Source organism: Nonomuraea sp. LP-02, from assembly GCF_036289125.1.
GTDB classification, from domain to species: Bacteria; Actinomycetota; Actinomycetes; order Streptosporangiales; family Streptosporangiaceae; genus Nonomuraea; species Nonomuraea bangladeshensis.
Genome location: NZ_JAXCLK010000001.1, coordinates 6,201,207 through 6,258,101, shown reverse-complemented (window position 1 = coordinate 6,258,101; position 56,895 = coordinate 6,201,207). Strand labels below are relative to the sequence as shown.

General features: G+C 71.4%; 51 protein-coding genes and 2 tRNA genes (2 of these 53 running past the window's edge). 26 read left to right on the top strand and 27 right to left on the bottom strand.

Annotated elements, in window-relative coordinates; genetic code table 11:
* The 5 genes from SMD20_RS29405 to SMD20_RS29385 all read left to right on the top strand — a co-directional run.
* Positions 1–784 carry the 3' portion of an arabinofuranosidase catalytic domain-containing protein gene (locus SMD20_RS29405; RefSeq protein ID WP_329587427.1) on the top strand. Its footprint begins 713 nt before the window's first position, so 784 of the gene's 1,497 nt are visible here — the last part of the coding sequence; its start codon lies beyond the left edge, outside the window; it ends in the stop codon at positions 782–784.
* A 256-nt stretch (positions 785–1,040) separates the two neighbouring features.
* On the top strand, positions 1,041–1,841 hold the full coding sequence (locus tag SMD20_RS29400) for a TNT domain-containing protein (protein WP_329587424.1): 801 nt from the start codon (positions 1,041–1,043) through the stop codon (positions 1,839–1,841).
* A gap of 82 nt (positions 1,842–1,923) precedes the next feature.
* Positions 1,924–2,289 (top strand): hypothetical protein, encoded by a 366-nt coding sequence (locus tag SMD20_RS29395; RefSeq protein WP_329587422.1) that lies wholly within the window; start codon positions 1,924–1,926, stop codon positions 2,287–2,289.
* A gap of 61 nt (positions 2,290–2,350) precedes the next feature.
* On the top strand, positions 2,351–2,857 hold the full coding sequence (locus SMD20_RS29390) for a SigE family RNA polymerase sigma factor (protein ID WP_329587419.1): 507 nt from the start codon (positions 2,351–2,353) through the stop codon (positions 2,855–2,857).
* On the top strand, positions 2,854–4,005 hold the full coding sequence (locus SMD20_RS29385; RefSeq protein WP_329587417.1) for a hypothetical protein: 1,152 nt from the start codon (positions 2,854–2,856) through the stop codon (positions 4,003–4,005). The genes SMD20_RS29390 and SMD20_RS29385 overlap by 4 nt, the downstream gene beginning before the upstream one ends.
* Positions 4,006–4,021: 16 nt before the next feature.
* On the opposite strand, the gene SMD20_RS29380 is transcribed toward SMD20_RS29385, so the two are convergent.
* From SMD20_RS29380 to SMD20_RS29370, 3 genes are all read right to left on the bottom strand, one after another.
* On the bottom strand, positions 4,022–5,437 hold the full coding sequence (locus SMD20_RS29380; RefSeq protein WP_329587415.1) for a xylulokinase: 1,416 nt from the start codon (positions 5,435–5,437) through the stop codon (positions 4,022–4,024).
* 105 nt (positions 5,438–5,542) lie between these two features.
* Positions 5,543–5,731 carry a hypothetical protein gene (locus SMD20_RS29375; RefSeq protein ID WP_329587413.1) on the bottom strand — a complete coding sequence of 63 codons (189 nt, stop codon included), beginning with the start codon at positions 5,729–5,731 and terminating at the stop codon, positions 5,543–5,545.
* A gap of 32 nt (positions 5,732–5,763) precedes the next feature.
* A complete protein-coding gene (locus SMD20_RS29370) occupies positions 5,764–6,258 on the bottom strand; it encodes a MarR family winged helix-turn-helix transcriptional regulator (protein ID WP_329592710.1) in 495 nt (164 codons plus the stop codon).
* Between the two features lie 67 nt (positions 6,259–6,325).
* Between SMD20_RS29370 and SMD20_RS29365 the strand changes: the two genes are divergently transcribed.
* Positions 6,326–6,835 carry a VOC family protein gene (locus SMD20_RS29365; protein ID WP_329587410.1) on the top strand — a complete coding sequence of 170 codons (510 nt, stop codon included), beginning with the start codon at positions 6,326–6,328 and terminating at the stop codon, positions 6,833–6,835.
* Between the two features lie 65 nt (positions 6,836–6,900).
* Complete coding sequence (locus SMD20_RS29360; RefSeq protein ID WP_329587407.1) at positions 6,901–7,155, top strand: hypothetical protein; 255 nt, start codon at positions 6,901–6,903, stop codon at positions 7,153–7,155.
* Between the two features lie 14 nt (positions 7,156–7,169).
* Here SMD20_RS29360 and SMD20_RS29355 read toward each other — a convergent pair whose 3' ends face one another.
* Positions 7,170–8,447 carry a TIGR04013 family B12-binding domain/radical SAM domain-containing protein gene (locus SMD20_RS29355; protein ID WP_329587404.1) on the bottom strand — a complete coding sequence of 426 codons (1,278 nt, stop codon included), beginning with the start codon at positions 8,445–8,447 and terminating at the stop codon, positions 7,170–7,172.
* A gap of 145 nt (positions 8,448–8,592) precedes the next feature.
* Here SMD20_RS29355 and SMD20_RS29350 point away from each other — a divergent pair, with 145 nt between their 5' ends.
* The gene (locus tag SMD20_RS29350; RefSeq protein WP_329587402.1) at positions 8,593–9,744 is read left to right on the top strand and encodes an MFS transporter; all 1,152 of its coding nucleotides are present in this window, start codon (positions 8,593–8,595) and stop codon (positions 9,742–9,744) included.
* On the opposite strand, the gene SMD20_RS29345 is transcribed toward SMD20_RS29350, so the two are convergent.
* Positions 9,738–10,205, bottom strand: a complete 468-nt coding sequence (locus SMD20_RS29345) for a hypothetical protein (RefSeq protein WP_329587400.1) — start codon at positions 10,203–10,205, stop codon at positions 9,738–9,740. The two genes, SMD20_RS29350 and SMD20_RS29345, sit on opposite strands and share 7 nt — an antisense overlap.
* 182 nt (positions 10,206–10,387) lie before the next feature.
* On the opposite strand from SMD20_RS29345, the gene SMD20_RS29340 reads away from it, so the two are divergent.
* The 4 genes from SMD20_RS29340 (at position 10,388) to SMD20_RS29325 (ending at position 15,559) form a co-directional block, all read left to right on the top strand.
* Positions 10,388–11,524 carry a S1 family peptidase gene (locus SMD20_RS29340; RefSeq protein ID WP_329587396.1) on the top strand — a complete coding sequence of 379 codons (1,137 nt, stop codon included), beginning with the start codon at positions 10,388–10,390 and terminating at the stop codon, positions 11,522–11,524.
* Positions 11,525–11,689: 165 nt separating this feature from the next.
* Positions 11,690–12,364, top strand: coding sequence for a DUF998 domain-containing protein (locus SMD20_RS29335; protein WP_329587393.1), 675 nt, complete (start codon positions 11,690–11,692; stop codon positions 12,362–12,364).
* Between the two features lie 166 nt (positions 12,365–12,530).
* Positions 12,531–15,188, top strand: a complete 2,658-nt coding sequence (locus SMD20_RS29330) for a sensor histidine kinase (RefSeq protein WP_329587391.1) — start codon at positions 12,531–12,533, stop codon at positions 15,186–15,188.
* Positions 15,185–15,559, top strand: a complete 375-nt coding sequence (locus tag SMD20_RS29325) for a DUF742 domain-containing protein (protein WP_329587389.1) — start codon at positions 15,185–15,187, stop codon at positions 15,557–15,559. Before SMD20_RS29330 ends, SMD20_RS29325 begins: the two co-directional genes overlap by 4 nt.
* 33 nt (positions 15,560–15,592) lie before the next feature.
* On the opposite strand, the gene SMD20_RS29320 is transcribed toward SMD20_RS29325, so the two are convergent.
* The 5 genes from SMD20_RS29320 to SMD20_RS29300 form a co-directional block, all read right to left on the bottom strand.
* Entirely contained in the window at positions 15,593–16,165 is a 573-nt protein-coding gene (locus SMD20_RS29320) for a GTP-binding protein (RefSeq protein WP_329587388.1), read from the bottom strand.
* Positions 16,146–16,511 (bottom strand): DUF742 domain-containing protein, encoded by a 366-nt coding sequence (locus SMD20_RS29315; RefSeq protein ID WP_329587385.1) that lies wholly within the window; start codon positions 16,509–16,511, stop codon positions 16,146–16,148. Before SMD20_RS29315 ends, SMD20_RS29320 begins: the two co-directional genes overlap by 20 nt.
* On the bottom strand, positions 16,508–16,915 hold the full coding sequence (locus tag SMD20_RS29310) for a roadblock/LC7 domain-containing protein (RefSeq protein ID WP_329587382.1): 408 nt from the start codon (positions 16,913–16,915) through the stop codon (positions 16,508–16,510). Before SMD20_RS29310 ends, SMD20_RS29315 begins: the two co-directional genes overlap by 4 nt.
* A 13-nt stretch (positions 16,916–16,928) precedes the next feature.
* Positions 16,929–19,043 carry a sensor histidine kinase gene (locus SMD20_RS29305; RefSeq protein WP_329587379.1) on the bottom strand — a complete coding sequence of 705 codons (2,115 nt, stop codon included), beginning with the start codon at positions 19,041–19,043 and terminating at the stop codon, positions 16,929–16,931.
* Between the two features lie 245 nt (positions 19,044–19,288).
* Positions 19,289–20,953: an FAD-dependent oxidoreductase gene (locus SMD20_RS29300; protein ID WP_329587376.1), complete on the bottom strand. Its 1,665-nt coding sequence runs from the start codon at positions 20,951–20,953 to the stop codon at positions 19,289–19,291.
* A gap of 256 nt (positions 20,954–21,209) precedes the next feature.
* On the opposite strand from SMD20_RS29300, the gene SMD20_RS29295 reads away from it, so the two are divergent.
* Positions 21,210–21,902: a hypothetical protein gene (locus SMD20_RS29295; RefSeq protein ID WP_329587373.1), complete on the top strand. Its 693-nt coding sequence runs from the start codon at positions 21,210–21,212 to the stop codon at positions 21,900–21,902.
* Here SMD20_RS29295 and SMD20_RS29290 read toward each other — a convergent pair whose 3' ends face one another.
* Both SMD20_RS29290 and wecB read right to left on the bottom strand, forming a co-directional pair.
* Entirely contained in the window at positions 21,903–23,939 is a 2,037-nt protein-coding gene (locus tag SMD20_RS29290; RefSeq protein ID WP_329587371.1) for a glycosyltransferase family protein, read from the bottom strand.
* A gap of 55 nt (positions 23,940–23,994) precedes the next feature.
* Entirely contained in the window at positions 23,995–25,125 is a 1,131-nt protein-coding gene (gene wecB, locus SMD20_RS29285; RefSeq protein WP_329587368.1) for a non-hydrolyzing UDP-N-acetylglucosamine 2-epimerase, read from the bottom strand.
* A gap of 55 nt (positions 25,126–25,180) precedes the next feature.
* Here wecB and SMD20_RS29280 point away from each other — a divergent pair, with 55 nt between their 5' ends.
* The 6 genes from SMD20_RS29280 (at position 25,181) to hisC (ending at position 32,984) form a co-directional block, all read left to right on the top strand.
* Positions 25,181–26,866, top strand: coding sequence for a glycosyltransferase family 4 protein (locus tag SMD20_RS29280; RefSeq protein WP_329587365.1), 1,686 nt, complete (start codon positions 25,181–25,183; stop codon positions 26,864–26,866).
* A 130-nt stretch (positions 26,867–26,996) separates the two neighbouring features.
* A complete protein-coding gene (locus SMD20_RS29275) occupies positions 26,997–28,244 on the top strand; it encodes a nucleotide sugar dehydrogenase (protein ID WP_329587362.1) in 1,248 nt (415 codons plus the stop codon).
* A 19-nt stretch (positions 28,245–28,263) separates the two neighbouring features.
* Complete coding sequence (locus tag SMD20_RS29270; protein WP_329587359.1) at positions 28,264–29,352, top strand: glycosyltransferase; 1,089 nt, start codon at positions 28,264–28,266, stop codon at positions 29,350–29,352.
* Positions 29,353–29,372: 20 nt separating this feature from the next.
* Positions 29,373–31,175, top strand: coding sequence for a DUF4434 domain-containing protein (locus tag SMD20_RS29265; protein WP_329587356.1), 1,803 nt, complete (start codon positions 29,373–29,375; stop codon positions 31,173–31,175).
* Positions 31,176–31,220: 45 nt separating this feature from the next.
* On the top strand, positions 31,221–31,901 hold the full coding sequence (locus SMD20_RS29260) for an NUDIX hydrolase (RefSeq protein ID WP_329587354.1): 681 nt from the start codon (positions 31,221–31,223) through the stop codon (positions 31,899–31,901).
* 9 nt (positions 31,902–31,910) lie between these two features.
* Entirely contained in the window at positions 31,911–32,984 is a 1,074-nt protein-coding gene (gene hisC / locus SMD20_RS29255) for a histidinol-phosphate transaminase (protein WP_329587351.1), read from the top strand.
* 4 nt (positions 32,985–32,988) lie between these two features.
* Here the strand turns inward: hisC and SMD20_RS29250 are convergent.
* From SMD20_RS29250 to SMD20_RS29235, 4 genes are all read right to left on the bottom strand, one after another.
* Positions 32,989–33,061: transfer RNA gene (locus SMD20_RS29250), tRNA-Gln, on the bottom strand.
* A 6-nt stretch (positions 33,062–33,067) separates the two neighbouring features.
* Positions 33,068–33,138: transfer RNA gene (locus SMD20_RS29245), tRNA-Lys, on the bottom strand.
* Between the two features lie 44 nt (positions 33,139–33,182).
* Positions 33,183–34,595 (bottom strand): hypothetical protein, encoded by a 1,413-nt coding sequence (locus SMD20_RS29240; RefSeq protein ID WP_329587349.1) that lies wholly within the window; start codon positions 34,593–34,595, stop codon positions 33,183–33,185.
* 78 nt (positions 34,596–34,673) lie between these two features.
* Positions 34,674–35,630 carry an EamA family transporter gene (locus tag SMD20_RS29235; RefSeq protein WP_329587346.1) on the bottom strand — a complete coding sequence of 319 codons (957 nt, stop codon included), beginning with the start codon at positions 35,628–35,630 and terminating at the stop codon, positions 34,674–34,676.
* 283 nt (positions 35,631–35,913) lie between these two features.
* Between SMD20_RS29235 and SMD20_RS29230 the strand changes: the two genes are divergently transcribed.
* Positions 35,914–36,351, top strand: coding sequence for a rhodanese-like domain-containing protein (locus SMD20_RS29230; protein ID WP_329587343.1), 438 nt, complete (start codon positions 35,914–35,916; stop codon positions 36,349–36,351).
* 265 nt (positions 36,352–36,616) lie between these two features.
* Here SMD20_RS29230 and SMD20_RS29225 read toward each other — a convergent pair whose 3' ends face one another.
* The 4 genes from SMD20_RS29225 to purD all read right to left on the bottom strand — a co-directional run bounded on the left by SMD20_RS29225 (position 36,617) and on the right by purD (position 41,502).
* A complete protein-coding gene (locus SMD20_RS29225; RefSeq protein WP_329592708.1) occupies positions 36,617–37,906 on the bottom strand; it encodes a GTP cyclohydrolase IIa in 1,290 nt (429 codons plus the stop codon).
* Positions 37,907–38,107: 201 nt separating this feature from the next.
* Positions 38,108–39,373: a UDP-N-acetylglucosamine 1-carboxyvinyltransferase gene (gene murA / locus SMD20_RS29220; RefSeq protein WP_329587341.1), complete on the bottom strand. Its 1,266-nt coding sequence runs from the start codon at positions 39,371–39,373 to the stop codon at positions 38,108–38,110.
* Between the two features lie 81 nt (positions 39,374–39,454).
* Positions 39,455–40,291, bottom strand: a complete 837-nt coding sequence (locus SMD20_RS29215; RefSeq protein ID WP_329587335.1) for a phosphoribosylaminoimidazolesuccinocarboxamide synthase — start codon at positions 40,289–40,291, stop codon at positions 39,455–39,457.
* A complete protein-coding gene (purD, locus tag SMD20_RS29210; RefSeq protein WP_329587333.1) occupies positions 40,288–41,502 on the bottom strand; it encodes a phosphoribosylamine--glycine ligase in 1,215 nt (404 codons plus the stop codon). The genes SMD20_RS29215 and purD overlap by 4 nt, the downstream gene beginning before the upstream one ends.
* 395 nt (positions 41,503–41,897) lie before the next feature.
* On the opposite strand from purD, the gene corA reads away from it, so the two are divergent.
* Positions 41,898–42,962 (top strand): magnesium/cobalt transporter CorA, encoded by a 1,065-nt coding sequence (gene corA, locus SMD20_RS29205; protein ID WP_329587330.1) that lies wholly within the window; start codon positions 41,898–41,900, stop codon positions 42,960–42,962.
* Positions 42,963–42,979: 17 nt separating this feature from the next.
* Here corA and SMD20_RS29200 read toward each other — a convergent pair whose 3' ends face one another.
* Positions 42,980–43,885 carry a glycerophosphodiester phosphodiesterase family protein gene (locus tag SMD20_RS29200; RefSeq protein ID WP_329587327.1) on the bottom strand — a complete coding sequence of 302 codons (906 nt, stop codon included), beginning with the start codon at positions 43,883–43,885 and terminating at the stop codon, positions 42,980–42,982.
* A 220-nt stretch (positions 43,886–44,105) separates the two neighbouring features.
* Between SMD20_RS29200 and SMD20_RS29195 the strand changes: the two genes are divergently transcribed.
* Positions 44,106–44,654, top strand: coding sequence for a GNAT family N-acetyltransferase (locus tag SMD20_RS29195; protein WP_329587324.1), 549 nt, complete (start codon positions 44,106–44,108; stop codon positions 44,652–44,654).
* Positions 44,655–44,658: 4 nt separating this feature from the next.
* Here the strand turns inward: SMD20_RS29195 and SMD20_RS29190 are convergent, their stop codons facing one another.
* From SMD20_RS29190 to fbaA, 3 genes are all read right to left on the bottom strand, one after another.
* Positions 44,659–45,942, bottom strand: a complete 1,284-nt coding sequence (locus SMD20_RS29190; protein WP_329587321.1) for an adenylosuccinate synthase — start codon at positions 45,940–45,942, stop codon at positions 44,659–44,661.
* Positions 45,943–46,052: 110 nt separating this feature from the next.
* The gene (locus tag SMD20_RS29185) at positions 46,053–46,463 is read right to left on the bottom strand and encodes a DUF3151 domain-containing protein (protein WP_329587318.1); all 411 of its coding nucleotides are present in this window, start codon (positions 46,461–46,463) and stop codon (positions 46,053–46,055) included.
* A 34-nt stretch (positions 46,464–46,497) separates the two neighbouring features.
* Positions 46,498–47,520 (bottom strand): class II fructose-bisphosphate aldolase, encoded by a 1,023-nt coding sequence (gene fbaA / locus SMD20_RS29180; protein WP_329587314.1) that lies wholly within the window; start codon positions 47,518–47,520, stop codon positions 46,498–46,500.
* Positions 47,521–47,648: 128 nt separating this feature from the next.
* Between fbaA and SMD20_RS29175 the strand changes: the two genes are divergently transcribed.
* Together SMD20_RS29175 and SMD20_RS29170 are read left to right on the top strand one after the other, a co-directional pair.
* A complete protein-coding gene (locus SMD20_RS29175; protein WP_329587311.1) occupies positions 47,649–48,350 on the top strand; it encodes a DedA family protein in 702 nt (233 codons plus the stop codon).
* A gap of 56 nt (positions 48,351–48,406) precedes the next feature.
* The gene (locus tag SMD20_RS29170) at positions 48,407–48,838 is read left to right on the top strand and encodes a hypothetical protein (RefSeq protein ID WP_329587308.1); all 432 of its coding nucleotides are present in this window, start codon (positions 48,407–48,409) and stop codon (positions 48,836–48,838) included.
* A 7-nt stretch (positions 48,839–48,845) separates the two neighbouring features.
* Here the strand turns inward: SMD20_RS29170 and pyrE are convergent, their stop codons facing one another.
* Positions 48,846–49,379: an orotate phosphoribosyltransferase gene (gene pyrE / locus SMD20_RS29165; RefSeq protein ID WP_329587305.1), complete on the bottom strand. Its 534-nt coding sequence runs from the start codon at positions 49,377–49,379 to the stop codon at positions 48,846–48,848.
* A 136-nt stretch (positions 49,380–49,515) separates the two neighbouring features.
* Between pyrE and SMD20_RS29160 the strand changes: the two genes are divergently transcribed.
* Together SMD20_RS29160 and SMD20_RS29155 are read left to right on the top strand one after the other, a co-directional pair.
* Positions 49,516–51,900, top strand: coding sequence for a sigma factor (locus SMD20_RS29160; protein ID WP_329587302.1), 2,385 nt, complete (start codon positions 49,516–49,518; stop codon positions 51,898–51,900).
* Positions 51,901–52,086: 186 nt separating this feature from the next.
* Complete coding sequence (locus SMD20_RS29155; RefSeq protein WP_329592706.1) at positions 52,087–53,355, top strand: NYN domain-containing protein; 1,269 nt, start codon at positions 52,087–52,089, stop codon at positions 53,353–53,355.
* Here the strand turns inward: SMD20_RS29155 and SMD20_RS29150 are convergent.
* Together SMD20_RS29150 and SMD20_RS29145 are read right to left on the bottom strand one after the other, a co-directional pair.
* On the bottom strand, positions 53,352–53,987 hold the full coding sequence (locus SMD20_RS29150) for a response regulator (protein ID WP_329587298.1): 636 nt from the start codon (positions 53,985–53,987) through the stop codon (positions 53,352–53,354). The genes SMD20_RS29155 and SMD20_RS29150 overlap by 4 nt on opposite strands.
* A 2-nt stretch (positions 53,988–53,989) precedes the next feature.
* Positions 53,990–56,895, bottom strand: the 3' portion of a protein-coding gene (locus SMD20_RS29145; RefSeq protein WP_329587295.1) for a HAMP domain-containing protein. 1,288 nt of this gene lie beyond the right edge of the window; the window shows 2,906 of its 4,194 coding nt (coding positions 1,289–4,194); its start codon lies off the right edge, out of view — the gene reads right to left on this strand; the stop codon is at positions 53,990–53,992.

Genomic DNA, 56,895 nt, shown 5'->3' with positions numbered 1-56,895 from the left:
GAACGGACTGTTCGCCGGGGGCAACGGCTCCTGGACCGCGAACACCGGCCGCAACTCCGCGTTCGTGACGGCGATGCTGAAGAACAACGGCACCTCGACGTACGCCATCAAGGACGGCAACGCGCAGTCCGGCGGCCTGGCCACACGGTACGACGGACCGCTGCCCACCCAGGCGGGCTACCGCCCGATGACCAAGCAGGGCGCGATCATCCTCGGCATCGGCGGCGACAACAGCAACGGCTCCGTCGGCTCGTTCTTCGAAGGCGTCATGACCAGCGGCTATCCGAGCGAAGCCACCGAGAATGCCGTGCAGGCCAACATCGTCTCCGTCGGCTACAGCAAGAGCGTGACCTTCCCCGTGAACGGAGCCACCTACCGGATCACCAACCTTGCCAGTGGCAAGCTGCTCGACGCGGTCAACTGCGGCACGGCCAACGGCACGCAGATCGACCAGTGGCAGGCGCTCGGCAACACCTGCCAGCAGTGGCGCTTCACCAGCGTCGGCGCGAACAAGTGGACGATCACCAACGTCAACGCCGGCAAGGTGCTCGACGCGGTCAACTGCGGGCTGGCCCTCGGCACCGCCGTCAACCTGTGGCAGCCGCTCGGCAACACCTGCCAGCAGTGGGCGGTCGTCCCCGCGGGCAACGGCCGGTACGAGCTCGTGGTGGAGAACAGCGGCATGGTGCTCGACAACCAGAACTGCGGCACGGCGAACGGCACGCCGGTCCGGTTGTGGATGTGGCTCAACAACACCTGCCAGCTCTGGTCGATCGCACCGTAGAGCCGGCCTGCTCGATCCGGCTTCTCCTCGACGGCCGCGCGGCCGTCGAGGAGGCGCGCGCCATACCCGACATCGAATACAAATCACCACATATGACTATTTAGCCTTCGAGTTTTGCTGTTCTCTTAGAATGCCCGAGATTGCGATTCCGGCGATGGCGGGAATGTAGGAATCGATCACTATATGCGGCGCTTGGCCGTCCATTCGCTGGTGATCAGTTCTCATTCGTTCGCCATTCAGGATCGACGGGAAAGTCATGCCGTACAACCGACGGGGCGCCATGCTGGCCGCCGCGATATGCACGACATTGAGCGCCATGGGCGGCATGGCCGCGTACGCCGAGAGCGCCGTCCAGCCCGAGACCCGGCTCGTCCAGCAGTCGGAGCTCAGCACGCCGTCTTCGAGCAAGGACGAGCCCAGCCGGACGACCGCTGTCCCTGTGACCGGCAAGCGGGTCTGCGGCCCTCCTTACATCACCGGCGATCCCGACCTCGGGCCGACCATCCTGCCGAGAACCGGATATCTGGGCGCGCTCCTGCACGGCTACGTGCCGCTGGGCAGCCTCTCCCCGCAGCACTTTCTCTCGCGCTACTGGGACTACGCCCTGAACAACTACCGCTTCCCGCCTGACTCCGGCTTCGGCCGTTCCGGCAACTACCCGAACGGCCGGCTCCTGCTCAAGACGACCACCCTGCTGCCCGGCATGAGGCTCGACCGGTTCGGCAGCAACGCGGGCTCGTTCCTGGCGCCGATGGGCGACCTGTTCATCAGGCGGGCGCTGCCGCCGCGGAACCTGAACACCAACTCCACGGCCCCCATGAACCTGTGCAACTATCACGCGTTCGAGGTGCTCATGCCGTTCGGTGCCGAGGTGGGCCCGGCCGCTCCCGCGTTCCAGATGCCGGGCGGCGGCACGCAATACCACGTGATCAGCAGACTCGTCCCGACGTTCCCGCCGACGAACGACGAGGTGCCGGTGAGCGTGCTGGTGGACAGGAAGTTCTTGAAAGAGATCAATCCGTTCACGTCCGCCGATCTCGTGACCGCCGTCAAGTGAACCGGCCGGGGCCCCGCCGACCTCCAGCCGGTGGGGCCCCCTGACGTCGACTCGGCCGCGGCTGATGCCCCAGAATCACGCTGTGCGCCTCCTCTTGAGATCCGCCCTGGCCGGGGCCGCGGTGGCGGTCGCGCTGCTGCTGCTCCTCCACTGGCCGACCCGTGACTCGGACTCCGAGCTCAGGCTGCTGTCGGCGTTCGCCCTCGCGCCCTTCCCGCTCAGCATGGCGGCCGCGTGGCTGGCCCGCCTGCCTGTCTGGCCGCTCGTAGGGCTGCTGGCGCCCTTCGCCATGCTGGCGGTCGCCTTCATCCAGTCGGATCACGTCTCCTGGATGCCCGAAGGGAACCTCTCGCTCCACCTTGTCATCGCCGTTCCCGCGACGGCCGGCTTCATGGGCACCGCCCTGCTCTGTGCCTGGCTCTTCAGGGAGCCCAGGGCGACCGGGTGAGGTTCAACAGTTCGGGGGCTCGGGCCGTCTACAGGGGGACGGAACGAGGAAAGGTTGGATCTTGGAGGATGACTCCAGGTTCGAGAGCTTCGTGGCGGATCGGGCCGACGCGTTGCTGCGGTACGGCTACGTGCTCAGCGGCAACGCCCACGACGCGGCCGATCTGACACAGGAGGCGCTGATCAGGCTGCATCGGGCCTGGCCCCGCGTACGGCGCAAGCAGGACCCCGAGGCGTACACGCGCACGATCATGGCCAGGCTGCACATCAGCGTCTGGCGGCGGCGCAGGCGGGAGCACCTGTTCGGCGAGTTGCCCGACGGGCCCGGCGACGTACGCCACGACCTGCCGCCGGCGGAGCAGGGGTTGTGGGAGGCGCTGAAGGGGCTGCCGCGCAAGCAGCGGGCCGTGCTCGTCCTGCGCTACTACGAGGACCTGGCGGACGAGGAGATCGCCCGGGTGCTCGGGATCTCGCGCGGGACGGTGCGCAGCCACGCCTCCCTGGGGCTCGGCAAGCTGCGTTCCGCCCTGTCGAACGACCGTCGCGAGACCGAGGAGGGCGTTTCATGAGGACCGAGGACGAGCGGGTGGAGGGCCTGTTGCGGAGCACGCTCCGGCACGCGGCCGAGGACGCGCCGCAGTCGCCGGCCGGGCTGCCCGGGCGGGTCGTGGCGCGGTCGCGGGGCAGACGGCGGGACCGGATGCGGATGCTGGCGGCGGTGGGGGGCGCGGCGGCGGCCGTGACGGTCGTGACGATGGGGCTGGGCGGCGGTGGCGGGGACGTGGCCACCGGCGTTCTCCAGCCCGTGCCGTCCACCGGCGCTCACGTGCCCGAGGTCGGGCTGGAGGACAAGCCGCCGCTCGGCGACCGGCTGGTCGTGGACGATCCGGCACTCGGCGGGGCGGTGGAGCTCTGGTACGCGCGGCGCTCCGATGGCGCACTGGCCTTCTGCCGGCTGCACCGGAGCAGGACGGGCTCGTCGTCGTCATCCTGCAAAGCCGTGCCGGCCGGCGGGACCGCGTCATTCGAAGGAACCACCGAGTCGTGGCCGCCGCCCGAGGAGACGCTGTACTTCGGCGCGGCCGGCGACCAGGTCGTCGGCGTGAACGCCGTCTCGGCCACGGGAGAACGGACGCCCGGGCAGATCACGCGACCGGCCGGCGCGCCCCGGGCCATCTGGACGGTCACCGTGCCCGCCTCGACCCGGGTGACGGGCTTCGCGTTCACCGACGCGCGGGGCATGACGGTGGCCACGGCGGCGCACACGCCGCTGACGGTGCCGGAGGCGACGGCCGAGCCCGTCGGCACGGTGCTGCGGCTGGGCGGCGGGCTGAGCGCCAACGTGTTCGACGTCCCCGACCGGACCCTGGTCTGGCGGCTGGACGGCGATCCGGTGGCCGCCGACCTCGTACGGACCAAGGACCTCATGCGGGACCTGGGCGGGCGGAGGATGCCGGTGCTGCTGCACGAGCGCGAGCGCCGCTGGTTCGGCGTCGTGGCGGACGCGCGTACGACCGAGGTCGAGCTGGTCTTCCCCGACGGGCGGAAGGCGGCCGCGCCGACCAGGAAGGATCCGTGGGGGATCGGCGTACGGCTGTTCGCGGGCCGGCACGGGTACGACGGCGACATCTACCGGAAGGGGTTCGAGGTCGTCGGGTACGACGCCGCCGGCCGGGAGCTCTGGCGTGAGCCCTACCTCCCGACCGAGGGCCGATGAACGGGCACGATCCCCGTCAGTCGAGGATGTGCTCGGTGGCGCGGGCGTAGCGGGCGCGGATCTCGGGGACGGCCTCGCCGTCGTACGTGGCCGTGTCCTCCGCCCGCCACTCCGGCGTGGTCAGCAGCGTCGCGGCCTGGTAGGCGGCCCCGTCGGCGACGTACTCGGCAGGGGGCGGCACGGTGACGGGCACGCCGAAGACGGTCGGCGCGATCCGCCGGACGGCCTCCGAGCGGGCGGCGCCGCCGATCATGAGCACCTGTTCCGGCCGTGTGCGCAGCGCGTCGAGGGCGTCGGCGAGGCCGCACAGCATGCCCTCGACGGCCGCGCGGGCCAGGTGGGCGGGGGTGGCGGTGGCCAGCGTCAGCCCGTGGATCGAGCCGGTGGCGGTGGGGCGGTTGGGGGTGCGTTCGCCCTCAAGGTAGGGCACCAGGGTCAGCCCGCCGGCCCCGGCGGGGGCCTGGAGCGCGAGCTCGCTCAGCTCGCCGAGGCCGACGCCGGCGATGCGGGCGGCGGCGTCGAGGACGCGGGCGGCGTTGAGCGTGCACACCAGCGGCAGGAAGCGGCCTGTCGCGTCGGCGAACCCCGCCACCGCGCCCGTCGGGTCGGCGCTCGGCTGTTCGGCGACCGCGAACGCGGTGCCCGAGGTGCCGAGCGAGACCACGACGTCGCCGGGGCGGGCGCCCACGCCGAGCGCGGCGGCCATGTTGTCGCCGGTGCCGGGCGCGAGCAGGACGTCGCCGTCGTAGGCGCGGCCGGTGGGGCCGAGCACCCGGGGCAGCAGCGGCGTCCCGCCGAAGGCGGCCTTGAGCAGGTCGGTGCGGTAGGAGCCGGTGAACGGCGACCAGTAGCCGGTGCCGGAGGCGTCGCCCCGGTCGGTGGTGAGCGCGTCGAGGGGCGCGAGCGGCGCGTCCGCCCAGCCCTCGCGGGAGAACGGGACGCCGGAGGCGAGCGCCCCGGCCAGCCGCCAGATCAGCCAGTCGTGGGGGAGGCACACGGCGGCGGTGCGGCGGGCGTTGTCCGGCTCGTGCTCGGCCAGCCACCGCAGCTTGGTGATCGTGAACGACGCCACCGGCACCGAGCCGACCGCGTCGGCCCACGCCTGGGGGCCGCCCAGCTCGGTGGTGAGGTCGGCGGCGGCCCGGGCGGAGCGGGTGTCGTTCCAGAGCAAGGCATCGCGTACGACATTTCCGGACTCGTCCAGGCAGACCATGCCGTGCTGCTGCCCGCCCACGCTCACGGCCGCGACCCCGTCGAGCCCGCCGGCGCCCTCCAGGGCCTCCAGCAGCGCCGCCCACCAGTGCGACGGGTGGACCTCCGTGCCCTCGGGATGCCGGGCGCGGCCCTCGCGGACCAGCGCGCCCGTCTCCGCGTCACGAATGACGACTTTGCAACTCTGCGTCGAAGAATCGACCCCAGCGACCAGCGTCACTCACGGACTCCTCACACGTGTTCGGGCGCAAGCTGGATCAGACGCGACAAATGGTAACCCCGCCGTGCCGTTTTCGCCCGTCGCTTCCCCTCCGCGATCAGGCGGTCACAAGCCCGAGGGGTCACGCCCGACGCTGATCTCCTCGGCGATCTTGCGGATCTCCGTCACCTCGAGGCCGGGGGCCTTGGGCAGGCCGCGCAGCAGCGCCTCCATGACCACGGGCACGGGCTGGCCGGCGAACCGCCCCGCTATGCCGTGGACCGCCAGGAACAGCGCCTTTTCTGAGTGGTGCATCGGCCTCTCCTCGCTCGGGTACCGGGAGAACGCTACGGCCTCCGCCCGACACTTTTCGCGCTACCTCCGCCGTGTGTCCCGCCGGAAGGTGACACGATCGCGGCGCAGATCTCCTCAAGAACCGCGACCTGGCCGGGCTCCAGCACGTCGAACAGGGTCCGCCGGACCTCCTCGACGTGGCCGGGAGCGGCGGCGGCGAGCGCGGCGTACCCGTCGTCGGTCAGGACGGCGAGCAGGCCCCGGCCGTCGGCCGGGCAGCGCTCGCGGCGCACCCAGCCGCGCTCCTCCAGCCGCGCCACGGCGTGCGACAGCCGGCTCTGCGAGCTGCCGGCCCGGCTGGCCAGCTCACTCATGCGCAGCGTGCGCTCGGGGGCCTCGGACAGGCGCACGAGGATCTCGTAGTAGGCGTGCGGCATGCCCGCGTCGCGCTGGAGCTGCCGGTCCAGCGTCTCCTGGACGTGCCGGGTGGCCGCCAGGAACGCGCGCCAGGTCCGCTGCTCGTCCTCGTCCAGCCATCGGGTCGTCATCGTCACACTCCCATTTTAGTTGAACTCTCATATACTTAAGGTGAGACACCCGGGAAAGGGGATCATCATGCCGGTCCAGCGCCTCAACCACGCCGTCCTGTACGTCCGCGACGTCGATCGCAGCGTCGCCTTCTACCGCGAGGCCCTCGGCTTCGAGGTCGTCATGGGCATGCGCGGCGCCGCCTTCCTCCAGGCGCCGGGCTCCACCAACGACCACGACCTCGGCCTGTTCCAGATCGGCGCGGACGCCGCGCCGTCCGGCGCCGGGCGCACCTCCGTCGGCCTCTACCACCTGGCCTGGGAGGTGGACACGCTCGACGAGCTGGAGCGGATCGCCGCCCGGCTGAGCGAGCTGGACGCGCTGGTCGGCGCCTCCGACCACGGCTCCACCAAGGCCCTGTACGCAAAGGACCCCGACGGGCTGGAGTTCGAGGTCTCCTGGCTGGTGCCGGCCGCACTGCTGACCGACGAGATCCTCGCCGCCCGCTCCCGCATCAGGCCGCTCGACCTCGCCGCCGACAAGGAGCGTTTCGGCGCCCAAACGCGCGGCGGCGTGGGGGTCTCCGTCCCGGCCTGAGCGGTCGCCGCGCCCCCGGCTGGGTTACCGTGGTGTTGACCCCTTTCTCGCCGCGGGGAGCCGTCATGCCAAGCGATCCTGATCATGTGCTCGACGCCATCGACGGTGTCGTCGAGGAATGGGAGACGCTGAGCGCCGACGCCATGCGCTGGGCGCCTCCCGAGAGCAAGAGCCCCGACCTCATGACCGAGGTGTCCGAGATCATCGGCCCGCTCGTCAACGCGTTCGCGCAGGCGCTGCGGCCGGTCAGCGACGCGTTCGAGCGGGCGCTGAACGCCGCCTTCGACGACGAGGACGACGACCCGGGCCGCCCCGCCTGACCCGCCCCGGCCGGTCAGGCGCGCCGGCGCCGGGCCCGGCGCGGGTAGTTCTTGGCGGTCTCGGCCAGCCGGGCGGAGTGCTCGGCCTGCTTGCGCCAATGTCCGTACGCGTCGCCGCGCTGCGCCAGCCGGTCGAGCTCGCTCATGGTCGCCAGCGGGATGAAGGCCGGCTCGGCGTCCCGCCACGGCGTGCCGGGCAGCGGCATGAACGTGTGCGTGTGGATGCGCGCGCCCAGCTCGGCCAGGTCGGCGGCGAGCCGGAGCGAGGCGGCCTGGTCGGACTCGTCCTCGCCGGGCATGCCGAAGATGAAGTCGACGTTGGGCCGGAAGCCGTGCTCGACCGCGATGCGCACCGCGTCGCGCACCGGCGAGGTGTCGTGGCCGCGCCCGGAGGCGGCGAGCACCTTGTCCGAGCCCGACTGGGCGCCGATGATCAGGTTGTCGTTGGCGACGTACCGCTTGAGCAGGCGCATCGCCTCCGGCGTGACGTGTTCGGGCCGCACCTCCGACGGGAAGCTGCCGAAGAAGACCCGGCCGTGCGGCGGCAGCTCCTCCTTTACCCCCGCCAGCAGCTCCTCCACCGCGCCGAGGTCGGGGTCGGGGCCGGGGGAGCCGTACGACAGCGACGTGGGCGTGATGAACCGGATGTCCTTCAGCCCGCGCTCCACCATGCCCCGTACGTGCTCGCGCACGCTCGCCACCGACCTGTGCCGGAACTGGCCGCCGAACATGAACGGCGTCTGACAGAACCGGCAGGTGTAACGGCACCCACGCGTGATCTCGATGGGCCCGTTCCTGCCCACGAAGGACGGGAACGCGTCCAGCGGGAGCTGCGGCGCGGGCCGGGTGCGCAGCGCGACCCCGTCGGTATCCCTGACGGCCAGGCCGGGGACGGTAGTGAGCGGCGTGTCCTCCCGCAGCGCCCGGACCAGCGCGATGATCGTGGACTCGCCCTCGCCGATGCCCGCGAGGTCCCAGCCGGCGTCGATGACCTGCTGCGGCTCGGCCGTGGCGTGCACGCCGCCCGCGATGTGCAGGCCGCGCCCGCCGCTCAGCTCCTTTACCACGGCGAGCTCGGCGGCCATGGCCTCGGCGTCCGGCGAGTAGAACGACCAGAGCGTGAGCACGTGGTCGGCCCCGGAGTCCCTGATGTGCCCGGCGGTCTCCTCGGGGGTGGTGCCGAGCCGCAGCTCGTGCTCGACCTGCGCGGTTTCCAGCGCGGCGAGCAGCGCGTGCACGCCGTACGTCACCGCCTTGCGATAGCGCACCACCACGCTCACTGCCCTGGCCACGCACCGCAGGGTAGCAGCGGGGCCGCTAGACTCGCGGGCATGATCCGACGACATTGATGACTGACGGCCGCAGGCCCGCGCGGGGCGCGCGGACCTCCGGGGCGACGAGCTCCCGGAGATCCTGTTCGTCCTGCTGGAGGGCCTCATGCTCGTCTTCAAGCTGTACGCCTATGCGTTTTTAGGCGAATTCATCCTGCTCTACCCGGTCTACACGCTGCTGTTCGCCGACGCCGGGGTGTCCGTCGCCGAGGCATCCGTGCTGTTCGTCATCTGGTCGGTGACGGGCATGGTGCTGGAGGTCCCGTCCGGGGCCTGGGCCGACACCGTGTCGAGGCGGCTGCTGCTGTTCCTCGGCCCGTTGCTGGCCGGGGCCGGCTACGCCCTGTGGGTCTCGGTCCCGTCCTTCTGGGCCTTCGCCGCCGGGTTCGTGCTGTGGGGGGCGCAGGGCGCCCTCGTGTCCGGCTCCTACGAAGCCCTGGCGTACGAGGAGTTGCAACGCCGGGGCCAGGAAGACCGCTACGCCGCCGTCATGGGCCGGGCGGATGCCGCCGGGCTCGTCGCCAACGCCCTCGCCATCGGCCTGGCGGTGCCCGTCTTCGCCGTCGGCGGCTACGCCGTGGTCGGCGCGGCCAGCGTGGCGGCCTGCGTCCTCTGCGCGGTCACGGCGCTGACGCTGCCCGAGCACCGCGCCCCGCGCGCGGCGGGGGAGGAGGGCTACCTCGCGGTCCTGCGCTCGGGGCTCGCCGTGGCGCGCGCCGATCGCGCCGTGCTGCGGGCGCTTCTGCTGGTCGCCTTCGTCACGGCGATCTGGGGCGCGCTGGAGGAGTACATCCCGTTCCTGGGCGTCGAGACCGGTGTCGCGGAGAGCGCGGTGCCCCTGCTGGTGCTCGTCGTCTGGATCGGGGCCACGGCCGGCGGGCTGCTGGCCGGGGTCGCGGCGCGGCTGCCCGACCGGGCCTACGGCCTCACCGTCGCGGCGGCGGCCGTCGCCCTCGCGGCCGGGGCGCTGAGCGGGCATCCGGCCGGGTTCGTCCTGATCGCCGGGGCGTTCGGCGCGTTCCAGCTCGCCGGGGTGGTGGCCGACGCCCGGCTGCAGAAGCGGATCGGCGGGGCGGCCAGGGCCACCGTCACGTCGGTGGCCGGGCTCGGCGTGAACGTGATCACGCTCGCCGTCTACGCCGGCTACGGCGCGGTCTCCGGGCGGTTGTCGAACGGGGCCGCGTTCGCGTTGTTCGCGGTGCCGTACCTGGTGGTGGCCGTACTGGCCGGCCGCAGGGAGCGGGTCGTCGCTCAGTAGCGCGACGGGATCCGCTTCGGCAGCGGCGGTGGCGCGGGCGTCTCCTCCTCCGGCTGCGGGGGAGGAGGCGCCTCCGGCGCGGCCGGCCGGGCCTGCCACCGGGACGGGAAGACGGAGGCGGCCAGCAGCACGCACCCGGCGGCGGGCGCGCCGAAGCTCACCAGCCGCTCGTAGCCGGCCAGATACGCGCCGGGCATCCGGAGCCAGGTCAGGTCGAGGCGGGCCAGCTCCGCGACCGCGAGCCCGGTCAGGGCGAGGCCCGGCAGCAGCGAGGCGAGCGGGGAAAGCCGTGATCCGGCAAGGACGCCGACCAGAAGCGCCGCGCCCGCGAACGCGGCGAGCGGCAGCCAGTCGGGAGCGGAGCGAAGCTGAACGTGACCGTACGCGAAACCCGCCGCCACGAGCGGCGTGGCCAGCAGTCCCGCGCCGGCGCCGAGAAGATGACGAACACCATTGCGCACGACAACACCTCCAGCCCCGGGACATTACCTGCCTACCTCGACGTTCGCCTTTAAGGCGGGAGATGTCGCCTTTTGGACCAGGGCCAAAAAGCCGCCATAACACCGAAATAGGGACTCATTAACATCTGAACAGCGGCCCTACCAGCCGTTAGCTTGACAGCACCCCCACCCGAGGAGTGCACATGTCGAGTAAACGCTGTGCGCTGGCCGGCGGCATCATCCTCGCCGTCAGTCTCGCCACCCCCCTCAGCTCGGCCGCGGCAGCGGCAGAACCCGCGCCTCAGTCCGCCTCCCCGTCCGTCCCCCCGGCCGTGATCGACGCCATGGAGCGCGACCTCGGTCTCTCCGAGGCGCAGGTCGTCACCCGGCTCGCCAACGAGGAACGCGCCGCCGCCACCGAGACCGCGCTGAGCAGCCAGCTCGGCGGCTCGTTCGGCGGCGCCTGGCTCAACGCCGACGCCTCCAAGCTCAACGTCGCCACCACTGACGCCGCCGCCGCTCCGGCCATCTCGGCGCGCGGCGCGCAGCCCGTCGTCGTCCAGCGCTCCCTCGCCGACCTCGACGCGGTCAAGCAGAAGCTGGACCAGGCCCCCCGCAAGGCCAAGAACAACGCCACCCTCTGGTACGTCGACGTCACCACCAACACCGTCTCCGTCCAGGCACCCACGGTCGAGGCCGCCGAGGCGCTGGTCGCCGCCGCCGGCGTGGACCGCGGCGCGGTGAGCGTGGCGGCGACGGCCGAGCAGCCGACGCTCTTCATCAACATCATCGGCGGCGCGCCGTACTACATCGGCTCCAGCCGGTGCAGCGTCGGCTTCCCCGTCACCAAGGGCAGCGTCCAGGGCTTCACCACGGCCGGGCACTGCGGCCGGGCCGGCAACAGGACCTCGAACCCGTCCGGCACCTTCCAGGGTTCGTCCTTCCCCGGCAACGACTACGCGTGGGTCGCCGCCGACAGCGGCAACACCGCCACGCCGTACGTGCGCGGCTCCGGCGGCGCGAACGTGACCGTACGCGGGTCCACGCAGGCGTCCGTGGGGGCGTCCATCTGCCGCTCCGGCTCCACCACCGGCTGGCGCTGCGGCACCATCCAGCAGCACAACGCCTCCGTCAGGTACTCGCAGGGCACGGTCACCGGCCTGACCAGGACCAGCGCCTGCGCCGAGCCCGGCGACTCCGGCGGCTCGTTCATCTCGGGCAACCAGGCCCAGGGCATGACCTCGGGCGGCTCGGGCAACTGCTCGGTCGGCGGCACCACCTACCACCAGCCGGTCAATGAGGCTCTGAGCGTGTACGGGCTCACCCTCCGTACCGGCTGATCCTTCCCCCCAACACACACACGCCGCGCAGCGCGCCCACCAGACCCGGGCACGCTGCGCGGTCCTTTTCGCGCCCGGAACCCTGAGGAGGTCAGGGTCGGGTCAGGGGCGGATCGGGGACGGCGCCGGATGCCGGGGGAGGGGCGGCGGCGGGATGGTGGTGGCATGACCGCAGCAAAGAAGCTCCTCCCGGCCGCCGCCTGTGGCTCGATCGTGTTCGCGGTGGTCGCGGTGGTGGCCGGCCAGTTCGGCCCGGGCCCCTACCTCGACCCCATGAACGTGACCATCAGCGAGTACGCCGTCTCCGACCGCGGGGGCGTCACGGAGGTCGCGATGGCGGTGCTGGGGCTCGGGTCGCTGGCCCTGCTGGCGGGGCTGCGGTCCGCGGGCGCTCCGGTGCGGGGCTTGCCGGAGCGCCTGCTTCTGCTGTGGTCGGGGGCGCTGGTGGTGGCGGCGGTCATCCCGACGACGCCGATCGGTCAGAACCTGGACCTGGCGGCGCAGATCCACCGGTACGTGTCCGTCGCGGCCTTCGTGAGCCTGCCGGCCGCCGGGGCGCTCCTGGTGCCCCGGTTGACCGCGGACGCCGCGTGGAAGCCCGTGGCGCGGGTCGTCGAGTGGGTGACGCTGGCCGGGGGGTTCGGGCTGCTGGCGATCACGTACGTGGCCCTGCCGGGGGAGCGGGTCATGATCGGGCTCGTGGAGCGGCTGCTGCTGGGGGCGGAGGTGACGCTGCTGGGCGTGCTGGCGTTCTGGCTGGCGTGGCTGTCGTGGCGGCCGCGCCCCGCCCTGGCGCCTGCGGCCACCCGGGTGCGCAGCGAGCTGACGACGGCGGCCTGACGCCGGGGACCGGCTCGGACGGTTTCCGGCAGGTCACATGGGGTGTCCCCAGCGGCCCCAAAGCCGCAGTTTTCCCGAAATATCACAGATTTATCGCTAGTCGATCTTAAAACCAGGCGTTTCAATGCTATTCTCTCCCGCGATCTTCTATCCGGGAGCAGGTGTCATGGCATCGGGCAGATCCATCCGATTCAAGATCTCGACGCTGCTCGTCATCCCGTTGGTCTCCCTGGTCGCGCTGTGGGGCTTCGCCGCGAGCACCACGGCGGGTGAGGCGCTCAACCTGCTCAAGGTCGAGACCATCTGGACCGGCGTCATCAACAACTCGGACGGCCTGATCGGCAACCTCCAGAAGGAGCGCCTGGCCTCCGCCGAGCGCATCGGGAACAACGTCACCGATCCCGACGCCCTGGCCGAGTCCCGCGCCAAGGTGGACGCCAGCAGGAAGCGCCTGACGCAGAGCACGGCCGCGGAGGACGTCCAGGCGGCGCTGACCCCGGACATGAAGAACCAGCTCCAGGCGGTCTTCTCCGCCATCGACCGCATCCCGGACATCCGCCGCAAGGTGGACGAGCGCCGGGTCACCCCCGGCAGCCTGGTCACCGAGTTCGGCAGGATCTCCGACGAGATCCACCTGCTGTACGCGCGACTCAACATGAGCACCGACGTCGAGCTCTCGCTCCAGGCCCAGGGCGTGATCGCCGCCGACGAGGTACGCGAGCTGCTCAGCCGCGAGCACGCGCTGATCATCGCCTCGAACGGCCGGGCGACCATGCACGACCTCCACATGCTGGCCGGCCTCGACGGCTCCAGGGCCTACCTGTTCCCCAAGGCCCTGGCCAACCTCGACACCGAGCTGCGCGCCCCGTTCGAGCGGATCTACTACTCCCCCAGGTACGTCACCATGGAGAACCTGGTGGAGAGCACGATCGGCGGCCAGCCGCTGGACATCGAGCTCTGGCGCGGCATCTCCACCCAGGTGCAGGACGAATACCAGGAGGCCGTCTGGCGCGCCGGCGACAGGCTGCTGGGCCGGATGGAGCCCGCCGGCATCGCCATCGTCGTCCAGGCCGCCGTCGCGGGCGCGCTCGGCCTCGTCGCGGTCATCGTCTCGATCTTCATCTCGCTACGGTTCGGCCGCCGCATCACCCGCGAGCTCGCGGCGCTGCGCCGTACCGCGCTGGACCTGGCCGAGATCAGGCTCCCGGACGTCGTGGCGAAGCTGCGCAAGGGCGAGCGCGTGGACATCGAGGCCGAGGCGCCGCCCATCAGAGTGAGCAGGAACGCCACCAGCGAGGTCGCCGACCTCGCGGCGGCCTTCGACAGCGTGCAGCGCACGGCCGTGGACGCCGCGGTCGAGCAGGCCCATCTCCGCGAGGGCCTGTCGGAGGCGCTGCGCAACCTGGCCCGGCGCAGCCAGTCGCTGCTGCAGCGCCAGCTCAAGCTGCTCGACGAGATGCAGCACCAGACGGAGGAGCCGGAGGCGCTGGAGCGGCTGTTCAAGCTCGACCACCTCACCACTCGCATGCGCCGCCACGCCGAGGGCCTGGTGCTGCTGTCGGGCGGCTCGGCCGGGCGCAGGTGGCGCGGCATCATCCCGATGGAGGACGTGCTGAGCGGCGCCGCCGCCCAGGTCGAGGAGTACACCCGGGTCCGGGTCTACCCGATGCCCGAGGCCGGCGTCTCCGGCGCCGCGGTCGCCGACCTCATGCACCTGTTCGCCGAGCTCATCGAGAACGCCGCCGCCTTCTCCTCGCCCAGCAACGAGGTCTCGGTACGCGGCGAGATGGTGGGCAGGGGCTTCGCCGTCGAGATCGAGGACCGCGGGCTCGGCATGGACGAGGCCACCCGGCAGACCATCAACTGCCGGCTGGCCAGCCCGCCCGAGTTCGACGCGGCGCAGACCGAGCGCCTGGGGTTCGCGGTCATCGGCATGCTCGCGGTCAGGCACGGGATCAAGGTGACGCTGAAGCCGTCGCCGTACGGCGGCACCACCGCCATCGTGCTCGTGCCGGGGTCGCTCGTGGAGCCGCTGGTGACGCCGCCGAAGGCGCTGGACTTCGAGCCGGTGTCCGTGTCGGTGGTGCGTACGGACGGCCCGGCGAGCAACGGGAACGCGGTCAACGGGGGTCTGCCGCGCCGCGTGCACACCAGCCGACGCGGCCCCGCCCTCCCGCAGCCCGCGCAGCCCATGGACGACGAACTCGGCCCCCGCCCAAGCCCGGACCCGGCCCCACCCTCGCCCTTCGGCAGCAGCGACGACGCCCCCGCGCTCTCGCCCTTCGGCGCCGACGCGCCGGAGGACTCCCCGTTCCGAGGCGGCGACGCGCCGGAGGTCTCGCCCTTCGGGGGCGACACGCCGGAGGTCTCGCCGTTCGGGGGCGATGCCCCCGCGACCTCGCCGTTCGGGGGCGACGCAGCTGAGGTCTCTTTGTTCCGGGGCGGCGACGCCTCCGCGACCTCGCCGTTCGGGGGCGACACGGCCGAGGTCTCCCCGTTCCGTAACGGCGGCGGTCCTGCCGTCTCGCCGGTGCGGAACGGTGACGGGCCGGCGGTCCTGCCGCGGCGGGCCCGGACGAACAGGCCGCAGCCCGCCGAGCAGGCGGGCCCGCCCCAGGCCGCCGACGGGCGGCCCCCGGCGAGCCTGCCCCGCAGACAGCGCCAGAACGGCCTGTCGCCGCGCCTCAAGGAGGCGCCGCCGCCGGAGCCCGCGCCCGCGCCGGAGCGCTCGCCCGAGGAGGCCAGGGCGTTGCTCTCCTCGCTCCAGTCCGGCTGGCAGCGCGGCCGCCAGGACAGCGACCAGGATGGGGGATCTCAGCCGTGAGCCGCGAGCACGAGTGGGTCGATGAGGAGGCCGGGCCGGTCGTGCGGCCCTACGCGGTGGCCCGCGGACGCACGAGACCCGCGTCCTCGGCGCTCGACCTGCTGGCGAACGTCGGCGCGACGGGGCTACCCGCTCCGTCGGGCGCCGAGCTGAGCGCCCAGCACCGCCGCGTGATCGCCTGCCTGTCGGGCAAGTCCACGCCGGTGGCCGAGCTGGCCTCGGAGGTGGGCCTGCCGGTCGGCGTGATCAGGGTGCTGCTGGGCGACCTGCTGGAGTACGGCCTGGTGGCGGTCCGCCCGCAGCGCGACCGCGCGTCCTCACCCACGGAGAGCCTGCTCCGCGAAGTGATCAACGGCCTGAGGGCGCTGTAGCGCCCCTCAGCCGCGCGCCGTCGTGCGTGCCCGTCAGTTCGCCGAGGTGAGTGTCCTCAGGGAGTGCTCGACCAGGGTGATCATCACTTCCTTGGCCGAGGTGCGCCGGCGTACGTCGCACAGCATCACCGGGACGTCGTCGTCGAGGTCGAGCGCGATGCGCACGTCGTCCACGCTGTGCCGGTCGGCGCCCTCGAAGCAGTTGACCGCCACCACGAACGGCGTGCCGCGCTGCTCGAAGTAGTCGACCGAAGGGAAGCAGTCGGTGAGCCGCCGGGTGTCGGCGATCACCACGGCCCCTAACGCGCCGTAGGACAGCTCGTCCCACATGAACCAGAACCGCTCCTGCCCGGGGGTGCCGAACAGGTAGACCACGAGCCCGTCGCGAATGGTGATGCGGCCGAAGTCCATCGCCACGGTCGTGGTGGTCTTGGCCTCCACGCCGTCGAGGTCGTCCACGCCGACCCCGCGGTCGGAGAGCACCTCTTCCGTGCGCAGCGGCTTGATCTCGCTGATCGAGCCGACCAGGGTGGTCTTGCCGACGCCGAAGCCGCCGGCGATGAGGATCTTCAGCGCGACGGGATCCTCAGAGAGCACGGAGTCCATTGATCACTTCCTTGAGAATGCGCTCGTTCGTGCGCGGGCCTCCGGCGGAGGGCGACGACACCGAGATGAGGCCGTGGTCACGCAGGTCGCCCAGGAGCACCCGGACGACGCCGACGGGCAGGTCCAGCTCGACGGCCAGGTCGGCCACCGAGATCGGAGCCCGGGCAGCCCGCAGGATCAGTCGCTGCTCGGGACCGAGCTCGCCGGTCGGCGTATCGCCGACGGCGCGCACGATCGCGACGAGGTCGAACACGTCCCCGGAGGGACGCGTACGGCCACGGATGAGAGCATAGGGCCGGACGACGGGTCCGGCCTCCTCATCGAACCACTGCGGGCTGTCACTCATGACGCTCCAGCGCGCGGGTTGGTGGTGATGTGCTGGCCCACCCGCTTGACCAGCATCGCCATCTCGTACGCGATGTGCCCGACGTCCACGTTCGCCTCGGCGATCACGGCCAGGCAGGTGCCCTGCCCCGCCGCCGTCACGAACAGGAACGCCGACTCCATCTCCACGATGGTCTGGCGTACGTCGCCGCCGCCGAAGTGGCGCCCGGTGCCGCGGGCCAGGCTCTGGAAACCGGCCGCCACGGCCGACAGGTGCTCGGCGTCCTCCCGGATGAGCCCTTTGGAGTATCCGATCGCCAGCCCGTCGGTCGACAGGATGACCGCCTGGCGCACCGCCGCGACCCGCGACGTCAGGTCGTCAAGCAGCCAGTTCAGCTCACCGGTGTTGGTGGTCGGCACACTCATGCATCCCCCTTACTCATGGCCCCTCCTCAGAGGCTTCTTCTCGGGCGCGTTGGGTTCCCCGCTGGAAGGCGGAGAACAGGTCGCGGACCTCGTCGGGAGAGCGTTCGGCGGGCTTCTCCTCAGCGGGCGGCTGCGGCGGGCTCTGGGGCGCCTCCGCGAGCTTGGGCGAGAGGCCGGCCTGGCGTACCCGCCGGGGCAGCCCCTTGTGGGTGCCCGAGGTCACGACCGCGAGCGCCTTCTTCCTCGTACGGCTCGGCACCGCGGCCATCTCCTCGCCGCCGCTGCCGGCCGTCAGCGCGCTCTGCTCGGTCACCATGGACCGCGGCACCAGGACGATGGCCGTGGTGCCGCCGAAGGGCGAGCGCCGCAGCATGACCTTGATGCCGTGCCGTTCGGCCAGCCGCGCCACCACGAACAGGCCGAGCCGGTCGCTGTCCGCCAGGTCGAACTCGGGCGGGTTGGCGAGCATGCGGTTGGTGGCCGCGTACTCGGTGGTGGACAGGCCGAGGCCCTTGTCCTCGATCTCGATGGCGTAGCCGTTGCTGACCTGGTCGCCGCGCACGTGGACGGCGGTGTCCGGCGGCGAGTAGATGGTGGCGTTCTCGATGAGCTCGGCGATCAGGTGGGTGAGGTCGGCGGCGGCGGTGCCGTCGAACGCGCTGACCGGCATGGCCTGGACCTCGACCCTGGTGTAGTCCTCGACCTCGGCGACGGCGGCCCGGACGATGTCGATCACCGGCACCGGCTTGCGCCAGGCGCGGCCGGGCGCGGCGCCGGACAGCACGATCAGGCTCTCGGCGTGCCGCCGCATGCGGGTGGTCAGGTGGTCGAGGCGGAAGAGCTCTTCGAGTTTGTCGGGGTCGTGGGTGCGCCGCTGCATGCCGTCGAGCAGCGCGAGCTGGCGGTGCAGCAGGCCCTGCTTGCGGCGGGCGAGGTTGAGGAAGACCTGGCCGACGCCGCGGCGCAGCGCGGCCTGGCCGACGGCCGCGTTGACGGCGGTGCGCTGCACGGAGCCGAAGGACCTGGCCACGTCGATGATCTCCGCGGATCCGCTGACCTTGATCGCCTTGGCCTCCTTCTTCACGTCGACGTCCTCGCCCTTGCGCAGCCTGGCCACGAGGTCGGGCAGCCGGCGCTCCGACAGCTCGACCGCGGCTGCGCGCAGCCCGCCGAGCTCTGCGGCGAGGCGCCGACCGAAGCGTACAGAGATGATGATCGACGCGAGCACCGCGATCAACCCGACGCCGCCCGCGACGGCGATCTGGACGACGGTGGCGGTGGCGGCCTCGGAGGTGCGCGCGGCCAGGGCCTCGGAGGCGGCCCGGGCGTCCTTGTCGAGCTGGCCGCTGAGCTTGTCGAGGGTGTCGGTCCAGGCGGCGCCGTTCGTGGGCGGCGTGCCGGTCTGGGCGATCCGCGCCTCCATGGCGACGAAGGTCTGGAAGGTGTCGGAGGCGAAGAGCTGCTCGTACGGCCGCCGCAGCGCCACGTCGAGACCGGCGAGGCCGCGCGCGTGCAGGAAGCGGCGTGAGGCGGCGTACTCGGTGAAGGCGGCGACCTCGGACCCGCTGAGCCGCTGCCGGCCGATCCCCATGAGGACGAGCGCCTGCTCCCTGGCGATGTACTCCCTGGCCAGGCCCATGGTCTGCGTCGCGGTGGCCTGCTGGACGATGGCCAGGTCGGTGATGGTGAGCAGCTGGCCGTAGACGGTGAACAGGGCGTCGACGATGTTGTTGTACGCGGTCAGCCCGCCCAGGCGGGAGCCGCGTCCGGCGTCGATGTCCGCCCTGACGGGGCCGAGCCGGTCGAGAGCGGGCCAGAGCGCGCTCAGCGGGCCGCGTATGTCGTCGGCGGCGCCGCCCCCGGCCTCGGCGACGGCGCGGCGGAGGTCCTCGACCGCGCGGTCGGTGCGGGCGCGCTGGGCGCCGAGGACGTCGGTGAGTTCACGCGTTGTGAGCGCCTCGGCGGTGCGCATGCGCTCGGCCTGGAGCTGAAGTCCCAGGTCGGAGGTGGCGACGCCGATGGTCCGGTAGAGCGTGCCGCCGCGGAGCAGTGACTGGGCGTCGCCCATGGTGAGGTTGAGGACGAAACCCCAGAGCGCGCTCAGAGACAGGAGGGGTAGCAGCAGCAATAAGAAGATCTTGAACCGAATAGACCGGTTTCGCGAGCCCATGTCCCAACCTCGAGTCGGGGGCATTTCCACACCTTGTGTAAATACACCTCCGGAAGATCGCACAGGAGACTAGCACCGTTTATGCTTCCGGCGCAGTGGGAGGAACACGTTCATTACCGTGATTATTGGGACAAGATCCCCCGTCAGTGGCGGGCCACGACCCTGGCCGGCGCCGCCCATCTCCGGCTCGACCAGCGAGGATCTCACCCCGTCAGCTCCTCCACCGCGCGGAAGGCCGCGGTCACGGCGGCGTCGGCGCGGGCGGCGGGGGCCGCGTCCGAGCCCGCGATCGCGATCCGCCCGAACCGGCGGCGGGCCGCCTCCGCCGGGTACGGCCCGTCCGGGTAGAAGGCGTGCCAGGGCCGGCAGTACTCCGGGGCGTTCCCGTGGCCCCAGCGGTTGACCGTGATGCCCTCGACGTCCCGCGCGGGATCGAAGCCCGCCGGGCCCAGCAACCGGGCGAGCTGCTCGCGGATCGTGCGCTCCAGCACCTCGTACGGCGTCCTGATGAGCTCCCGCCGGCCCGCCGCCGCCCCCGCCTTCGGCCCCAGCTCCGCCCGGCACGGCGTGGCCAGCAGGTGCACCTCGGCCGGCCCGCCCGCCCTCCGGGGCGTCTCGAGCTCGGCGAGCGACCAGTACGCCCCCGTCCACCGCACCCGGCGCACCCCGGCCCGCCGCCAGGCGTCCCAGTCGCGCACCCGTACGCTCGCGTGCAGCAGCGGCACCCGTACCGCCTCGCCCAGCGCCCGGCGCTGCTCGTCCGGCAGCTCCGGCACCAGGTAGGGGATCACCGCGCTCCAGCAGGCCAGGACGACCGACCCGGCCGCGACGCTCCTGACCCGGTGCCCGTCGAAGTAGGCGACCTCGGCCGCCCCCTCGCCGTCGCGCACCGACACGACCGGGCTGGACAGCCGGAACCGCACCCGGTCGCCCGGCCGGTCGGGGGAGCCGGGGTCGGGCAGCAGGCGCTCGACCATCGTGCGCACCAGCGCCTGGTTCCCCTCGGGGAAGAGGTGGACCTCGCCGGCGCCCCACTGCCTCCTGACCGTCGGCGAGTTGTACCGCGACGGCTTGTCCTTCTCCAGCCCGAGGCCGCCGAACCCCGGATAGCCGGTGCCCCAGGCGTCGATCGCGCCGAGCGCCCGGGTGTCGTAGCCCCACTCGGGGCAGGACATGCTCCGGCAGAAGCGCTCCACGTCCGGGTGCGCGCCGCACGTCTCCAGCAGGAACGCCGAGTACGTCAGCCCGGCCAGCCGCTCCTGCTTGGCCTCCGCGGGCAGCCCGGGGAACCAGTCGGGCGCGTCGTGGCGGAGCCTGCGCAGGTCGTCCCTGGCGCGGGCGGCGATCGGCAGCCGCGCGACCCAGTCGCCGGTGAGCCGTACCAGCGTGTCGGCGCCGAAGCTCTCCTCGTCGCACATGACCGCGTCCACCAGCCCGGTTCCGGTCCGGCCGCGACCGCTCTGGCGGTGGAACATCACCCGCCGCGCCTGCCCGCCGATCTCGTCGTGGTTGTCGATGACCAGCACGCTCGCGTCCGGGCGGCGGCGCAGCCACTCGCCGGCCGCGCTGACGCCGCTGAGCCCGCCGCCGACCACGACGAGGTCGTAGCTCTCGCCGGTGGGCTCGGGCGGGCCCGCGTACTGCCAGAAGCGGCCGTCCCTGAGCGCGTGCGGCACGCTGAGGGCCTCGGGGGCGCCCCCACGGAAGCCGTACGAGGGCGACGACGGGGACGACGGCGGGGACGACGGCGCCGCCTCGGCCGGGCTCACGGAGACCACGCTCCCCAGGGCGCCCACCGCGATGCCGTCGAAGAAGTCGCGGCGGGAAATGGACAGGTTCATCCCGAGGTCCCGTGGCGTCAGAGTCATGGCGCGATCATCGGCAGCCCCGGAACGGGCGGGTGCGGGGACGCGCAGCGCCCAGAGAAACATTTTGCGCGGCCTATGACGGCGAATGCCGGTTTGGCTCCTTGATCCTCAGCAGGGCTGTCGCCGCAGGTGAGGATAGTTGTCCGGCCGGCGATGACAAAAGCGCTGAATTCCGCAGATAGCGACGTTGCCGGGGTGGCGAACCTACGACTCCTCTAACGTTCACGAGAATGCCGCCCAAGGAATTGGAGAACTTATGCTTAAGGCCGTTTCCGGCATGTTCCTGAGCATGATGGCCGTCGCCGCATGCTCGTCGGAGGCGCAGGCCCCGCCCGCCGCCGCCAACGCGGCCGTCGAGCCGGCGCAGGGTTCCGGGTCGCCGTCCGCCGACGCCGCGAAGCTGCGGGCCGCGCTGCTGCCCGTGCCCGAGGGGATGCACATCTCGTACGGTCCTGAACTGGGCGCGTTCGGCTCGCTCAAGTCCACCCAGCAGGGCCTCGCCGCGGTCCGCCAGGCCCGGCTGGAGCGCCCGGAGTGCGCCGGCGCGGCCCAGCTCGACGCCGCGCGGCCCGACGTCGCCAAGGCCCCCGCCGCCGTGATCGCCTTCGGCGCCGAGCGCGGCTCGATCACCCAGGCCGTGGTCGCGCTGCCCTCGGCGGCCTTCCCCGCGCCGCTGCCGGCGAAGTGCGCCTCCTACACCGCCGACGTCGACGGCGCCAAGGTCGTCTACAGGACGCGCATGCTCTCCATGCCGGCCAAGGGCGACCAGTCGCGCGCCTATCTCACCACGGCCGCGGGCGCCAAGGAGAGTGCCGAGATCGGCTCGGTGATGATCCGGCGGGGCAACGTCATCATGAGCATGCTCGTGGTGGGCCGCCAGGTGCAGCCGGACGGCCTCTTCGAGCTGGCCAAGCTGGCCGACCAGAACCTCGCCAGGATCAAGCAGTGATCAGATGAGCACGTGGTCGTCCGGCCGGCCGACGAAGGAGAACTGCGCGTTGCGGGTCAGCTTGATGTGGTCGGCCTGCCAGGTGTGCATCGAGGCGTCGGCGCTGCGCCAGTAGACGAAGTTGAAGCGGTCCGCCGAGTAGATCTTGACGGAGTCCTCCTTGAGCCGCCGCACCAGCTCGGTGTCCTCCCCCCGGGTGATGTCGGCGAACCGGTAGGAGCGGAACATGTCCGCCTTGCCGAGGAACGTCCCGCCCTGCACCAGGAACGAGTAGCGGTGCTCCAGGCCGGGCAGCCGCAGCATCGTGGTGTTGGAGCCCTCGAAGTAGGCGTAGTGCGCGCCCTTGCCGACCAGCTCGGCGTCCGAGTAGTCGAAGGCCCGCACCAGGTCCGACAGGTAGTGCTCGCCGTAGAGGTTGTCGTCGTCCATCTTGGCGATGAGCTCGCCCTCGGCGGCCGAGATGCCGAGGTTCATGCACGCGCCGAGCGACAGCTCGGCGGCGGCGGGCAGCACCACGACGTCGGTGATCCCGGCCATGCGGGCCTTGTCGGCCACCACGACGGGGTCGATGTCGAGGCCGTGCAGCACCATGACGAGCTGGAGCGGCCGGTGGAGCTGTTTGGCCACCGACGAGATGGCGTGCTCGATCTGGGAGGCGCGGTTGGTGGGCAGCACGACCGAGATCGTGCGGGTGCGCGGCTCGACGTGGTGGCCGAGGTCCTGGAGGATCTGGTCCACGCGGTGCGAGAACAGGTGCTTGTCGAAGACCTCGCGCATGGCGAGGTGGCCCATCCTGGCGCGCAGCTCGGGGCTGTTGATCAGGTGCAGCACCTGGTTGTAGGACTCGACCGGCTCGCGCGCGACGGGGATGAGGTCGCCGAAGGTCTCCTCGATGGCCCGTGACCAGCCGGTGACGACCGGGGTCGCGCACGCCGAGAGCTCGAAGACCCGCCGCGCGCACATGGTCGGCGAGTCGAGCACGGAGTTGACGTTGAGAAAGACCTTGTACATCCGGTACGCGGCCAGCATCTGGTCGTAGGGCAGCTCGCCCACGATGTGCGGCCGGTACTTCTCCGGCCAGGCGTACTTCTCGTCCACCTCGCCGTTGCGGGCGAAGATGTGCAGGCCCAGCTCGCGCACCGGGTCGAGGACGACCTCCATCTGCTCGCGGCGCTCGGGGTGCTTGTCGCGGAAGTACATCCCGGCGAAGACCACGTCGTGGAGGCGGCCCTGCTTCTGCTGGATCGGGTTGTGGACGCGCGGCTGGGCGGCGAACTGCAGCACATCAACCCGGTCGTGTCCCAAAATTTCCCGATACTTCGGCAGCATGTCGCCGTCGCACGTGAACACGTAGTCGAACAGCTTGGCCGTGTCGATGAAGAAGTCGAAGTTCGGCGGGTCCTCCTTGTTCCAGAAGACCGTCGGGATGCCCTCGCTCCTGCACCATGCCACCAGCTCGCGCAGCGGCTCCTTGGGCGCGTTGGTCCCGGTCATCTGGTAGCGCCAGCGGCCCTGGTTGCCGTGCCAGGCCGACTCGCAGAACAGCAGGTCGGGCCGCTTGTCGGCGAAGATCTCCGGCCAGTCCTTGAGCCCGAACTCGATCTGGTCCCACTCGTAGCGGAAGGCCATGCGGGAGAAGTCGTCGAGGATCACCGCGACCTTGAGTTCGGGCCGGTTGACCGGGCCGGCCGGCCACTTCGCGGCCGGCACCTCGACCAGCGGAGGCCGGTTGTTCGCCAGCTCGACGGCCTCGGTGACGGGCATCGGCGGCTTCGGCGCGCGCTCCTTCGAGCGGACCGCGTCCATGATCTTCCCCGGGCTCTTCGAGCCCAGGGCCTCGCCCAGCTTGTACGTCCGCTTGGCCTGGGTCGCCTCCAGCTTCCACGCCGCGTACGCGGCCTTGGCCTCGGCGATCTCCAGGCGTCGCCGCAGCTCCCTGAGCTCCGCCTCGTGACGCTCGACGACCTTGCGCTCCTCGGGCAGCCAGTTGACGGGACCGAGTCGCTGGAACGAGGGGGGCTCAGGGGTTTCGGCCATGGTGATGACGCCTAACGCTCAGGGGAGATTTGCCATGTTACGCCGCCGATGGTGGTTATTCGGGGCGCTTTGCCTGGGAAGCCGGTGCCAGGTTGTCGCCCTTGAGCCAGGAGGCGATCACCGTGGCGATGCGCGGCCCGGCCTTGCCGTCCCACAGCACCGGCAGCTCGCCGGCCGGGGTGGCGGCGCCGTCGGCCAGCGCCTTCTCCGCAGCGGCGGGCAGCAGGGCGGGGGTGACCAGGCGGTTCGTGCCGTGCGTGATCGTGATCGGCCGCTCGGTGTTGGGCCGCAGGGTGAGGCAGGGGACGCCCAGCATCGTCGTCTCCTCCTGCACGCCGCCGGAGTCGGTGACGACCAGGGCGGCCCCGCGCACGAGTGAGAGGAAGTCCACATAGCCGAGCGGATCGACGACCCTGACCGTCCCGCCGTCCACGAGACCGGCCTCGGCCAGCCGGGCCTTGCCGCGCGGGTGCACCGGCACCACGACAGGGACCTGCCGCGAGACCTCCAGCACCGCGTCCACCAGCTCCTTGGCGGCCTCGGGGGTGTCCACGTTGGCCGGGCGGTGCAGGGTCGCGACGGCATACCGATCCGGTATGCCGAGCCGCGCGACCACGGGGGCCGGGTCCAGCGCGGGCAGGGCCGCGTACAGGCTGTCGATCATGGGGTTGCCCACCAGGTGCACCTTGGAGGCCGGCACGCCCTCGCCGGCCAGGTACGCGAGCGCCTCGGGCGAGGTGGCGAAGAGCAGGTCGGCGAGGGCGTCGGTGACGACCCGGTTGACCTCCTCGGGCATGCCCCGGTCGAACGAGCGCAGCCCCGCCTCCACGTGCGCCGTCCGCACGCCGAGCTTGGCGCAGACGAGGATGGCGGCGAGGGTCGAGTTGACGTCGCCGTAGACCACGACCAGGTCGGGCTCGTGCTCCTGGACGACCTCCTCCAGCCCGACGAGCAGGGCCGCCGTCTGCCTGGCGTGGCTGCCCGAGCCGACCCCGAGGTTGGCCACCGGCTCCGGCAGTCCGAGGTCGGCGAAGAACACGTCGGACATCAGGGCGTCGTAGTGCTGACCGGTGTGGATGATGCCCTGCCGCACGCCGAGCTCGCCGAGTGCCCGCACCACCGGGGCCGCTTTCACGAAATTGGGACGAGCTCCCAATACGTGGAGGACCAGGGGGTTCTCCCTCATGACCTCGCCTTTCATAGCGGAAGGGAAAAAACGTTGCCTATGGTACGGTCACGGCGTGGCATCCGACGCCAGTCGTCAAGACTCCTCCCAAAGCGCCGGCAGGGTTTCCGCGAAGTCCGCCCGCGCCGGTGTCGGCGGGCTTCTCAAGGGCTTCGTCCAGCACCCGATCATCGTCTCCCGCGTCGTCGCGACCAAGGTCAAGTCCGACCCCGTCCGCGTGGCCCAGGCGGCCGCCGACGCGCTCCCGCCCCGGCTGCGCCCCATCGTGGGCAGCGTGGCCTGGCCCGCGGCCCGCGGCGCCCGCCGCATGGTCCGCAAGCTCGGCATGCGGGTGCTCAAGGGCCCGTGGAACGAGGCCAAGGCGCACTGGGACGCCGGCCGGGTCAGCGAGGCCGCCGCCGTGCTGGAGGCCCACACGAAATACCCGTTCATCAAGCGCAGGGCCGCCTACTACCGCGGTGAGCTGGCCGCCATCAGCCCCGACCCGATCCCGCCCGGCCCCAAGGTGGCCATCCTGGAGCGGGTCAAGGGCCGGGTCCTGCACCTGGTCACCAACGCGCTGCCGTACACGCAGGCCGGCTACACCGTGCGCACCCACCGCATCGTCACCTCCCAGAAGGCCGCAGGGCTCGACCCGCACGTGGTCACGAGCTGGGGCTGGCCGATGATGCAGGGGCACGCGGACGCGCCGCCGTACGAGGAGATCGACGGCATCCCCTACTACCGGCACCTGCCGGACGGGCACGGCGAGGTGCCCTTCGAGATGCGCGGCCGCATGGTCAGGGGCGCCGACTCGGTCACCAGGCTCGTCACCGAGCTCCGCCCGCAGGTCCTGCACGCCGCCACCGACCACCGCAACGGCTCGGTGGCCCACGCCGTGCGCGACCGTACGGGCACGCCGTTCGTCTACGAGGTGCGCGGCTTCCTGGAGGAGACCTGGGCCTCCCGCGACCCGATCCGGGTCGGCAGCGAGCGGCACGTGCTCCAGCGCGAGCGCGAGGCGTTCCTGATGCGCGAGGCCGACGCGGTGGTCACGCTGGCCGAGACCATGGCCACCGAGATCGTCGAGCGCGGCGTGCCCAGGGAGCGCATCCACCTCGCGCCCAACGCCGTGGACGACTCCCTGCTCACCGCCCGCTACGACGGCGCCTCCTTCCGCGCCGCCCACGGCATCGAGCCGGGCGAGATCGTCGTCGGCTCGGTGTCGAGCATCGTGGCCTACGAGGGCTTCGCCACCCTGCTGCGGGCCGGCGCGCTGCTGCGCGACGCGGGCACGCCGGTGCGGGTGCTCATCGTGGGTGACGGCGCCGAGCGGGAGAACCTGCTGGCGCTGGTCGAGGAGCTGGCCCTCAAGGACGCGATCCTGCCCGGCCGGGTCGGCCCCGACGAGGCGCTGCAGGCCCAGGACGCCATCGACATCTTCGCCTGCCCGCGCGAGGACCTGCGGGTCTGCCGGCTGGTGACGCCGCTGAAGCCGGTCGAGGCCATGGCGCTCGGCAAGCCGGTGGTGCTCAGCGACCTGCCCGCCCTGTCGGAGCTGGTCGGCTCGGACGGCGCCGGCCTGCTGGTCCCGCCGGGCGACCCCGAGGCGCTGGCGAAGGCCGTCGCCGGGCTGCGGGACGATCCCGCCAGGCGGGCCGAGATGGGCGAGGCCGGCCGCGCGGAGGTGGCAGCCAAGCGGACCTGGAGCCGCGTTGCCGAGACCTACCGGTCCCTTTACCAGTCGCTAACCGAAAGTTGACCTTCGTGTTGGCTGTACGTTGTGACGGTTTCGGTCGCATTAGGCGTGAGCTAGGTGGACTTGAGATAACCTTTGCCACCATGAAGTGTTGTATCCGGCTCCCAAAGGCACAGCTGTGACAGAAATAGACTTGGCTGTCATCGGCCTGGGCTACGTCGGCATGCCGCTCGCCAAGGAGGCGGTCGGCGCTGGTCTGCGCGTTGTCGGTGTGGACGTCGACCCCCGCAAGGTCGAGGCCCTCACCGCGGGACAGTCCTACATCGATGACCTGACCGACGCCGATCTCGAGCACATGCTGGCCAACGGTTTCACCGCCACGCTCGACGAGAGCGTGCTGGCCCGGAGCAACACCATCGTCATCTGCGTCCCGACGCCGCTGGACGAGGACCACCGACCGGACCTCTCTGCCGTCGAGGGCGCCTCCAAGGCCGTCGCCCGCAACCTCACCAAGGGCACCCTCGTCGTGCTGGAGTCCACCACGTGGCCCGGCACCACCGACGAGCTGGTCCGCCCCCTGCTGGAGGGCTCGGGACTCACCGCCGGCGAGGACTTCCACCTGGCCTTCTCGCCCGAGCGCATCGACCCGGGCAACCCCAAGTTCGGCCTGCGCAACACCCCCAAGGTCGTCGGCGGCTACACCGCGACCTGCCGGGACCGCGCGGTGGCGTTCTACGGCCGCTTCATCGAGCAGGTCGTGCCGGTCAGCGGCACCCGCGAGGCCGAGATGGCCAAGCTGCTGGAGAACACCTACCGGCACGTCAACATCGCCCTCGTCAACGAGATGGCGATCTTCTGCGACGAGCTCGGCGTCAACCTGTGGGAGTCGATAGAGGCGGCGGCGACCAAGCCGTTCGGCTTCCAGAAGTTCCTGCCTGGACCGGGCGTCGGCGGGCACTGCATCCCCGTCGACCCGTCCTACCTGTCCTACACGGTGCGCAAGCTCGGCTACCCGTTCCGGTTCGTGGAGCTGGCGCAGGAGATCAACGAGCGGATGCCGTCGTACGTGGTGGCGCGCGTCCAGCGATTGCTCAACCGGCATAAGAAGCCCGTGAACGGCGCCAAAGTCGTTATGCTCGGCGTCACCTACAAACCGGATATCGCCGACGAGAGGGAAACCCCGGCACTGCCGGTGGCCCGCGCGCTGCTCGAACTGGGCGCCGACCTCTCGTTCGCGGACCCGTACGTCAAGGAGTGGTCGGTGGACGGCACCCCGGTGCCGCGTGAAGAGGATCTGGCCGAGGCCGTGGTCGACGCGGACGTCACGCTGCTGCTTCAGCAGCATGCCGCGTTCGATCTCGACATGGTCGAGGCGAAGGCCAGGCTCGTGCTCGACACCCGCGGCGTGCTCGCCGAGGGTGAACGCGTCGAGCGGCTGTAGCGACGGAGGGCTGCGCGCAGTGCACGTGCTCGTCATGACGGTGGTGCATAACCCCGAGGACGCGAGGATCCTGCATCGGCAGATCCGCGCGCTCGTGGATGCCGGTCATGAGGTCACGTATGCCGCCTCCTTCACCGGTTTCGGGGTCGTGCCGAGACCCTGGGTGAACGGCGTCGACCTGCCCAGGGCCGCCCAGCGCAAGCGGGTGGCGGCGGTCTGGGCGGCCCGCCGGTTGTTCAAGCGCATGCGCGACAAGGTCGACCTGGTCCTGATCCACGATCCCGAGCTGCTGTTCGCGGTGTGGGGCGTACGCAACCGGCCACCGGTGGTGTGGGACGTCCACGAGGACACCCCGGCCACGCTCTCGCTCAAGCCCTGGCTGCCCTCGCTGCTGCGCCCGCCGGTGCGGTTCCTGGCGCGGCTGCTCGAAGGCACCGCCGAGCGTCACCTGCACCTGCTGCTGGCCGAGACCGCGTACGCGGGCCGGTTCAAGGACGCCCACCCGATCGTGCCCAACGAGACCTGGGTGCCCGACTCCGTCACCCCGCCGGGTGACGACCGGGTGGTCTACCTCGGCTGGCTGTCGCGGGCCCGGGGTGTGCTGGAGGCGGTCGAGGTGGCCAAGCTGCTCCAGCCGTACCGGGTGGCGGTGGAGCTCATCGGCTACGCCGACCCGCAGAGCCGTCCGGTGCTCAACCAGGCCGTGACCGAGGGCCTGCTGGAGTGGCGCGACTTCATGCCCAACGACGAGGCGCTGAAGCGGCTCGACGGCGCGCTCGCCGGGCTGTCGCTGCTGCACGACGAGCCCAACTACCGCCACTCGATGCCCACCAAGATCGTCGAGTACATGGCGCACGGCATCCCGGTCATCACGACCCCCTCGCCGCGCGCCGTGGAGCTCGTCGAGCGCTACGACAGCGGCATGGTCGTGCCCTGGCAGGACCCGAAGGCGGTGGCCCAGGCCGTGCTGACGCTCCGCGACGACGTACGCGAGCGCAAGGCGCAGGGCGCGCGCGGTTACGCGGCGGCCCGCGCCAACCACCACTGGCCCAATTCCGCCAAGCGCTTCGTCGCCCAGCTCGAAGCCTGGGCGGGGGTCAAGCCATAGCGGGCGGCGGGTCGTCGAAGGTGCGCTGGCTCCTCCTCGTCCTGGGTGTGGCGATCCTGGCCGCGGTCGCCGCCGTGGTCATCGTGCTCCAGCCCGGTCCCAGGCAGAAGGTCGCGTCGGTGGTGAAGACCACCCCGGCCAAGCCGACGCCGTCCGCCGAGGCCCCCACGCCCAAGGTGAGCGAGTTCACCGACGACTGTGGAACGTTCGAGACCCGGGAGAAGGCCCCCTACGCCGTCACCGGCTACTGGATCACCCCGAAGTCGAACCCCTGCACCTGGCGCACCCAGCTCAAGGAGATCCACGACGTCGGCGGCGACACCATCATCAGGATCGGCTACGGGCTGCAGTTCCGTACGGTCTCGTCCACCGGCGAGATCCTGACCAGGGACGGCGACCCGGACTCCCTCTACAAGGGCTGCCGCGAGGACGGCATGAGCTGCCACGAGGCCGCCGAGCGCGACCTGATGAAGGCCCATCCGGACAACCGCATCGGCCGCACGTACGTCTACCGCACCGACGAGTCGTTCGGCCCCGACCTGTTCCGCTGTCCCGAGGTGGAGCACGCGGTGCGGGCCGGCAAGCGCACCTACTTCCGCATCATCACCCAGCCCGACGGCTCGGACGACTCCACCTGCGACTTCTCCCGCAAGGGCGCCTCCTACGACCTGATCCTCGTCGCCGGCGCCCAGAACGACAGCCTGACCCAGCTCCTCGACCTCGGCGACCAGTTCGGCATGCGCGTCTACCCGGCGCTGCCGCTCGCGCCCCGCGACCCCGACACCCCGATCAGGGCCAACAAGAAGCACCTCGGCACGCTGACCACCCTCACCCGGCGCATCCTCCAGGACTACGGCGCCCGCGTCGCCGACCGGGACTCCCTCGGCGGCGTCTACCAGCCGTTCGAGGTGCAGATGTCGGACACGCTGGCCTCGAACCCGACGCTGGAGGTCTACGCCGACCAGCACACGATCGTCGAGCAGGAGCTGCCCGGCAAGCCCATCCTCATCAGCCCCTACATGGACGCCCGCAAGCGGAAGGCCTTCGGCCAGACGCCCAAGCAGGTGGCCGAGGCGTTCAAGGCGCTGGCCAAGACCGGGGTCGGCATCATCGCCCCGCAGGACAGCCGCGGCACCGGCAAGGTCGGCCTGTTCTGGCCGGACGAGCGCGACACCGAGGTGGACGAGCGGCTGCGGCCGATGGTCGGCGAGGCCACGTACGGCACCGCCTATCACGGCTCCACCCGCGACTACTACCGGGAGATGTCGCTGGCCCGCGAGGAGATGCTCCAGGCCGGCTACCAGGTGGACCTGTGGGCGAACGTGGAGGCGTTCGAGCCGTCGGGCGAGCAGGCGTGCGCCCCGCAGGGCACCCGCGGCAAGACCGACAAGAAACGCCTGGACCAGGCCGTCACCATGACCGGCCGGTACGTCCAGAAGGTCGTCTCCTACATGTGGAGCGACTTCATGACCTGCGGCGAGCCGTCGCTGGAGAAGGAGATCACCGCCGACTGGCGGCGGCCGATCGCCGTCGACGCCATCAGGACCTCGCGCGGCATCCAGGACGGCGTCGAGGTGCGCGGCTACAACCTCAAGGACGGCGCCGTCTCCGTCCAGTGGTCCGGCGGCGTGCGCGACCTGGTCGTCTCCGAGGTCGGCTGGCTGGACGAGAACCCGCTGGAGGAGCTGCCCGAGGGCATGGTGACGGCATGGGTGCCGTTCGACTGGACCCAGGTGCCGGCCGGCGAATGGGTACGCATCACCGTCAAGGGGGCGGCGGGTCTGGCCTCCACCGAGCCCCTGCACGTGCGGGTCACGACCTGACGCGGCGTTCGCGGCCCGCTCGCCGGTGCGTGTAACGTGCCGTTCATGGTCCCGAGCGTGCCGGTCAGCGTCGACCTGGTGGTGCTCACCGTGCGCAACAACGCGCTGAGCGCCCTGGTGTGGCGCCGCGACAACCCGCCGTTCCTGCGGCGCTGGTCGTTGTCGGGCGGTTTCATCCAGCTCGACGAGGACCTTCCCGACGCCGCCAGGCGCATCCTGGCCGAGCGGGCCGGTCTGCCCGGCGCGCCGGTGCACCTGGAGCAGCTCCAGACCTACGGCTACCCCGACCGCGACCCGCGCCAGCGCGTGCTGAGCGTCGCCTACCTCGGTCTCGCCCCCGACCTGCCCGCCTCGGAGCAGGCCCACATGAGCTGGCAGCCGGTCGACGCGCTCACGGTCATGGCCTTCGACCACCGCCGCATCATGCTCGACGGCGTCGAGCGGGCCCGCGCCAAGCTGGAGTACACCTCGCTGGGCGCGGCCTTCTGCGCGCCGGAGTTCACGGTGGCGGACCTGCGGCGGGTCTACGAGATCGTCTGGGGCCGCACTCTCGACCCGCGCAACTTCCACCGCAAGGTCACCAAGGCCGAGGGCTTCCTCGTCGAGACCGGCGGCACCACCACCCGCGACGGCGGCCGACCGGCCAAGCTCTACCGGCGCGGACCGGCCGAGCTGCTGCATCCGCCGATGCTGCGCTCGCTGAAGGATGAGCCCTCCAGGAACTAAGGTAGGGACATGCCTCGTTTCCGCCAGATCCTGGACAGCATGGCCCCGTACAAACCGGGCAAGGCGGTCGCCGCACCCGACGGGCGGTCCTACAAGCTCTCCTCCAACGAGTCGCCCTACGACCCGCTGCCGTCCGTCGTGGAGGCGGTCGCCGAGGGCGCACGGCAGATCCACCGCTATCCCGACGCCGGCTCGGTCGCGCTCACCGAGGCGATCGCGGCGCGCTACGGCGTCCCCGCCGAGCACGTGGCCACCGGGCCCGGCTCGGTGACGGTGGCGCAGCAGCTCCTGGAGGCGGTGGGCGAGCCCGGCGCGGAGGTCGTCTACGCCTGGCGTTCGTTCGAGGCATATCCGCTGCTGGCGGACCTCGCCGGGGTGACGTCCGTACGCGTGCCGCTCGCGGGCGAGGACCACGACCTCGACGCCATGGCCGAGGCCGTGACCGACCGGACGAGCCTGATCTTCGTCTGCAACCCCAACAACCCGACCGGCACCGCGATCCGCCGCCGCGAGCTGACGGCCTTCCTCGACCGGGTGCCCGAGGACGTGCTGGTGGTCCTGGACGAGGCCTACCGCGAGTACGTCCGCGACGAGGACGTCCCCGACGGCGTCGAGCTCTACCGCGACCGGCCCAATGTGTGCGTGCTGCGCACGTTCTCCAAGGCGTACGGGCTGGCGGGCCTGCGGGTCGGCTATCTCATCGGCCACGAGCCGGTGGCCTCGGCGGTGCGCAAGACCACCGTGCCGTTCGCCGTCAACCACCTCGCCCAGCTCGCCGCCGTGGCCTCGCTCAAGGCCGAGGACGAGCTGCTCGACCGGGTCGAGCGGGTGGTCAAGGAGCGCACCAGGGTGAGCGAGGCGCTTGCGGCTCAGGGCTGGACGGTGCCGCACTCCGAGGCCAACTTCGTCTGGCTGCGGCTCGGCGAGCGCACGGCCGACTTCGCCGCGGCCTGCGCGGCGGAGGGTGTCGCGGTGCGGCCGTTCCATCCGGAGGGCTGCCGGGTGACGATCGCCGACCCCGAGGCCAACGACGCCTTCCTGGCCGCCGCCGCGAGCTTCGCCCACCGGACGGGCGAGTCCTGAGCCGCCTCGTCGGCCGGGCTCGAACCGGCGTCCACCCGGTCCCAGAGCCGGGCGCTCTACCACTGAGCTACAACGAGTCTCGCCGCCGCCGACCGGGCTCGAACCGGCGTCCACCTGGTTAAGAGCCAGGCGTTCTACCACTGAACTACGGCGGGGTGGCCACCAGTTTGTGTGATGCCGCCCGGCTCCGCCACCCTTTTATCCGGGAAAGTCCTTCACCGGCAGCTCACTGAGCACGACTCCGGACCGCAGCCCGTGCTCGGCGTCGGCGGCGAGCTCCGGCTTGACCTGCTTGCCGCTGAACACGCCGGCCCGGCGCAGCAACGTCGCCCAGACCGGGTCGCCGATGGTCACTCCGTGGACCAGCTCCGGCGTGGGCCGGAACACCGCGGTGGCCCCCGGCGGCGCGGGCGCCGTCCAGCCGGAGGAGGCGGGATCGAGGCCGGCGCGGCGGCAGGCTGACTCCACCTCGGCGCGCGTGCAGGTCGCGGTGCCGTCGAGCACCTCCCACGGCGGCGGCAGCGCCGCCCACACCTTCGTGTTGGGATCGACGGCGCCGCCGACGGCATGGTGCCAGGCGGCCAGGTCGGCGGCCATCAGCCGCATCATCTTGCCGGGACATGCCGGATCCAGCAGGTCCAGGGCGTTCAGCGCGCTCAGACAGGCCAGCCAGCCCGCGCGGGCGGCGTTGTAGGCGGCGGCCAGGTTGTTCCAGGTGGTGGAGTCGTGCCCACGCTGGACGATCATCGTCTCCCTGTCGGTGCCCGGCCGCCAGCGCTCGCGCAGCATGGCCGCGCTGTGCCGCAGCACCGACGACCAGCGGCCGAGCAGCAGGCCCCGCTCATGCTCGGTCAGGCGCTCCAGAACGTCCGGGCTGGTGCGCGCCTGGGCGATCATCCACCAGTCGGACCGGCTGGTGCACCGGTCCAGCAGCACGGAAGCGACCTCGTCGAACGGATTGTCGCGCCCCGCCAGGCTGAACTCTCTGCGCAGCTTGCGGCGCGCGGTGTAGTACGCCACGAAGCAGGCGGCGTCGGCGTCCGCCACGAACCGCTCCAGCGGCACCTCTGCCGCGAATCCGGTGACCCCGACCATGAGCAGGCGCCGCTTGTCCTGCTCGACGGCCAAGGTCCTGGCCTTGGCCGTGAGCCTGCGCAGCACCCGGAACCGCCGGTTGTACTGCCGCTTGGAGATGTCCATCCCGGCCGTGTCGCGGGCCTGCCGATTGAGCCGGTCGGCCAGGAAGTCGGTGTGACCGGGCGTCCATCGGATCGAGCCGCCCAGGCTCGCGGCGAACTCCAGCAGCGACTCAGGATCGTCCGGATCCACCTCCGCCGGCTGCCCGAACAGCCCGCCGGCCGCGGCCACCACCTGAGCCCCGCCCACCGGACGGGCGTAGTCGCTCGGCATCGAGGAGAACGACGCCGCGTCCCGCGAGGAGTGCTTGGCGGCGCGCTTCAGCACCGCACGCTGGCGCCCGGTCAGCGTTCCCTCCAGCGCCCGCAGCACCAGGGCGGCGACATCCTCCGGGCGGTAGCGGCGGTCCAGCGAGCTGTGCAACTCGGCCAGGATCTCGTGGCGGGATCGCGGCTGAGGGTCGCGGTTCTTCATGGCGCCCATCATCGCCAGATCCGTCGCGGCGAACGACCCTTTTATCCCCGATCGCCGGCCGCCGGCACCTCGTACGACTCAGGACCTGCTCGTCTGGGCCTGGACCTCTTCGACGGCGGGGGCTGTCCTGACCTTGGCGCGTCGCTCGGTGGAGACCACCAGGGCGACGCCCACCAGGATGACCGCGCCGCCGGCGATCATCTGCGGCGTGGCCACCTCGTTGACCACGAGCACGCCGAGCACGACCGCGACGGCCGGGTTGACGTAGGCGTAGGTGGACACCAGCGAGATGGGCGCGTTGCCGAGCAGCCAGGTGTAGGCGGTGAAGCCCACCAGCGAGCCCACCAGAATCAGGTAGACGAGGCCCGCCCACGAGCGCCCGGAGACCGCCGCCACGTCGAGCCGCTCGCCGAACGACAGCCCGGTCACCAGCAGGCCGAGGCCGCCCGCCGCCATCTCGACCGCGCTGGCCGCCCACACGTTGGGCGGCATCGGGATGCGCGCCGACAGGAACGACCCGATCGACCACGACAGCGAGGCCACCAGGATCACCACGATCCCGGTGGTGCTCGCCGTCTCACCGCCGCCGCTGAGCGACAGCGCGGCGACCCCGCCGAAGCCGACCAGCACGCCCAGCAGCGTGAGCAGCGCGGGCCGGTCACGGGCCGCGATGCGGAACACCACCAGCCAGAGCGGCACCGACGCGACGAGCAGCGCGGCGAGGCCGGTGGAGATGTGCTGCTCGGCCACGGCCACCATGCCGTTGCCGCCGGTCAGCAGCAGCAGCCCGACCAGCGCGGCCCCGCCGAGCTGGCGGCCCGACATGCGGAAGGGCGCGGTGCCCTTCCTGACCAGCAGGAAGGCGCCGAGCAGGAGGGCGGCGACGGCGAACCGGAGTGAGCCGCTGAGCATCGGGGGCATGGTCTCGATGGCGAACTTGATGCCGAGGTAGGTCGAGCCCCACACCACGTAGACGATGGCCAACGCGCCCCAGACCATGAGCGGGCGGGGGGTGTCAGCAGCGTTGCCAGTCATGGCTCATGACTTTACCGGGCGGGTGTGACAGAACGCTCGCGGGTATCGGACTCTGGGACGGGTGGCGAAATATGAGCGATAGTGGGCATTCGTGCCACTGTCGGGGTCCCTGTACCGGCTGCCAGGATCACGGCGTCCGGAAGTCCGTACCGGGAGGAGTCCCATGCCCGCTGTCAACATGCCTGCTGTCAACATGCCGGCTGTCAACATGCCGGCTGCCAACATGCCTGCTGTCAACATGCCGGCTATCAACATGCCGGCTGCCAACATGCCGGCTGCCAACATGCCGGCTGCCAACACTGAGGCCGTCGCCCACTTCGCCGCCCGCCTGGCGTTCGAGACCGACGTCTCCGACGTCGCGGCCGACCTCGCCGCCGGCCTGCCCGGCCTCGTGGTCGTGGACTCCCGCAGCCGGGAGAGCTGGGACCAGGGGCACGTGCCGGGCGCGGTCCACCTGCCCACCCGCGAGATCGCCGCGCGGGCCGCGGGGCTCGTGCCGCCGGACGCCCAGGTGGTCACTTACTGCTGGGGGCCGGGCTGCAACGGCGCGACCCGTGCCGCCCTGGAGTTCGCCCGTCTCGGCTATCAGGTCAAGGAGATGATCGGCGGCTTCGAGTATTGGGCGCGGGAGGGCTTCGCGGTCGAGACCGCCTCCGGCGTCACCCGCCGGCCGGTCGACGCGCTCACGGCACCGGTGGAGGCCATCGCCTGCGGCTGCTGACCGGAACCCGGCGCGGAGCCGGCGGCGCTGCGCAGCGCCGCTACAGCGCCGCGCAGCGGCCTTCTGGCGGCCGGTGGCCGAAAAAGTTGGCGCCCCCGTCCGAATCGTGTCGATCGGGGGCGTCCGAGAACATACCCGGATCCGGCCGGGTCAACCAACAACTGGGCAAGTGTCAATGCGCAGGTGCGCAAAGGTGACAGCGCTGGTCAAAACGCCGGTCACCACGACCCCTTGCCCAGTGCAGGACCGACCCCGCCGGAGCGGGTCACCTCGGGCCCAGCTTCTCCACGATCAGCCGGTAGAGCTGCCGGGGCCGGCCCGGCTGCGGGGTGCGGTTGGGCGGTAGCGGCCACGCGAGTCCCTCGTCAACCAACGTGCGCAGCAACCGCCGGGCCGTCCGGGGGGTGACCCCCAGCATCTTGCCCGCTCCTTCCGCGTCCACCACCGTGTCGCCGCCCTCCAGCTTCGCCGCCAGCCTGGCCAGCACCTCCACGCCCTTCGGCTTCAGCGCGGTGGCCCCGGCCGGCGGCATCCGCGGGGCCGGGATGAGCGCCCGCCCCTCGCGGTCCACGGCGAAGCCCTGTGCCTGTTTGCCCGCCTGGGTGCGGGCCAGCGCGGCCCGCGCGTGCGACTCCGCGTCGTGCGTCGTCCGCCCCATGCCCACGCCCACCTCGACCGCCAGCCCCAGCTCGTCGCGGATCCTGGCGGCGAACGGCAACACCCGGAACCCGTCGGTGGCCGCCGCGATCGAGCCCCTGGTCGCGGTGACCAGATAGCTGTGATCGTCGATCGGCCAGACGGTGGCGTTGATCCGGTTCGCCTCCTGGACCAGCAGCCGGTGCAGCGACAGCCGCAGCTCGTCGCGCCAGTAGCGGGGCGCGGCGCGGCGCACGGGCTCGCGCAGCGTCGGCACCTCCACCAGCACCACGGTGAGCTGCGACTCCTCCAGCCGGTGGTGCGCGCCGAGCAGCGCCGCGGTGTGCAGCGCGGTGCGTACCGCCGCCGAGGTGGGCCGGATCCTGATGGCCGGCACCCCCGCCGCGTTGAGGCGTTCGGCCACCGCGGGGAGGCAGGTGAGCGCCCCCGTGGTGACCCCCTGGCGGGCCAGGCGTTCGTGGTAGGCCGCGATCGTGCCGGTGGCTCCCGGCTCGTCGCGGCTGTGCACGTCCGTGGCCGGGATGCCGAGGTCGGTGTACGCCTCCTCGACGTCCGCCCGGCTTATCACGTCGATGCTGACCCTCTGGGGGTCGATCCGAGTGTCCAGCGCCGCCTTCGCCAGCGCCGCCACCAATGCCGCTCCGCCCAGTTGCACGTAGGTCGCGGGCATCGTCAACACGCCGGAACGCCGGGCCAGGTCATAGGGGACCGGGCTGGCGAACAGACACGCGTCGACACCTGGACCCAGCCGCGTCACCTTGTCGGGCGCCTCCTGCTCGTCGCGATAAGCGGCGGCGACAAGGCGACACGGCAGCGGTGCAGCGGCGTGACCCATCAGCATGACCCGCTCGACCAGGTCGTGGGGTCCGACCACGCCGATGGTGAGGTCCGGGGTCATGGCGCCCGGGCGTGACACTCGGGGAGTTTCTTCGGCCCTCTCGACCAATGTTCGTCCCATCCTGCCGTCCGTTGCAGTGCTCTCTTTTGGAACGATCGCTCGCGGGGGCCGTAATGTCACGCCCGACTTTTCCGGAAAGCCGTTCTGGTTGACCGCCCGACAGTATGTCCTAGCAGCTCAACGAGGTTTTTCCGCCGTTTTTTAGCGTTCGGAAATCTCTCGTGTAATGTCCGCGCCGAGCGCGCGCATTCGCGCGGCGAGATGCGCGTGGCCGCGGTCGATCAGGTAACCCGAGTCGATGACGGTCTCGCCCTCGGCCGCGAGGCCGGCGAGCACCAGCGCGATCCCGGAGCGCAGGTCGTGCGCGGTCACCTGGGCGCCGGTCAGTGGGGTGCGCCCGCGCACCACCGCGCGGCTGCCCTGCACCTCGACGCTTGCGCCCATCTTGTTGAGCTCGCCGGCCAGCGCGAAGCGGCCGTCGAAGATGCGCTCGTGGATGTAGCTGGTGCCCTCGGCCAGGGCCGCGACCGTCATCATGGGCGACTGGAGGTCGGTGGCGAAACCGGGATAGGTGTCGGTGATGATGTTGATCGGACGCAGCGGGCCCTCGCAGCGCACGTGCAGCACCGCGCCCTGGCGGGCGAACTCGACGCCCATCTGCTCCAGCTTGTAGCGCACGACGCCGAGGTCGAGGCCGGTGCCGACGAGGTTGAGCTCGCCCCCGGTGATCGCCGCGGCCATCGCGAACACGCCCGCGTCGAGCCGGTCGGGCATCACGGTGTGCTCGACCGCGTGCAGCTCCTCCACGCCCTCGACGGTGATGAACCCGGTGCCGCCGCCGCTGATGCGCGCGCCCATCTTGGTGAGCATGTCGATGACGTCGAGCACCTCGGGCTCCAGCGCGGCGTTCTCGATCACGGTCGTGCCCTTGGCCAGGCAGGCGGCCATGATGAGGTTCTCGGTGCCGGTGTGGGACGGGGTGTCGAGGTAGAGCGTCGCGCCGGTCAGGCCGCTGGCCTTGACGTGGATGACGGTCTCCTCCTCGTCCACGATCGCGCCGAGGCGCTTGTAACCGAGGTAGTGGAAGTCGAGGTTGCGGCTGCCGAGGTTGCAGCCGCCGACCCCCTCGACGATCGCCTCGCCGAGGCGGTGCAGCAGCGCGGGGGTGAACAGCACCGAGCCGCGGAAGCGCCGGGCGATCTCGGCGGGCAGCACGGGGCTGCTCACCCGGGAGGCGTCGATGACCAGCGTGCGCTCGGACTCGTGCAGCTCGACGTAGGCGCCCACGGCCTCGGCCAGCTCGACCGCGCGCCGGACGTCCTCGATGATCGGCACGTTGCGCAGGACGGTGCGCCCCGTGGCGGCGAGCAGGGCCGCACCGATCATGGGTAGCACGGCGTTCTTCGCGCCCTGGATGAACGCGGTTCCACGCAGTGCGTTGCCGCCGCGCACGCGGTAACGGACCATTTCGTGCGGCTCCTTGAAATCAACGGGGGAAGGGTTCGATCGGGCCAACAGTAGTCGCTCGCACCAGATGACCCAGCCGAATCATCCGCTAAAGGGAGCCCCCGTGAGCCGCTCATATGCTTCTAGGTATCGCTGCCGCGTGCGTTCGACAACGTGATCCGGAAGGCGAGGTGGGGGGTTTCCGGAGGATTTGTCCCATCCGGATTCGGGCGAAAGTAGCCAGTCACGTACATATTGCTTGTCAAATGACGGCTGGGACCGGCCCGGCCGCCACTCGTCGGCCGGCCAGAACCGTGAGGAGTCGGGCGTCAGCACCTCGTCGCCCAGCGTCAGCACGCCGTCGGCGTCCCAGCCCAGCTCGATCTTGGTGTCGGCGAGGATGATGCCGCGCTCGGCCGCGATCTGCGCGCCGCGCGTGTAGACGGCCAGCGTGATCCTGCGCAGTTCCTCGGCGGTCTCCGCGCCGATCTCCTCCACCACCCGCTCGTACGGGATCGGCTCGTCGTGCTCGCCCTGCGGCGCCTTCGTCGACGGCGTGAAGATCGGCTCGGGCAGCCGCGAACCGTCCTCCAGCCCCTCGGGCAGCGGCACGCCGGAGACCGCGCCGGTCGCGCGGTATTCGCTCAGCCCGCCGCCCGCGAGGTAGCCACGCGCCACGCACTCGACCTGCACCATCCTCAGCGGCCGGCACAGCACGCCGCGTGCCTCGTCGCCGGGCGCCACCACGTGGTTGGGCACGATGTCCTTGAGCTGGTCGAACCACCACAGCGAGAGCTGCGTGAGAACAGCCCCCTTGTCGGGGATGTCGGGCTGCAGCACGTAGTCGAAGGCGGAGATCCGGTCGGAGGCCACCATCAGCAGCAGGCCGTCGTCGGTCTCGTAGAGGTCGCGTACCTTGCCGGAGTGCACGTGCTTCATCGGGCGATGTCCGTCCTGTGGTGGGAGCCGCGCAGCCCGATGCGGGCCACCAGGTCGTAGGCGTTGGCGCGGGCGCTCTCCTGGTCGGGACCGTTGCCGACGACGGCCAGCACGCGGCCGCCGGCGGAGCGGACCTCGTCGCCCTCGCGCGTGGTGCCGGAGTGCAGGACATAAGCGTGCTCGGAGTCGGCGAGCCCGGTGATCGGGTCGCCCTTGACCGGCGCCTCGGGGTAGCCCTCGGCGGCGATCACCACGGTGACCGCCGCGCCCGGCTTGAACACCGGGTCGAGCCCCAGCTCGCCGGTGGCGCTGGCCATGAGCAGCCCGCCGAGCGGCGTCTCCAGCCGGTCGAGCAGGACCTCGGTCTCGGGGTCGCCGAAGCGCGCGTTGAACTCGACGACCTTCGGCCCCTTCGATGTCAGGGCCAGCCCGACGTAGAGCACCCCCTGGTAGGGCAGCCCGCGCCGGGACAGCTCGGCCATCGTGGGGTGGACGATCTCCCGCATGACCTGGTCGGTCAGCCCTTCGGGGGCCCAGGGCAGCGGCGTGTAGGCGCCCATGCCGCCGGTGTTGGGGCCCTCGTCGCCGTCGTAGGCGCGCTTGAAGTCCTGGGCGAGCTGGAGCGGCACGGCCGTGCTGCCGTCGCAGAGCGCGAACAGCGACACCTCGGGGCCGTCGAGGTATTCCTCGATCACGACCCGCTCGCAGGCCAGCGCGTGCGCCAGCGCCCGCTCGCGGTCGTCGGTGACCACGACGCCCTTGCCGGCCGCGAGCCCGTCGTCCTTGACGACGTAGGGGGCGCCGAACTCGTCGAGCGCCGCCGCGGCCTCCTGCTCGGTGGAGCAGGTGCGGGCCCGCGCGGTGGGCACGTCGGCGGCCATCATGATCTCTTTGGCGAACGCCTTGGAGCCCTCGATCATGGCCGCGTCGCGCGAGGGCCCGAAGCAGGCGATGCCCGCCTCGCGCACCGCGTCGGACACGCCGGCCACGAGCGGGGCCTCGGGCCCGACCACGACGAGGTCGGCCCGCAGCCGCGTGGCCAGCTCGGCCACCTGCCCGGGATCGAGCGGGTCGACCGCGTGGACGGTCGCGACCTGCTCGATGCCCGCGTTGCCGGGGGCACAGTGGAGCTCGGTGACCTGCGGGTCGAGCTTCAGCGAACGACACAGGGCGTGCTCACGCCCTCCGGATCCAATGACTAGAACGCGCACGGGCTCCATTGTCGCAGGCCCGGGGGACCGCAAGCCGGTGCAGGTCTCGGATGCGTCGATTGCCGGAAGAGCCGGTGAACTTCGTGCGGTTCTCCCTGAGCGGTGTGCCGCCGGAACGGTATCGTCGTTTACGTTCAACCGCCTGTGGTAGGTTAAGGCGGCTTTGCGGCGTCTCTTGCGATTGGAGGTGGTCCGGGATGAATCCTGGTGATCCCAGCAGTACGTGCCACTCATGCACGTACTTCCCGTATGCCCCCGACCACTCCAATCAGGCAGCCTGATCGTGCCTCCACGCCAGTGAGGTGACTTTTTCGTCGCGTGGAGCGCGCCATGTCGGGCGGAAAGGGACTGCCATGCGCTCGTCCACGCTTTTCCGTCGAATCAACCGTTACCCTGTGCAGCGGGCCGCTCACCCGGTCGTGAAGCCCGCCGCCGTTCCCTGTGTGCCGCCGGTGCAGTCCGTCGTCGAGTTCGGCGCGTACGTGCGGGGCAAGAAGGTGCCGGCCACGGGCATCGCCGAGGCGCTCGACCTCGTACGCGAGCACAACAAGGACACCGACGGCGCCAACGCCTTCGTCTGGGTCGGCCTGCACGAGCCCGAGTCCCCCGAGGTCGAGTGGCTGTCGGAGGTGTTCGGCCTGCACCCGCTGGCCGTCGAGGACGCCGTCAAGGCCCACCAGCGCCCCAAGGTCGAGCGGTACGGCGACTCGTTGTTCATGGTCCTCAAGACCATCGCCTACCTCGACCACGACCAGTCGAGCGGCAACAACGAGATCATCGCCACCGGCGAGATCATGGTCTTCCTCGGCGCCGACTTCGTGATCACGGTGCGGCACGGCGAGCACTGCCCGCTCACGATCGTGCGCGAGCGCCTTGAGGACAAGCCCAAGCTGATGAACCGCGGCCCGGCCGGCGTGCTGCACGCCATCGCCGACCACGTCGTCGACCAGTACCTCCAGGTGGCCGACCTCATGCAGCTCGAACTCGAAGAGGTCGAGGCCACCGTCTTCGCCGACGTCAGCTCCCGCGACATCAACCGGATCTACCAGCTCAAGCGGGAGATGCTGGAGATGAAGCGGGGGGTCACGCCGTTGCAGGCGCCGCTGTCCGCGCTGCCGCAGCGGCGGGTGATCCCGGCGGAGATGCGCGAGTACTTCCGCGACGTCGGCGACCACCTGTCGAGGGTCTGCGAGCAGGTGGAGTCCTCCAACGAGCTGTGCAGCTCGATATTGCAGGCCGCGCTCGCGCGTTCGAACGCCCTCGCCAACGAGGACATGCGCAAGATCTCCTCGTGGGTGGCCATCCTGGCGGTGCCCACCATGATCGCCGGCATCTACGGGATGAACTTCGACTTCATGCCGGAGACCGAGCAGGTGTGGGGCTATCCGGCGGTGCTGGCCGTGATGATCACCGCCTGCGTGCTCCTGCACCGCGGCTTCCGCCGCAACGGCTGGCTCTGAACAGGTTTGTTGAACGCTCAGACGCCGACCGGCTTGAGCGGGGCGACGGGCCGCGGTAGCTCCAGCCCGCGCTCGCGCCACAGCTCGCGCATCCGGTCGGGGTAGTCGGTCACGATGCCCGACACGCCGAGGTCGAGCATCCTGGCTCCGAGCGCGACGTCGTTGACCGTCCACACGGCGACGTCGAGCTCGGCGGCGGCGGCCTGCGCCATCAGCTTCTCGTCCACCATCACGTGCTCGGGCGAGAGCGTGGTGGCCCCGGCCGCGCGGGCGGCGGCGGGCACGTCGGAGCCGAGGTCGTCGTGCCAGTGCAGGGTGTCGGGCTCGATGAGCGCGAAGCGCCGCACGCCGGGCGCGAGGCGCGCGGCGTGCCGGATGATCCGCCAGTCGAAGCTGAGCACGGCGGCGTTGCCGAGCCGGCCGTGCCGGTCGAGCTCGTCCACCACGAGCTCGGTGAACATCTCGGGATCGGCCGTCAGCTCCGGCCTCGTCGGGTCGGACTTCAGCTCGACGTGCAGCCGTACGCTCTCGGCGTCGTAGGCGTTGACCAGCCCGAGCACCGCGCCGAGCGTCGGCATCCTGGTCTCCGGCATGGCGACCTGGGTGAGGGCGAACGGGTCGCCGGGGTGCCGCGGCAGCCGTACGCCCACGTCGAGCGTGTGGAGCTGGGCCAGCGTGAGGGCGTTGACCGGCTTGCCGACGTAGGGGTGGAGCGGATCGCCGTCGCGCAGCGGCCGCCGGTCGGCGCTCGTCACCGCGGAGACCGTCAGGTCGTGCGTGAGCACGAGACGCCGGTCGGCGGTGAGCGCCACGTCGAGCTCCAGCGCGTGAACGCCGAGCTCCATCGTGCGGCTCATACCCGGCAGGGTGTTCTCCGGCCACAGGCCCCGGGCGCCCCGGTGACCATGAATCTCAACGCGCACAACCGGGACCCTATCCGGAGCGGGGGGTCCAGAGGCAGTGCCACGCCGTGTCCTTTTTATCCTGCTACGCCCGGTCGGATGCTTCTCAAGGGACAATAGGCTGTTCTCTATGGCAAAGGTTCTTAAACCTGCCCATTTCCCAATAGTTCGGGCGTGGGTTGATGGCTGGGTCATCTCCCGCAACACCCCCGCACCGGTACGCGTACCGTGGGGCCTGCGCGTGGACGTCGGACTCCCCGGCCACGTCGCCCGCCACATCGTCGCCCACCCCACGCCGGAGACCGTGCGCCACCTGACCGCCACGCTCACCACGCCGGGCACCTGGCTCAAGCTCTGCGCCCCCGCCGACACGATCGCCCCGCTGCTGCCGCGGCCCTGGCTGGTCAAGGACCACGAGTACATGATGACCGCCCGCCTGACCGGCCTGGCCCGCATGGCAGCGCCCGAGCCCCCGGCCGGCTACGCCCTGGCGGTCACCACCCGGGCCGGCGTCACGGCCGCCCGCCTGCTCACCCCGGCCGGGGAGGTCGCCGCCCGCGGCCAGTTCGCCGTCGCGGGCGGGACCGCCGTCGTGGACCGGGTGGAGACCGCGCCGGACCATCGCCGCCGCGGCCTCGGCACCGCCGTCATGCGCACGCTCGCGGCCCACGCCGCCCGCCGCGGAGCGCGCGCCGGCGTCCTCGTCGCCACCGCCGAGGGCCAGGCACTCTACGAAACCCTGGGCTGGACCCTCCACACCCCGATGACGGCCGCCGTCCTCACCGCCTGAGCGGTCAGACCAGGGGGCGGACCACCACGGTCTGGTCGCGGCCGGGGCCCACGCCGATGGCGCTGATCGGGGCGCCGCTCATCTCCTCCAGCGTCCGCACGTACGCCTGCGCGTTCGGCGGCAGGTCGGCGAAGGTCTTGGCGCCGGTGATGTCCTCCTGCCAGCCGGGGAACTCCTCGTAAATCGGCTTGGCGTGGTGGAAGTCGGTCTGCGTCATCGGGATCTCGTCGTGGCGGACGCCGTCCACCTCGTACGCCACGCAGACCGGGATGCGCTCCAGGCCGGACAGCACGTCCAGCTTGGTGAGGAAGTAGTCGGTGACGCCGTTGATCCGGGTGGCGTAGCGGGCGATGACCGCGTCGAACCAGCCGCAGCGGCGGTTGCGGCCCGTGGTCACGCCGTACTCGCCGCCGGTCGTGCGCAGCCAGTCGCCCATCTCGTCGGTCAGCTCCGTCGGGAACGGGCCCGAGCCGACGCGGGTGGTGTACGCCTTGAGAATGCCGATGATCTTCGTGAGCCGGTTCGGCGGGATGCCCGCCCCCGCGCACGCGCCGCCCGAGGTGGGCGAGGACGACGTCACGAACGGGTACGTGCCGTGGTCGATGTCGAGCAGCGTGCCCTGCCCGCCCTCCAGCAGCACGAACTTGTCCTCGTCCAGCGCCTTCGACAGCACCAGCGAGGTGTCGGCGATGTGCGGCTTGAGCCGCTCGGCGTAGCCGAGGTACTCCTCCAGCACCGCCTGCGGCTCGATGCCGCGCCGGTTGTAGACCTTGGTGAGCACCTGGTTCTTCTCGGTCAGCGCGACCTCGATCTTCTTCGCCAGGATGCCGGGGTCGAGCAGGTCCTGCACGCGCACGCCCATCCGGGCGATCTTGTCGCCGTACGCCGGCCCGATGCCGCGCCCGGTCGTCCCGATCTTGGCCTTGCCGAGGTAGCGCTCGGTGACCTTGTCCAGGGCCTTGTGGTGGGGCATGATCAGGTGCGCGTTCGCCGAGATCAGCAGCCGCTCGGCGGAGATCCCCCGCGCGGCCAGCCCGTCGATCTCGCTCAGCAGGACGCCGGGGTCGATCACCACGCCGTTGCCGATGACAGGGACGACCTCCGGCGACAGGATGCCCGTCGGCAGCAGGTGCAGCGCGTACTTCTGGTCGCCGATGACGACCGTGTGCCCCGCGTTGTTGCCCCCCTGATAGCGGACGACGTAATCGACGTCGCCACCGAGCAAGTCGGTGGCCTTGCCCTTGCCCTCATCGCCCCACTGGGCACCAACGAGAACGGCAGCCGGCATGGTTCAGTCTCCCGAGCAAAAAACGAAACCCCTGGCGCAAGCGCGACAGGGGCTCTTGCGTAGAGAGACTACCCGAACGTGTCCTTTCGTCCCAAGGGGGCCGTGCGCTGCTACCCCTTCGCCAGGGCTTCGTAGCCGGTTTCCGTGCTGTCCTTGAGGAACTGCAGGCAGCGTTCGGCCTCGTCCTTCTCGCCGATCGCCTGGGCGGCCCTCGACAGGGCGTACAGGCAGCGGAGGAAGCCGCGGTTGGGCTCGTGCTCCCAGGGGATGGGCCCGTGTCCCTTCCAGCCGTTGCGGCGGAGCTGGTCGAGGCCGCGGTGATAGCCGGTGCGGGCGAAGGCGTAGGAGGTGACCGCGTGCCCCTGGGCGAAGTACTCCTCCGCCAGCGTGGCCCACGCCGCCGGGTGGGCGGGGAAGCGGGCGGCCACGTCGGAGGCCTTGGCGCCGGACTCCAGCGCTTCCCTGGCCTCGGGCAGGTCCGGCAGATGAGTCGGGGGCGGCCCGGCGAGAAGGTTATCCATAGGACAAGTCATACCCGCCGGGCCAGGCGCATGGCTACGAGATCTTCGTCCCAGCGCTCTTGAGGTGCTGGCACGCCTCGACGACGCGGGCGGCCATGCCGGTCTCCGCGGCCTTGCCGTACGAGCGCGGGTCGTAGGTCTTCTTGTTGCCGACCTCGCCGTCCACCTTGAGCACGCCGTCGTAGTTGCGGAACATGTGGTCGGCGATCGGGCGGGTGAAGGCGTATTGAGTGTCGGTGTCGATGTTCATCTTCACCACGCCGTAGGAGATGGCCTCCTGGATCTCCTCCAGGGTCGAGCCGGAGCCGCCGTGGAAGACCAGGTCGAAGGGCTTTTCCTTGCCGTACTTGGCGCCGACCGCCTCCTGGATCTCCTTCAGCACGCTCGGACGCAGCTTGACGTGGCCCGGCTTGTAGACGCCGTGCACGTTGCCGAAGGTCGCGGCCAGCATGTAGCGGCCGCGGTCGCCCACGCCGACCGCCTCGGCGGTGGCGAGCGCGTCCTCGATGGTGGTGTAGAGCTTCTCGTTGATCTCGCCGACGACGCCGTCCTCCTCGCCGCCGACGACCCCGATCTCCATCTCCATGATGATCCGGGCCCGCGCGCACTTGTCGAGGAGCTCCTTGGCGATCTCCAGGTTCTCCTCCAGCGGTACGGCGGAGCCGTCCCACATGTGCGACTGGAAGAGCGGGTCGAGACCCTTGGACACCCGCTCCAGGGAGATGTCGATCAGCGGCCGCATGAAGCCGTCGAGCTTGTCCTTCGGGCAGTGGTCGGTGTGCAGGGCCACGGTGACCGGGTATTTGCCGGCGACGACGCGGGCGTACTCGGCCAGGGCGGTCGCGCCCGTGACCATGTCCTTGACCGTCGTGCCGGACAGGAACTCCGCGCCGCCCGTGGAGACCTGGACGATGCCGTCGCTCTCCGCCTCGGCGAACCCGCGCAGGGCGGCGTTCAACGTCTGCGATGAGGTCACGTTGATCGCCGGGTAGGCGAATCCGCCGGCCTTGGCCCGGTCGAGCATCTCAGCGTAGACCTCTGGAGTCGCAATAGGCATGATTCATCTCCCTGAGAAGTAACGGCTGTGCGCCAGGGCCCAGTATTCCGGCTCACTACCCGGCGTGGTAGAGACAACGCCCGTGCGGGGAACACGTCACGCATGCCCGCTAACGGTAGGCTCTGCCCGTGGACTGGCTTTTGAATCTCCTCGACCCGACGTGGTGGCTCACCATTCTCGGCACTTTCGCCACGATCGGCGTGCTGGCCATCATCTTCGCAGAGACGGGTCTGCTGCTCGGGTTCTTCCTGCCCGGAGACTCGTTGTTGGTGGCCGCGGGGATTTTCAGCTCCGCGTCCGTTGCGGCGGGCATGGGCATCGAGCCGCTCTCCTTCCCCCTCCTGGTGATCGGCACCCCGCTGTGCGCCGTCGCCGGGGCCCAGCTCGGGCATTTCCTGGGGGCGCGTTTCGGGCGGAGGATGTTCGACAAACCCGATTCGCGGTTGTTCAAGAGGGAGCACGTGCTCCGGGCCGAGGAGTTCTTCGAGAAGTTCGGTCCGGCCAAGGCGGTCGTCCTGGCCAGGTTCGTGCCGATCGTCCGTACGTTCATGAATCCCGTCGCGGGCGTCCTGGAGATGCACCCCCGGCGTTTCTTCGTGTGGAACGTCATCGGCGGCGTCGTCTGGGTCGAGAGCCTGCTCCTGCTCGGTCACTTCCTCGGCGGCCAGGTCGACCCGAAGCAGATCGACAAGTACATCCTGCCGGGCGTGTTCGTCATCGTCCTGATCTCGCTCATCCCGATCTTCGTCGAGGTGGTCAAGAAGCGCCGCGAGGCCAAGCGGCTGCCCACCCCCAACGGCAAGCACCACCGCGTCGGCGACCCTTTCTGAGACTCTGAGCCGGCGGAGTTCGGGAAGAGCCGCATACCACGCGCTACGCTCCCTGTGTGGGACGCCACAGGTCGGATCCGATGGGTCTCGCCCGCATGGCGCTGGCCGTTGTCGCGGCGGGTGCCCTGGTGACACTCCTGGTCATCGGCGCGCGGGCGCTGATCGGCACGCTCAGCGCGCCGCCGCAGGCCGAGCGCGAGCGTGTCTCCGCGCCGGCCACCCCCGTGGGCGAGCCGGACGCGCGGGTGCCGACCGTGCGCATCGAGTGCCTGGCGGAGACGTGCCCCACCGTCACCGTACGCGTGCCCGGCGGCGACGTGCTCCAGCACCGCGAGATGAGCAGGGGCGAAGAGGTCAACTACTTCGAGGACGAGCTGGACGTCGTGGTGAGCGACGGCGGCACCGTCCGCGTCACCGAGAACGGCCTGCCCCGCCCGCAGGGTGAGCCGGGCGCCAGGCAGGCGTTCACGGTGCGCGCCTCCGGCTGAGCGCCGGTCAGAGCCCCAGGTCGTCCAGCGTGTACGCGGTGCGATAGTCCAGCCCCTCGCCGGCCACCCGCTCGCGCGCCCCCCGGTCGACGATCGTGGCCACGGCCACCACCTCGGCCCCGGCCTCGCGCAGCGCCTCCACGGCGGTCAGCACCGACCCGCCGGTGGTCGAGGTGTCCTCCACGGCCAGCACCCGCCGCCCGGCCACGTCGGGCCCCTCGATGCGCCGCTGGAGCCCGTGCTGCTTGGTGGCCTTGCGCACCACGAACGAGTCGAGCGCGCGCCCGCGCGCCGCCGCCGCGTGCAGCATGGCGGCCGCCACCGGATCGGCCCCGAGGGTGAGGCCGCCCACGGCGTCGTAGCCGAGGTCGTCGGTCAGGTCGAGCATCACCTTGCCGACGAGGGGCGCGGCCACGCCGTCGAGCGTGATCCGCCGCAGGTCGAGATACCAGTCGGCCTCCATGCCCGAGGAGAGCGTGACCTTGCCGTGCACGACGGCCTTCTTCTTGATCTCGGCCAGCAGATTGTCGCGGTCTGTCATGCCTCCAAGCTTAGGGTCCTGATCAGGCCGGACCTCGCCGGTACGGCTTCGCGGCCAAAGCCGTTCTCGCGGTTTAGCCAAGACGTGGACTGCGGAATGTATGCGCGAGGCAACGCCACGTAATCGCGAGGTCACCATGAGTGTCGAACCGCCGCGCAGCGACGCGGATCTCCTGCGCGCGTCCGCACAGGGCGACGCCGCCGCCTACGGCCTGCTCTACCAGCGCCACGCGGACGCGGCCAGGGCGCTGGCCCGCCAGTTCGTCCGCGGCACGGAGGCCGAGGACGTCGTCGCCGAGGCGTTCACCAAGGTCCTCGACCTCGTGGGCCGGGGCCGCGGCCCCGAGTGGGGCTTCCGCACCTACCTGCTGACCGTTGTACGCCGCACCGTCCACGACCGCTCCCGCGTCGAGAGCGGCGGGCTCACCAGCGGCGAGATCGAGGACTACGACCCGGGCGTGCCCTTCGTCGATCCCGCGCTCGTCGGGCTGGAGAGGTCGATCGTCGCCCGCGCCTACCTGTCGCTGCCCGAGCGGTGGCGGGCCGTGCTCTGGCACGTGGAGGTCGAGCGGTGCCGGCCCGCCGCGGTCGCGCCCCTGCTCGGCCTGTCGGCCAACGGCGTGGCCGCCCTGGCCTACCGGGCGCGTGAGGGGCTGCGGCAGGCGTACCTCCAGGTGCATCTCGGCTCGCAGCCGCGGCGCGAGTGCCGGCCGGTGCTCGGCAAGATGGGCGCCTACGTGCGGGGCGGGCTGGCGCGGCGCGACTCCCGGCTGATCGACGAGCACGTCGGCCGCTGCGAGGAGTGCAACGGCGTGCTGCTGGAGCTGACCGACGTCAACCGCGGGCTGCGGGTGATGGTGGGGCCGCTGTTCGCCGGCCCGCTGTTCGGCGGCTACGCCGCGGCGCTGGCCAAGGGCACGGGCGGCGCCGCGGGGCTGCTGGGGGTCATCTCCGCGCTCCGCCGGGCGGTGCGGCGGCGGCGGGCCGCGCTGGGCGGTGGCGCGGCGGTCGCGGCGGCGATGACCGCCGCGCTGTTCCTGATGTCGGCCGACGAGCCGGCCGGCCGGTCCGTGGCGGCCTCGCTGGAGATGGGGCCGCCACCGGCCGGGCGTCCCGAGCTGGTGCCGTCCCCGCTGGGGCCGGGCGGGCGTCCCGAGCTGGTGCCGTCGCCGTCGTGGCAGGGCGCGCGTCCCGCGCCGGTGCCGCCCCTAGCCCCTGGGCCCGCGCGCACCCCACCAGGCCAGGCCCGGCTGCGGGCCGCCATCGATCCGCTCGGCGCGCTCGTCCGCGCCCAGCCCGGCATCGTCGGCATCCGGCTGCGCAACGACGGCGACGCGCCCAGCGGCGAGGTGGCCGCGCTGGTCGACCTGCCGAAGGGCGTCACGCTCATCCCCACGGCCCGCCGGCACCAGGCCGCCGCGCTCCACGGTCCGGCCGGCACGGCCGACGGCTGGGCCTGCCGCCCCTCCGGCGGCGGCGCCCGGTGCGAGCGGACGCCGCTGCCCGCCGGCGAGGGCACGGCGGTGTTCCTGCGGGTACGGGTCGACGAGGACGCGCCCGAGGGCGCCGGGCCCGCGCTGCGGGTCGAGGCCGGGGCGCAGCGGGTGCGGGCGCAGGCCGAGGACGGGGTGCGCGCGAGCGGCGCGCCCGCCAGGTTCGCCACCGAGGGCAAGGTCACCGTACGCGCGGTCGGCAACTCCCTGCTGACCTGCCCCGAGGAGCGCGCGGGCTGCCCGGAGGCCCGATGGCGGCAGGGCGACCAGCGGGACAACGACCTGTGGCCGATGGAGCCGCTCGACCGCGACGACGATCCGGCGACCCGCTACTCCAGCGCCGCCCGGTTCGTCCTGCCGAAGGGCGGGCGGGTGGTGTGGGCCGGGCTCTACTGGTCGGCGAGCGGCGACCGCGCCGGGCCGATCAGGGTGCGGCCGCCGGGGCGGCGGTCGTACGTCACCGTCCATCCCTCGGACGCGGCCGTCCGCGAGCTGCCCAACGGGCCGGTCTACCAGGCGTTCGCCGACGTCAGCATGCTGGCGGCCGGAGCGCGCAGGAGCGGCCTGTGGTGGGCGGCCGACGCGCCCGTCATGGAGGGGACGGCGGGGCACGCCGGGTGGAGCCTGGTGCTGGTCGTCACCGATCCGCGCGAGCCGTACAGCCAGGCCGTGGTGCTCGACGGCGCGACCGTCGTCGGCGGGCCGCGGCGGCGGATACGCCTGCCGATCGGCGGCCTCACCCCCGCCGCCGCTCCCGCGCGGGCCGAGCTGGTCACCTGGGAGGGCGACGCCGGCCTCGCCGGCGACCGCGTCTCCCTCGGCAGCGGCGCCCTGACCCCGGCGGGCGGCGACCGCGACCGGGCCAACGTCTTCGACGGCTCCTCCGGCGGGGTGGCGGAGATGACGTTCGGCGTCGACGTCGACACGGTCGGCGCGGAGCTGGGGGCCGATCCCGGGCTGACGATCGCCACCGACAAGGACGTGGTCATGTTCGGGGTGGCGGCGCTGAGCGTACGGGCACGCTCGTGACCGCGAAAGGGACAAACTGGTACGGTTCGCCTAGGCGGTCCAGCGCATCCACGGCCGGGGGGCGAATCGTCGGGATTAACCCTCGGACGATCACCTGCTTTCATTACCCTGAGAGAGGGCCGCCGAGTCCGGTCTCTGACGGTGCAGAGCCAGCAAGGTCGGACCACCAGGAAAGGGGCGGTGTCAGTGGATCGCTGCGCGCTGTTCGTGGACGCCGGCTATCTGCTGGCAGACGGAGCGATGGCCGTGCACGGCACACGCCATCGCGAAGCGGTCGCCTGGGACTACCCGGGGCTGCTCCAACTCATGACCGGCCTGTCGCGCGAGCGCACCGGCCTGCCGCTGCTGCGCTGCTACTGGTACGAAGCCACGGTCGAGGGCCGGCGCACGCCGGAGCACGACGCGCTGGCCGACATACCCGGGCTCAAGCTCAGGCTGTCGCGCATCAGGCCCGGCCGGCGCGAGGGCGTCGACGCCCAGGTCCACCGCGACCTCATGACGCTGGCCCGCAACAACGCCATCTGTGACGCCGTGGTCGTCAGCGGCGACGAGGACCTCGCGCAGGTCGTCTGCGACGCGCAGGACCTCGGCATCCGGGTCACGGTCATCCACGTCGCCGCCGAGGGCGGGTGGGCCGTGTCCCGCTCGCTGCAACAGGAGTGCGACGACCTGGTCGAGCTGGGGGCGGCGCACCTGCGGCCCTACGTCGCGATGGTCTCCGGCGTCAGCGAGTCGTCCAACGGGCACCACCATCACCAGGCCCAGCCGCTGACCAACGGCCAGGGCACCCACGCGCTGCCGCCCGCGCAGCCGCCCCCGTCGTCGCCCCCCTCGTCCCTGCCTGCTTCGGTACCGCTGGCCGCGCCGCAGCCGTCCGGGAGCCACGCGGCCGGGTCGTCGAGCTCGACCGGGCAGCACTCCGCGAACGGTTCGCACTCCGGGCGCGGGCAGTCGTCCTCGTCCACGCCGCCGGTCCTGCCGACCTACACCAACTACCAGATCGAGCAGCCGCCGTCCCCGGCGCCGGCCACCGGGCCCATCCCGGTCCAGCCGTCCGCGCCGCCGCCGGCGCAGGCACCCTCGCCGTCGCCCAGCACGGGGCAGTTCGCCGCGCAGTCCGGGAGCGGGGGCTACCAGCCGTCGCAGCTCGGCTCGTACTCGGGGCCGCACGCCGCGCCGGTAGTCCCGGCGGCGGCCACGGCCGGCGCCACCACGCTGTCCGACGCGGTCAAGGCCGCCCACCGCGAAGGGCACGACTTCGGCGAGTCCGTCGCCAGGGACGCGCCCGCGCTGTGGCTGGAGGCGGTGCTCGCCCGCAAGCCCCGGATGCCGTCCGACCTGGAGGCGCGGCTGCTGCAGGGGTCGTCGCTGCCGATCGACTTCCTGCTCCACGACGAGGTACGCCACGCCCTGCGCAGGGGGTTCTGGGACGCGCTGGAGCGCGCCCGGAGCTAGCCGCTCGACAGGGCGTCGAACCCGGCGCGCAGGTGCCCGACGCGATCCGTGAGGTCGGACAGCGGGGCGGCGAGCGCCTGGTCCTGCGACTTGCGGACGAGCTCCCGCATCCGGGCCAGCTCGTCCTCGACCGCCGTCAGCCGCCGCGACAGCTCGGGCAGCACCGACGCGTGGTCGCCGGCCCCGGACGGCAGCTCGCCGCTGAGCCGCTCGCGCAGCAGGGACGCCTGCTCGGCCACCCGCTTGTTCATGTTGTAGAGCTCGGCGAACACCGACACCTTGGCCCGCAGCACCCACGGGTCGAACGGTTTGGTGAGATAGTCCACCGCGCCCGCCGCGTAGCTGCGGAAGGCGTAGTCGGGGGCGCTGTCCACCACGGTCAGGAAGATGATCGGGATGTTCCTGGTCCGCTCGCGCCGCTTGATGTGCGCGGCCGTCTCGAACCCGTCCATGCCCGGCATCCGCACGTCGAGCAGGATGAGCGCGAACTCGGTGTTGAGCAGCGCCTTGAGCGCCTCCTCGCCCGACCTGGCGCGCACCGGCACCAGGTCGAGCGAGCTGAGGATGGCCTCGAGCGCGATGAGATTCTCCTCGCGGTCGTCGACCAGCAGGATCTTGGCACGATCCGGCACGATCACGCCCCTTCGCCTGATGAATCGGATGCGGCTGAGTCGGATGCGGCGCCCTTGCCGCGGCTGAGCCAGCCCCGCAGGCGTTCGAGCAGCCGGTCGACGTCGACCGGCTTGGGCACGTAGTCGGAGGCGCCCGAGGCGATGCTCTTCTCACGGTCGCCGCGCATGACCTTCGCCGTGAGCGCGATGATCGGCAGGTCGGCGAACTGCGGCATGCGCCGGATGGCCGAGGTGGTGGCCCAGCCGTCCATCTCCGGCATCATGATGTCCATCAGCACGAGCGCGACGTCCTCGTTCCGTTCGAGCTGCTCGATCCCCTCACGGCCGTTCTCAGCGTAGACGACCGTCGAGCCGTGCCGCTCCAGGACGCTGGTCAGCGCGAACACGTTGCGGATGTCGTCGTCCACGATGAGGATCTTGGCGCCGTTGAGCGGGTCGTCGCCCTGCCACTGCGACGGGGTCTCGACCGGCGGCTCGACCAGCTCCGGCATGGGCAGGTCGAGCGGCAGCGGCGGCTCGGGCACGACGTGCGCGGCCGGCTCGTCGGAGGGCGGGCTCATGAGCTGCCGCCGCGCCACGCCGCCGTCGGTGGCGGCGAGCGGCCCGGTGTAGGAGGCGGGCAGGTAGAGCGTGAACGTGCTGCCCTGGCCCAGCTCGCTGTCCACGTGGATCTCGCCGCCCAGCAGCCGGGCGATGTCGCGGCAGATCGCGAGGCCGAGGCCGGTGCCGCCGTACTTGCGGCTGGTGGTGCCGTCGGCCTGGCGGAACGCCTCGAAGATGACGTCGCGCTTGTCGGGCGCGATGCCGATGCCGGTGTCGATCACCTGGAACGCCAGCAGGTCGCGGGCGTCGTGCAGGGTGTCGTCGTCGAAGTCGACGCCGGGAGGTGCCATCGACACGCGCAGCTTGACCTCGCCGCGCGGGGTGAACTTCACCGCGTTGGACAGCAGGTTGCGCAGCACCTGCTGCAGCCGCTGCTCGTCGGCGCGCAGCTCGCCCGGCACGTCCGGCTCGATGTCGACGGTGAACGCGAGCCCCTTGTCCTGCGCCAGCGGCGCGAACGCCGCCTCCAGCAGGTCGACCATCTTCGGCAGCGCCACCTGGATGGGGTGGATGTCCATCCGGCCCGCCTCGACCTTGGACAGGTCCAGCATGTCGTTGATGAGCTGGAGCAGCGCCGAGCCGGCGCTGTGGATGGTCCGGGCGAACTCGACCTGCTGCGAGGTGAGGTTGCCCTCGGCGTTCTCGGTCAGCAGCTTGGCCAGCACGAGCAGGCTGTTGAGCGGCGTGCGCAGCTCGTGCGACATGTTCGCGAGGAACTCGGACTTGTAGCGCGAGGAGACCGCGAGCTGCTCGGCGCGCTCCTCCAGGGTGCGGCGGGCCTGCTCGATCTGGAAGTTCTGGATCTCGATGGCGCGGTTCTGCTTGGCCAGCAGCGCCGCCTTGTCCTCCAGCTCGGCGTTGGACCTGCGCAGCTCCTCCTGCTGGCGCTGCAGCTCGTCGGAGCGTTCCTGGAGCTCGCGGGTGAGCCGCTGCGACTCGGTCAGCAGGTCCTCGGTGCGGGAGTTGGCGATGATGGTGTTCATGGTGACGCCGATGGTCTCGACGAGCTGGTGCAGGAAGTCGAGGTGCACCTCGCCGAACGGCGTGAACGAGGCCAGCTCCAGCACGCCGAGCACGCGGTTCTCGAACAGGATCGGCAGCACCACGATCTGCGCGGGCGTGGACTGGCTGAGGCCGCTGTCGATCGTGATGAACTGCGGCGGCACGTCGTCGAGCACGATGTGCCGGCCCTCGGCCGCGGCCTGCCCGACGATGCCCTCGCCGATCGCGAACCGCTGCCGCGGCGCCTTGTCGGGGCGCACGCCGTAGCCGCCGATGAGCACCAGCTCGTGGTCGCCCTCGGGGTCGATGCCGTAGAAGGCGCCGTAGCGGGCCGATACGAGCGGCGTCAGCTCGCTCATGGTCAGCTTGGCCACCTCGAACAGGTCGCGGTGGCCCTGCATGAGCCGGGAGATGCGGGCCAGGTTGGACTTGAGCCAGTCCTGCTCCTGGTTGGCCTGGGTGGTCTCGCGGAGGTTGGCCACCATCGAGTTGATGTTGTCCTTCAGCTCCGCCAGCTCGCCCTGCGCCTCGACGGCGATCGACCGGGTGAGGTCGCCGCGCGCGACGGCGCTGGTGACGGTGGCGATGGCGCGCACCTGGGTGGTGAGGTTGCCGGCCAGCTCGTTGACGCTCTCGGTGAGCCGCTTCCAGGTGCCCTCGACGCCCTCGACCCGGGCCTGGCCGCCGAGCTGGCCTTCCGAGCCCACCTCGCGGGCCACGCGGGTGACCTCGGAGGCGAAGGAGGAGAGCTGGTCGACCATGCGGTTGATGGTGGTCTTCAGCGCCAGGATCTCGCCCTGGGCGTCCACGTCGATCTTGCGGGTGAGGTCGCCGTTGGCGACCGCGGTGGTCACCTCGGCGATGTTGCGCACCTGGTAGGTCAGGTTGTTGGCCATGAAGTTGACGTTGTCGGTGAGGTCCTTCCAGACGCCCGACACGCCCTGCACCCGGGCCTGGCCGCCCAGCTGGCCCTCGGTGCCGACCTCGCGGGCCACGCGGGTGACCTCGGAGGCGAACGACGAGAGCTGGTCCACCATCGTGTTGAGGGTGTCCTTGAGCTGGAGCATCTCGCCCTGGGCATCGACGGTGATCTTCTTCGACAGGTTGCCCTGCGCCACCGCGGACGAGACCGCGGCGATCTGGCGTACCTGCGAGGTGAGGTTGTTGGCCATCGAGTTGACGTTGTCCGTCAGGTCCTTCCAGACGCCGGACACGCCGCGCACCTGGGCCTGGCCGCCCAGCTGGCCTTCCGTGCCGACCTCGCGGGCCACGCGGGTGACCTCGGAGGCGAAGGAGGAGAGCT

Excerpts from the sequence above, each read along its gene's own strand:
- SMD20_RS29310 (WP_329587382.1), bottom strand. The coding sequence starts at position 16,915 with ATGAGTGTGCCGACCACCAACACCGGTGAGCTGAACTGGCTGCTTGAC.
- SMD20_RS29185 (WP_329587318.1), bottom strand. The coding sequence starts at position 46,463 with ATGGATAACCTTCTCGCCGGGCCGCCCCCGACTCATCTGCCGGACCTG.
- SMD20_RS29290 (WP_329587371.1), bottom strand. The coding sequence starts at position 23,939 with ATGGCCGAAACCCCTGAGCCCCCCTCGTTCCAGCGACTCGGTCCCGTC.
- SMD20_RS29260 (WP_329587354.1), top strand. The coding sequence starts at position 31,221 with ATGGTCCCGAGCGTGCCGGTCAGCGTCGACCTGGTGGTGCTCACCGTG.
- SMD20_RS29240 (WP_329587349.1), bottom strand. The coding sequence starts at position 34,595 with ATGAAGAACCGCGACCCTCAGCCGCGATCCCGCCACGAGATCCTGGCC.
- SMD20_RS29320 (WP_329587388.1), bottom strand. The coding sequence starts at position 16,165 with ATGGACTCCGTGCTCTCTGAGGATCCCGTCGCGCTGAAGATCCTCATC.
- SMD20_RS29385 (WP_329587417.1), top strand. The coding sequence starts at position 2,854 with ATGAGGACCGAGGACGAGCGGGTGGAGGGCCTGTTGCGGAGCACGCTC.
- SMD20_RS29315 (WP_329587385.1), bottom strand. The coding sequence starts at position 16,511 with ATGAGTGACAGCCCGCAGTGGTTCGATGAGGAGGCCGGACCCGTCGTC.
- SMD20_RS29235 (WP_329587346.1), bottom strand. The coding sequence starts at position 35,630 with ATGACTGGCAACGCTGCTGACACCCCCCGCCCGCTCATGGTCTGGGGC.
- fbaA (WP_329587314.1), bottom strand. The coding sequence starts at position 47,520 with ATGCCTATTGCGACTCCAGAGGTCTACGCTGAGATGCTCGACCGGGCC.
- SMD20_RS29330 (WP_329587391.1), top strand. The coding sequence starts at position 12,531 with ATGGCATCGGGCAGATCCATCCGATTCAAGATCTCGACGCTGCTCGTC.
- SMD20_RS29230 (WP_329587343.1), top strand. The coding sequence starts at position 35,914 with ATGCCGGCTGCCAACACTGAGGCCGTCGCCCACTTCGCCGCCCGCCTG.
- SMD20_RS29340 (WP_329587396.1), top strand. The coding sequence starts at position 10,388 with ATGTCGAGTAAACGCTGTGCGCTGGCCGGCGGCATCATCCTCGCCGTC.
- SMD20_RS29190 (WP_329587321.1), bottom strand. The coding sequence starts at position 45,942 with ATGCCGGCTGCCGTTCTCGTTGGTGCCCAGTGGGGCGATGAGGGCAAG.
- SMD20_RS29400 (WP_329587424.1), top strand. The coding sequence starts at position 1,041 with ATGCCGTACAACCGACGGGGCGCCATGCTGGCCGCCGCGATATGCACG.
- SMD20_RS29215 (WP_329587335.1), bottom strand. The coding sequence starts at position 40,291 with ATGAAGCACGTGCACTCCGGCAAGGTACGCGACCTCTACGAGACCGAC.
- SMD20_RS29335 (WP_329587393.1), top strand. The coding sequence starts at position 11,690 with ATGACCGCAGCAAAGAAGCTCCTCCCGGCCGCCGCCTGTGGCTCGATC.
- SMD20_RS29360 (WP_329587407.1), top strand. The coding sequence starts at position 6,901 with ATGCCAAGCGATCCTGATCATGTGCTCGACGCCATCGACGGTGTCGTC.
- pyrE (WP_329587305.1), bottom strand. The coding sequence starts at position 49,379 with ATGACAGACCGCGACAATCTGCTGGCCGAGATCAAGAAGAAGGCCGTC.
- wecB (WP_329587368.1), bottom strand. The coding sequence starts at position 25,125 with ATGAGGGAGAACCCCCTGGTCCTCCACGTATTGGGAGCTCGTCCCAAT.
- SMD20_RS29295 (WP_329587373.1), top strand. The coding sequence starts at position 21,210 with ATGCTTAAGGCCGTTTCCGGCATGTTCCTGAGCATGATGGCCGTCGCC.
- SMD20_RS29300 (WP_329587376.1), bottom strand. The coding sequence starts at position 20,953 with ATGACTCTGACGCCACGGGACCTCGGGATGAACCTGTCCATTTCCCGC.
- SMD20_RS29370 (WP_329592710.1), bottom strand. The coding sequence starts at position 6,258 with ATGACGACCCGATGGCTGGACGAGGACGAGCAGCGGACCTGGCGCGCG.
- SMD20_RS29160 (WP_329587302.1), top strand. The coding sequence starts at position 49,516 with ATGAGTGTCGAACCGCCGCGCAGCGACGCGGATCTCCTGCGCGCGTCC.
- murA (WP_329587341.1), bottom strand. The coding sequence starts at position 39,373 with ATGGTCCGTTACCGCGTGCGCGGCGGCAACGCACTGCGTGGAACCGCG.
- SMD20_RS29350 (WP_329587402.1), top strand. The coding sequence starts at position 8,593 with ATGCTCGTCTTCAAGCTGTACGCCTATGCGTTTTTAGGCGAATTCATC.
- hisC (WP_329587351.1), top strand. The coding sequence starts at position 31,911 with ATGCCTCGTTTCCGCCAGATCCTGGACAGCATGGCCCCGTACAAACCG.
- SMD20_RS29225 (WP_329592708.1), bottom strand. The coding sequence starts at position 37,906 with ATGACCCCGGACCTCACCATCGGCGTGGTCGGACCCCACGACCTGGTC.
- SMD20_RS29375 (WP_329587413.1), bottom strand. The coding sequence starts at position 5,731 with ATGCACCACTCAGAAAAGGCGCTGTTCCTGGCGGTCCACGGCATAGCG.
- SMD20_RS29365 (WP_329587410.1), top strand. The coding sequence starts at position 6,326 with ATGCCGGTCCAGCGCCTCAACCACGCCGTCCTGTACGTCCGCGACGTC.